Here is a 54,832-nt window from a genome sequence, read left to right on the forward strand (position 1 = left end):
ACCAGCCCGGACCGCGCCGGCACCCGCCCGGACCGCGCCGGCACGCGCCCGGACCGCGGCGGCACCGCCTTGACGGTGGGCCGCGCCGGTCGCGGGCGGCGCTACTCGCCGCCGCGCAGGTCGGCGAGGAGGCCGGGCAGCTCGTCGGGCTTCACCATCACCTCCCGGGCCTTGGAGCCCTCGCTCGGGCCGACCACGTTGCGGCTCTCGAGCAGGTCCATCAGCCGCCCGGCCTTCGCGAAGCCCACCCGGAGCTTGCGCTGGAGCATCGAGGTCGAGCCGAACTGGGTCGACACGATCAGCTCGGCCGCCTGCACCAGCAGGTCGAGGTCGTCGCCGATCTCCTCGTCGATCTCCCGCTTCGCCGCGGCCGGCGCGGCCACGTCGTCGCGGTACTCGGCCTGCATCTGCGCCTTGCAGTGGGCGACGACGTCGGCGATCTCCTTCTCGGAGATGAACGCGTTCTGCAGGCGCATCGGCTTGCTGGCGCCCATCGGCAGGAACAGCGAGTCGCCCTGCCCGACCAGCTTCTCGGCGCCCGGCTGGTCGAGGATGACCCGCGAGTCGGCGAGCGAGGACGTCGCGAACGCCAGCCGTGACGGCACGTTGGCCTTGATGAGGCCGGTGACCACGTCGACCGACGGCCGCTGGGTGGCGATGACGAGGTGGATGCCGGCGGCGCGGGCGAGCTGGGTGATCCGGACGATCGAGTCCTCGACGTCCCGGGGCGCGACCATCATCAGGTCGGCCAGCTCGTCGACGATCACCAGCAGGTACGGGTACGGCTGGTAGACCCGCTCACTCCCGGGCGGGGGCACGAGCTTGCCCGCCCGCACGGCCTTGTTGAAGTCGTCGACGTGCCGGAAGCCGCTGGCCGCCAGGTCGTCGTACCGGCGGTCCATCTCCCCCACGACCCATTCGAGGGCCTCGGCGGCCTTCTTCGGGTTGGTGATGATCGGGGTGATCAGGTGGGGGATGCCCTCGTACGTGGTGAGCTCGACCCGCTTGGGGTCGACCAGCACCATGCGCACCTCGTCAGGCGTGGCCCGCATGAGGATCGAGGAGATCAGGCCGTTGATGCAGGTCGACTTGCCCGCGCCGGTGGCGCCGGCGATCAGGATGTGCGGCATCTTGGCCAGGTTGGCCACGATCGTGCGTCCCTCGACGTCCTTGCCGAGGCCCACGATCATCGGGTGGTGGTCGGCCTGGGCCACCTGGGACCGCAGCACGTCGCCCAGCGACACCAGGTCCTTGTCCGTGTTGGGGATCTCGACGCCGATCGCCGACTTGCCGGGGATCGGCGACAGGATCCGCACGTCGGCCGACTTCACGGCGTACGCGATGTTCTTGGTGAGCGCGGTGACCTTCTCGACCTTGACGGCCGGGCCCAGCTCGATCTCGTACCGCGTCACGGTCGGGCCCCGGGTGAAGCCGATCACCTGCGCGTCGATGCCGAACTGCTCCAGCACGCTGGTCAGCGCGTTCACCACGACCGTGTTGGCCTTGGTCTGGGGCTTGGGCTGGCTGCCGGCGCGCAGCAGCGTCAGGTCGGGCACCGTGTAGGGGCCCTCCTGGGCGGACAGCACGAGCTGCTCCACCTTGCGCGGCGCGGGGGTCGGCAGCGGCGGCTGCGGCGGGGTCTTCTGCGCCTCCGGCGCGGGCGGCTCGGCCTCGTCGTCGTCCACCAGTCCGGGCACGATTTCCGGCGAGTGGTCCTTCTCCGACAGCACCGGGGTGTCGTACGGCTTGACGTTGTCGCCGACCTCGCGCCCGCCGTCCGCCTGCTTCTTCTGCCGCTTCCGCGGCGCGGCGGGCCTGCCCGGCGACTCCTCCTCCGGCCGCTGGAAGAGCATGTGCTGGATCTCGGCCAGCCGCTCCGGGATGCGGTGCACCGGGGTGGCGGTGATCACGAGCAGGCCGAACCCGGACAGCAGCAGGAGCAGCGGGATCGTGATGAACGACGGCAGGATGCTCGACGGCGGCGCCGACACGATGAAGCCGATCATGCCGCCGGCCGCCGAGACCTTGTCCATGCCGTCGTTCGGCCCGCCCGAGGGGTACGGCGTGCCGTGGGCCACGTGGACGACCCCGAGGAGGCCGGCCAGCAGCGCGGTCCACCCGATGCTCATGCGGCCGGTCTCGGCGTTCTGCTCGGGGTGGCGCAGCAGCCGCCAGGCGAGCAGCGCGAGCAGCACGGGGACGGCCCACGTGAGCGACCCCAGCGAGCCGCGCACGACGGCGTCGACGATCTGGGCGAGGCCGGTCTTCGTCTCCCGCCAGGTGATGGCCGCCACGACGACGGCCCCCGCCAGCACGGCCAGCCCGGCCCCGTCGCGGCGGTGGGCCGGGTCGAGGTCCCGCGCCCCCTGCCCGAGCGCGCGGGCGGCCCCGCCGATGCCGTGGGCGAGCAGCAGCCAGAGCCCGATGACGAGCTTGCCGATCATGAGGAAGACCCAGCTGATCGGGTCCTGCCCGGTGGCGACGGGCCGCCGGGCGGCCGATCGCGGCGCGGACCTGCCGCGGGAGCCCGCGGCGGGTCGCTTCGCGGAAGCCGTACGGGACCCGGCGCGCGGCGTGGGGCGCTTGCCGGACCCCTGTCCGGACGTACGGGTGGCCATGATGCCGAAGTTACCCCGGAGGAACCGAGATGTCCGGGAGAAACGCCGTACGCCGAGGACGCGGCCGGTGGGAGACGGCCCCCCGGCTGCACGGTCCGCCCGGGGGACGTCAGTAGGCGCGGCGCTGCCGCAGGGCCGACCGTTCGATGCGCTCGCGGGCCTCCAGCAGGCAGGCCGCGATGTCCTTCTCCCGCTCGGCCGTGAGGCGCGGGATCGGCACCGAGCAGCTGATCGCGTCGCGCGGCGGGTCGGTGATGTGCAGGGCCACCCCGAAGCAGCGCAGGCCCTCGGTGTTCTCCTCGCGGTCGACGGCGTAGCCGCGCTTGCGCACCCGGCGCAGGTCGGCGAGGAGCTGGTCGGGGTCGACGATCGTGTGCCGGGTCAGGGACGGCAGGTCGGCGGGGAGCATGCCGCGCACCTCCGCCTCGTCGCGGGAGGCGAGGATGGCCTTGCCGAGCGAGGTGGTGCTGGCGGGCAGGCGGCGGCCGACGCGGGAGAACGGCCGCAGGTAGTGGCGGGAGGCCCTGGTGGCCAGGTAGACCACGTCGAAGTGGTCGAGCCTGGCCAGGTGGACGGTCTCACCCGTGGCCTCGGCCAGCCAGTCGAGGGCGTCGCGCGCGAGCTGGACCACGGGGTCGCCGTCGATGTAGGTGGCGCCGACGAGCAGGGCCCGCATGCCGATGCGGTAGAGCGTTCCCGTCACGTCGGTCTCGATCCAGCCGAGGTCGACCAGCGTGCGCAGCAGCGCGTGCAGGCTGCTCTTCGGGTAGCCGAGCTTGCCCTGCAGGTCGGTGAGGCTGTGCAGGCCCGGATACTGCGCGAAGAAGTCGAGCAGTTCGACCGTACGGAGCGCCGACTTCACGTGCGGCACGGGTTCCGCCATGTGGTACCTCCCTGACCCCCATGTCCGCCTCCTATTGTGGGCCGGTTTCCCAGCCGGCGACGCTCCGGGCGGCGATGTAGTCGAGATCGAGATCATCCCCCAGCCCCGGGGCCGCCGGCATCCGCACCCGGCCGCCGGCCAGCGGGTCGACGATCGACCGCAGGTGCGGCGGCGGGCTGTCGTAGTCGGAGTGGGGGTGCAGCAGGCCCCGCTCGTACCACCGGCCGCACAGGGTGGCGCCGATGACGGCGAGCGCGCCGGACCCGTTGCCGTGGATCTCGCAGTCCATGCCGAACGACTCGGCCAGGTGGACCGCCTTGAGCGCCGGGATGATCCCGCCCGAGCCGACGACGCCCACCCGCAGGATGTCGCAGGCGCCCGCGGCCACCCACTCGGCGCGGGCCATGTGCTTGCCCCAGGAGGTCTCCGGGCCGAGGATCGGGGTCTTCAGGCGACCGGCCAGCCACCGGTACGACTGGACCGAGGCCTCCTCCATCGGCTCCTCGTACCAGGCGAAGCCGAGCTCGTCGAGAGCCCGGCCGAGCCGCAGCGCCTCGGACCTGGAGTACCAGTGGTTGCTGTCGAGCATGAGCGCCACGTCGGGGCCCACCGCGTCGCGGACCGCCGCGCACGCCGCGATGTCCCTGTCCACGCCGTACGGCATGGGCGGCATCCAGGTGTGCAGCTTGATCCCCCGGTAGCCGCGGGCGACGAGGTCCTTGGCGAAGGCGGCGTAGTCGCCGGGCGTCGCCAGCCCGCCAGGGATGTCGTCGCCGCACATCGTGCTCGCGTACGCCGGGATCTCCGCGCGGGCGCCGCCGAGCAGCTTCCACACCGGCAGGCCCAGCGTGCGCCCGGCGAGGTCCCACAGCGCCTGGTCGGCGGCGCTGAGCGCCCGGTCGGACAGGTTGCCCTGGGCGCCGCGCTGCCGCCGGGCGACGCGGTGCCACAGCCGCTCGCGGTCGAGGGAGTCCTGGCCGGCCAGGGCCGGCCCGATGTGCCCGGCGACCACGGCCTCCCGGACCGTGTCCGGCTGCGTCAGGCAGTAACCGGTGGCGCCGTCGCTGTCGGTGATCGACAGCAGCGCCTCGGGCACCTCGCGCGGCGGGCCCGGGTGCCGGTGCCCGTGCCCGTCGACGACGGACCTGGTCACCGTGGTGAAGACCGTGACGGCGACGCGTTCGACGACGGCCACGCGGTCACCCCCTTCTCGTGAGAGTTCTCGGACACGGGTGGAGGGCCGGTGCGTGGTCAGGAACGCACCGGCCCGGTCGGTGGGTCACCCGCCGTGCGCCTTCTTCCACTCCGCCTGCGCGTCGGTCAGCTTCCGCGCCAGCGTGTCGAGGAACGCCTGGGGCTTCATCTGGCCGAGCAGCACCTTCTGGAAGAGCGGCTCGGTGTCGGCCTTGGTGATGGAGGAGAACTGCGGCAGGTAGTAGGGCGGCGAGACGACGGCGGTGCCGGGGTCGGCGAGCGTGTCCACGGCCGTCTTCAGGTGCGGCAGCGAGGCCACCCACGTGTCCTGCTGCGCGTCGGTGTTCGCCGGGATCTGGCCGGTCTTGGAGTTCCAGTAGCTGTTGGCCTCCTTCGAGACCAGGAAATCCACGAACTTCCAGGCCGCGTCCTTGTGCTCGCTGTTCCTGAAGACCGCGAAGCCGTCGACCGGGTTGGCCACGACCGTGCGCTTGCCGGACGGGCCGACCGGCAGGGCGAACGCGCCGATCTTGTCCGCGCCGTGCGCCTTCACGTGGTCGTTGTACGACCCGAGGTTGTGGTGCATCATCGCGATCTTGCCGGTGCCGAACTGGGCGACCATCTTGGGGAAGTCGTTGGTCACGTCGGCCTCGGGGGTGTCCTTCTTGTACAGCCCCGCCATCCTGGCCAGGAACTCCACGTTCTTCGGGTCGTTCACCGTGCTCGTGCCGGAGGCGTCGAAGAACTGGGTGACACCGGAGTAGGAGTACATCTCGGCGAGGATCTGGAAGATCGAGCCGGCCCCGCCGCGGATCGTGTAGCCGTACCGGTCGGGGGCCTTGGTGAGCCGGTCGGCGTCGGCGAAGAACTGGTCCCAGGTCTGCGGCGGCGTCGGCAGCAGGTCCTTCAGGTACCAGACCACGTCCATGTTCGAGGTGTTGGGGACGAGATACAGCTTGCCGTCCGCCGCGGTCCTGCGCACCGAGTCGAGCATGGGAGCGGCGATCCTGCCGTTCACCGCGCTCTTGGCGAGCCACCCGTCGGCCGGTTCGAGGGCCTGCTGCCCGACGAGGTTGGCCAGGTAGGAGGTGGTCACGCCGCCGACGTCGGGGGTGTCCCCGCCGGCGATCGCGGTGTCGTACTTCTGCTGGACCGAGGCGATGGGCACGCCGACGTACTCGACGTGGATCGACGGGTTGGCCTTCTCGAACCGCTTGATCAGCTCCTGGTAGACGGGGGTGCGCGTGCCCCCGTTGTTGTCCCAGAACGTGATCGTCGTCTTCCCCGAGCCGTCCGGGCCGGAGCCGGACCCGCAGCCCGTGGCGGCGACGGCGAGGACGGCGAGGGCCGCCCCGGCCACCTTCATCTTCATGGTTCCTCCGCGATCTCTGGGGGTGCTATCCCTTGACCGCGCCGGCGCTGATGCCGTGCACGAGATAGCGCTGGACCACTGCGAACACGCAGACCACGGGCAGGGCGGCGACGACGCCCCCGGCCGCGAGCGCCCCGAAGTCGGCGCTGTACTCCCCGATCGTGTAGCTGAGCCCGACGGGGATCGTGAAGCCGTCCTGCCTGCTGACGAACATCAGCGCGAACAGGAAGTTGTTCCACGTGTGGATGAACGCGAACGAGCCGACCGCGATCAGGCCGGGGCGCAGCTGGGGCAGCACGACCGCGAGGAACGCCCGGAGCCGGGTGCACCCGTCGACCATCGCCGCCTCCTCGACCGAGAAGGGGACGGCCGAGACGAAGCCGCTCATCAAGATGATCGACAGCGGCAGGTTGAACACGGTGTCGGCGAGGATCAGGCTGCCCAGGCTGTTGATCAGGTGCAGCGCCTTGAAGATCGTGAACAGCGGGATGAGCATCATCGCGCCGGGGACGAACTGGGTGCACAGCAGGACGACTATGAACAGGGTCCGGCCGCGGAACCGGTACCGGGACAGCGCGTACCCGCCCATCGCCGCGATGACGGTGGTGACCAGTAGCGACCAGACGCCGACGATCACGCTGTTGCGGAAGAACACGGCGTAGCCGATGTCGTTCCACACGGTCGCGAAGTGCTCGAACGTGACCGGCCACGGCACGGGGGCGGTCGAGCCCGACGGCCGCAGGGCGAAGACGAGCATCCAGTAGAACGGCACGAGGGTGAAGACCAGGTAGAGGCCCAGGGGAACGTACAGGCGCAGCAGCCGGCCCCGGTCGCTCCCCCGCCCGCGGGCCCGGGCCGGCAGCGTCCGGGAGCCCCGCGAGCGCGGCCGGGTCATGACGTCGGCGCTCATGGTCACCGTTCACCCCCGAACCGGCTGAGCCGGAGGTAGAGGATCGAGCAGAACAGCAGGATCACGAAGCCCGCCATCGTCAGCGCCGAGCCGTACCCGAAGTCCTTGGAGTCCACGGCCCGCTGTGCGACGTAGAGCGGCAGCGTCGTGGTGACCTGCGCCGGACCGCCTCCGGTCAGCGTGTAGAGCAGGTCGACGTTGTTGAACTCCCAGACCGACCGCAGCAGCGTGGCCAGCACGATCGCGTCGCGCAGGTGCGGGAGCGTGACGTGGCGGAAGCGCCGCAGCCGGCCCGCGCCGTCGACCGACGCCGCCTCGTACAGCTCGCCAGGGATGCCCTGCAGGCCGGCGAGCAGGAGGATCGCGAAGAACGGCACACCGCGCCACAGCTCCGCGACGACGACGGCCGGGAACACCGTCTCCGGGTTGCCGAGGACGGCGGCCTCCGGCCGTCCCAGGAACCGCAGGACGCCGGTGCCGGGGGTGTAGAGCAGGATCCAGATGCCGGTCGTCAGCACCCCCGAGACCGCCCACGGGGAGAAGACGAGCGACCGCGCGAGCCCCCTGCCGATGAAACTTTCATGGACGATGAGCGCCAGTGCGAGGCCGAGGACGAGTTGCAGGGCGATCTCCACGATCACCCATTCGGCCGTGAAGCCCAGGCTGTGCCAGAACAGCTCGTCCTCGAAGATCATCTGCCGGAAGTTGTCGAGCCCGGCGAAGCCGTCCGCCCAGGGGCGCGTGAGATTGCGGTGCTGAAGGCTGTAGTACGCCACGCTGCCGATGGGGTAGACGAGGAACGCGGCGATGAGCGCCACCGTCGGGGAGATCAGCAGGTAGGGCACCGCCCTGTGGCGCGTCGTCGCCACCGGCACACCTCCTCGTGTCACATTTCTGAACCAAGTTCACAAGCGTGGACGGCTCCACCGTGATCCCCGGCCCGCGAGGTGTCAATAAGCCGTGGCCGTTTCGAAACATTTCAGCGGACGCCTTCCTGTTTTCGGCGCACGTCTTGACCGGGCTCGCCCCCGGCCGTACGGTCCGGGTGTTCACGAATATGAATGCTGTTCGTCCATGTGTCTCGACTCGAAGATGGAGGACTCCGGTGGCGGTGCGCCTGCGTGGTCTGGACGCGGGCCCCGTCCGCCGGCCTGTCGCCGATCCCCGCCCCCGAGCACCTCACGGCGGCTCGCGGAGCCGATCGACGCCGGCCTCGCCCTCCTCGACGACCTGGAGCGATCGCCCGACCCCGCCTGACGCCGCGGCCCCGAGGCGACGTGGGCGGGCCTGGTGATCGCGTGAACGGAGACAGTCATGCGCACGACAGCCCTCGCCGTCTCGGCCGCCCTGGCGCTGGCGGCCGCCCTCCCCCCGGCCGCCCTCCCCCCGGCCGCCCTCTCCACGGCCGCCTTCTCCACGGCCGCCTTCTCCACGGCCGCCTTCTCCACGGCCGCCTTCTCCACGGCCGCGCACGCGTCCGCCGGCGGGCACGCCGACCTCGGGCGGCGGACGCTGCCCGCGAACGACGGGTGGGCCTCGGCCGGGACCGGCACGACGGGCGGGGCCGCGGCCCCGGCCGCCAACGTGCACGTGGTGAGCGACCGGGCCGGCCTCGTCGCCGCCCTCGCCTCCCCCGGCCCCCGGATCGTCTACGTCAAGGGCGTCATCGACGTCGACAGGACCTGCGCCGACTTCGCCACCGGCGGCTACACCCTCGACGGCTACCTCGCCGCCTACGACCCCGCCGTCTGGGGACGGGACACCGAGCCGTCCGGGCCGCTGGAGGACGCCCGGGCCGCCTCGGCCGCCGCCCAGACGGCGTACGTGAAGCTGAAGGTGCCCTCGGACACCACGATCGTCGGCCTTCCCGGCGCCACGATCCGGCACATCAACCTGCACGTGGACAAGGCCGACAACGTCATCATCCGTGACATCCACTTCCAGGACGCCGCCGACTGCTTCCCCCAGTGGGACCCCACGGACGGCGACGAGGGCAACTGGAACTCCCTCTACGACAACGTCTCGGTGACCGGGTCCACCCACGTGTGGATCGATCACAACACCTTCGACGACGGCGGCAACCCCGACTCCCGCCAGCCGCTCCTCTTCGGCCGGCCGTACCAGGTCCACGACGGGGAGACCGACATCACCAACGGGTCCGACCTGGTGACCGTGTCATGGAACGAGTTCGCCGACCACGACAAGACCATGCTGATCGGGTCGACGAACAACCCGGCGGCCGACTCCGGCAGGCTCAGGGTGACCGTGCACCACAACCACTTCGTGAACACGCTCCAGCGGCTCCCGCGGGTGCGGTTCGGGCAGGTGCACGTCTACGACAACTACTACGAGATCCCGGACGCCTCGGCGTTCGTCTACGCGCTCGGCGTCGGCGTCCAGTCGCAGATCGTCGCGCAGGACAACCTGTTCCGGCTGGGCCGCGGCGTCGACCCGGCCGACCTGCTCCACGACTGGGGCGGCACCGCCCTGACCGCCACCGGCAACCTCCTGCGGGTCGGCGGCGCGGTGCGCCCGATCGACCTGGTCGCCGCCTACAACGCCGCCCACGACCCCGACTTCGCGGCCGACGCCGGGTGGACGCCCACGCTGCACACGGGGATCGACCCCGCGGCGTCCGTCCGGCGCGAGGTCTCCCGCCACGCGGGCGCCGGCAAGGCCTCCTGACCCCTCCATGGCCGTACGGCGGGCCCGGCCGGCCCGCCGTACGGTCCCGGCTGTCAGAGCACGAGCCGGCCGTCGACGCGGCGGGGGACGCCGAGGGGGTTGTCGTCGCGCAGCTCGGGCGGGAGCAGCTCGGCCGGCCAGTCCTGGTAGGCGACAGGGGTGAGCCAGCGCCTGATGGACGCGGCGCCCACCGAGGTGTGGGCGGGCGTGGTGGTGGCGGGCCATGGGCCGCCGTGGTGCATGGCCCAGCAGACGGCGACGCCGGTCGGCCATCCGTTCCAGATGAGGCGCCCGGCCAGGCGCCGCAGGGAGGGCACCAGGTCGCGGGCCTCCTCGGCGTCCGACGCGTGCACGGTCGCGGTCAGCGACCCGGGCAGCCGGTCGAGCACGGCGGGCAGGCCGGCCGCGTCGCGGTAGCGGACGACGACGGCGGCCGGGCCGAAGCACTCCTCCCCCAGCTCGGGCAGGCCGCCGGCGAACGCGTCGAGCCCGGTGGAGAACACCCGCGGCGTCACCGCGTCCTCCGCCTCGCCCGCCGTGCCGCTCGCCAGGACGGCCAGGCCGCCCTCGCCCGTGCGGTCGTCCAGCCGTCCGACGCCCCGCAGGTAGCCCTCACGGATCTTGGCCGTGAGCATCCGGCCGCCGGTGGTCGCGGCCACGGCCGCGCCGATGGCCCGCTCGAACCCGCCCTCCTCCGGCACGAACACCAGGCCGGGGTTGGTGCAGAACTGGCCGACGCCCAGCGTCAGCGAGGCGGCGAACCCGGAGGCGACCGCGGCCGGGTCGGCCGACGGCAGCACCACCACGGGGTTGACGCTGCCCAGCTCGCCGTAGAAGGGGATGGGCACCGGCCGTTCGTCGATCATCCGCTGGACGGCCCGGCCGCCCGCGATCGACCCGGTGAAGCCCACCGCGGTCACGAGCGGGTGCCGGACCAGCGCGCCGCCCGCCTCGAAGCCGTGCACCAGCCCGAGCAGGTCGGGGTCCGGCAGCGCCTGCCGTACGACGGCGGCGGTCAGGTCGGAGGTCTCCGGGTGGCCCTCGTGGGCCTTCACCACGACCGGGCACCCGGCCGCGAGCGCCGACACGGTGTCGCCGCCGGCGACGGAGAAGGCGAACGGGAAGTTGCTCGCCGAGAAGACGCCCACGACGCCCAGGGGCTGGTTCATTCGGCGCACATCCGGCCGCGGAGGCGTGGCCTGGGGGTCGGGGTGGTCGACGACGGCGTCGAGGTGGGCGCCGTCCCTGAGCACCTCGGCGAACAGCCGGAACTGCGCCGCGGTGCGGGCGATCTCGCCGCGCAGCCGCACCTCGCCGAGGTGGGTCTCGGCGTGCGCCGCCGGCCACAGCTCCTCGGCGTGCTTCAGCAGCGCGTCGCCCACGCCCTCGAGCACCCCCACCCGCTCCTCGGCGGGGGTGGCCCGCCACCGCGCCCCGGCGGCCGCGGCCCGCTCGACGGCCTCGTTCACGTCCGCGTGGCCGGTCATCTCAGCGCTCCCGGGTGAGGTTGTCGACGTCGAGCTCGGGACCGCAGAACTTGCCGCCGAGCAGCGTGTGGGGCGGCGCGGACAGGTCGGGCTCGCCGTGCCGGGCGATCAGGTCCTGCGCGAAGACCTCGGCGTCGTCCCGGGGCTCGTAGCCGATGGCCCGGCCCTCCTCCAGCGACCACCACCGCCGGGTGTTGGCCGACACGCCCCAGACCACGTGGTAGCCGTCCGCCGCCACGGCGGCCTCGACGAGCCGGGCGCAGTCGTCGGGGGACAGCCAGGTGGCCAGCATCCGGGGGTCCCTCGGTCGCTCGAAGCACGACCCGATCCGCAGGCACGTCACGGCCATGCCGTACCGGTCGTGGTACAGCGAGCCGAGGGCCTCCTTGGTGACCTTGCTGACGCCGTAGAAGGTGTCCGGGCGGGGGAACAGGTAGTCGCCCGCCTCGTCCGTGCGGGGATGGAAGCCCACCGCGTGGTTGCTGCTCGCCAGCACCACATGCGGCACCCCGGCCCTACGGGCCGACTCCAGGACGACATACGTGCCGTTGATGTTGACCTCGAGGATCTCGGCCCAGGGGCGCTCCACGCTGTGCCCGCCGAGGTGCACCACCGCGTCGACGCCGTCCATGGCCTTGGCCATCGCGCCCTCGTCGGTGATGTCGGCGGTTACCGCCTCCTCGCCGGGGCCCGGCTCGACGGGCGTGACGTCGAGCAGGCGCAGGACCCGCCCCTCCCGGGCGAGCCGCGGCCGCAGCAGGGTGCCCACGCCGCCCGCGGCGCCGGTCATGAGAATTCGCATGTGTCTCCCGTCAGACATCGGCCCGCGGGGGCCGTGTTCCGTCCGTCTTCCCGCTACCCGTCCGTGTTCACGTCCGCGTTCCGCCGGCGCCCCCGTCGCCCGCCGCCTCCGCCCGTCGCGCAGACCTTGACACCGTTCGGACCGATTCTTACAGTTGCGGCAGGCTGTTCACAATGCTGACTCTTGTTCACATACTTGAATCCTGACAGGACGCCGCCCACCGCCCCCGACTCCGTGTTCTCCCTGCCGCCCTCGTGACCGGCCCGGGCCGCCGGTGCGGCGAAGGGCTAAACAAGATTGAGTGGATACATGCGTCTCGAAGGTGTTCTGTTCTTTCCGGTGACCCCGTTCAGGGCGGACGGCACGCTCGACGAGGACGCCCTGCGCGTCCACGTCGAGCGCGGCGTGAGCGCGGGGGCCGGCGGGGTGTTCGCGGCCTGCGGCACGGGTGAGTTCAACGCGCTCGGGCTCGACGAGTACGAGCAGGTGGTGCGGATCTCGGTCGAGGCGACCGCCGGCCGGGTTCCCGTCTTCTCCGGAGCGGGCGGCGCGCTGCCGTTCGCCCGGGCGTGCGCCGAGACCGCCGAGCGGGCGGGCGCGGACGGCCTGCTGCTGCTCCCGCCGTACCTGGTGACCGCGCCGCCGACCGGCCTGGTGCGCTACTTCACCGAGGTGGCCGGCGCGACCGGGCTCTCCTCGATCGTCTACCAGCGCGGCAACGCCCGGTTCACCCCCGAGGCCGCCGCCGCCCTGGCCGCGCTGCCGAACGTCATCGGGTTCAAGGACGGGCTCGGCGACCTCGACCTCCTCCAGCGGATCATCCTCGCCGTACGGGAGTCGACCGACCGGGAGTTCACGTTCTTCAACGGGCTGCCCACGGCCGAGATGACCGTGCAGGCCTACCGGGGCATCGGCGTCCAGCTGTACTCCTCGGCCGTCTTCTGCTTCGTGCCCGAGGTGGCCCTCGCCTTCCACAAGGCCGTCACGGCGGGGGACGACGACCTGGCCCGGCGGCTGCTCGCCGGCTTCTACCGGCCGCTCGTGGAGCTGCGCGACCTCGTGCCCGGGTACGCCGTGGCCCTCATCAAGGCCGGCGTGACGCTGCGCGGCCTCGACGCCGGAGTGGTGCGGCCGCCCCTGCTGGACGCCGCGCCCGAGCACGTCGAGCGGCTGCGGCAGATCATGGACCGGGGGCTGGAGATCGTCGGATGCTGATTCGCGAGATCACCGTCACCCCGGTCGCGTTCCGGGACCCGCCGCTGCTCAACGCCGCCGGCGTCCACCAGCCCTGGGCCCTGCGCACCGTCGTCGAGGTCGTCACCGACGAGGGCCTGACCGGCCTCGGCGAGACCTACGGCGACCTCGACCACCTGGACGAGGTGAGAAGGGCCGCCACCGCCCTCTTGGGCCTCGACGTCTACCGCCACAACGACCTGTACGCCGCGGTGGCGAGGTCGGTCGGGGACGCGGTCGTGACCGACCGGCACGGGCTCATCGGCGCCGCCACCCGGGAGAAGACGGTCGACCGGGTGTTCTCGCCGTTCGAGGTGGCCTGCCTCGACATCAAGGGCAAGGCGGCCGGCCGCCCCGTCGTCGACCTCCTCGGCGGCAGGGTCAGGGACGCCGTCCCCTACAGCGCGTACCTCTTCTACAAGTGGGCCGGCCACCCCGGCGAGGCCGAGGACGAGTTCGGCGCGGCGCTCGACCCCGAGGGGCTGGTCGAGCAGGCCCGCCTGTTCGTCGACCGGTACGGCTTCCGCTCCATCAAGCTGAAGGGCGGGGTCCTGCCGCCGATGGAGGAGGCCGACGGCATCCGGGCGCTGCGGGACGCGTTCCCCGGCCACCCGCTGCGTCTCGACCCCAACGCGGTCTGGAGCGTGGAGACCTCGATCGAGGTGGGCCGCGCCCTCGACGGCGTCCTCGAGTACCTGGAGGACCCCACCGAGGGCATCGACGGCATGGCCCGGGTCGCGGCCGAGGCGCCGATGCCGCTGGCCACCAACATGTGCGTGGTCACCCCCGGGCACCTGCCCCCGGCCATCGAGCGCCGCGCCATCGGCGTGCTGCTGATCGACCACCACTACTGGGGCGGGCTGCTGCGCTCCTCGCACATCGCGACGCTCTGCGCCGCGTTCGGCATCGAGCTGTCGATGCACTCGAACTCGCACCTCGGGATCAGCCTGGCGGCGATGACCCACCTCGCCGCCGCCACGCCCGCCATCACGCACGCCTGCGACACCCACACGCCGTGGCAGGCCGGGCAGGACGTGGTCGCGCCCGGCGCGCTGCGGTTCGTGGACGGCGCGGTCCCGGTGCCGGACGGCCCGGGCCTCGGCGTCGAGCTCGACCGGGACGCCCTGGCCGTCATGAACGAGCAGTACGAGAAGTGCGGCATCCGGGCGCGCGACGACGCCACCTACATGCGGACCTTCGAGCCGTCGTTCTCCACCCGGAGGCCACGCTGGTGAACGTCGTCTACGCCTACCCCTGGGACATCGTCGGGGACCCGGGGGCCGCCGCCCGGCTGCGGGCGCTCGGCGTGGACGCCGTGGCACTGGCCGCGGCGTACCACACGACGCGGGCCGCGACCCCCGCGCACCCGGCCCACCGGCTCGTGGACGCCCGGCACTCCGCGTGCTACGTCCCGGTGCGGGAGGAGGCGTGGAAGGGCGCCCGGCTCGTGCCGGCCACGCCTTCCTGGATGGCGTCCGGCGATCCGTTCGGCGAGGCCAGGGACGCCCTGCGCGACGCCGGCCTGCCGGTCCACGCGTGGACCGTGCTCACCCACAACACCCTGCTCGGCTCGGCCGCCCCGGACCTCGTCGTCACGAACGCCTTCGGCGAGCCCTACCCGTACGCGCTGTGCCCGGCCCACGAGGAGGTGCGCGACTACTGCCGGACGCTGGTGCGGGAGATCGTCGAGCTGGGCGAGCCGGACGGGCTGATCCTGGAGGCCTGCGGGGCGCTCGGCTTCCGGCACGGCGGCCACCACGAGAAGACCGACGGCGCCGACTGGTCTCCCGCGCAGGTCGCGCTGCTGTCGCTGTGCTTCTGCGCGGCCTGCGCGCACCGGTACGAGTCAGCGAATCTCGACGCGGCGGACCTGCGGGCGCGGGTGCGGGCGGGCGTCGACGGCTCCCCCGCCTCCGTGGAGGACGCCCTCGGGGAGGTCGCGGACGCCGTGCGCGACCTGCGGACCGGCCTCGCCGGGGAGCTGCGCGACCTGCTGCTGGCCCAGGCCCGCTCGTCGCGGCCCGGCATGCCGGTCGCCCTGCACGCGAGCGCCGGCCCCTGGGCCACCGGCCCGTTCGCCACCGTCCCCGCCGGAGTGGACGCCGACCTGCTCGTCGGCAACTGCTGGAACGCCCCGGAGGTGGACGAGGCCGGCCTGCGGGCGCTCGCCGCGCTCGGCCCGCGCGTCGGGGCGTACGTCCTCGCCCTGCCGCCGCGCCCGGCGGACGGGGCGGCGCTGTCGTGGCTCGCCGACGCCTACCGGGCGGCGGGGGCGGCGGAGATCCACTGGTACCACGGCGGCCTCGCGTCGTCCGCCCGGCTGGACGCCATCCGCGCGGCCGTCCTCCGGTGAGGGACAATCAGGGGCATGCGTGTCGGCATCCTCGGCCCCACTGAGGCGCGTCCCGACGGCGTCCGCCCCGTCGCGGCCGGCGGCCCGGGGCTGCGGGCGCTGCTCGCCCTGCTGGCCCTCGGGGCCGGCCGGACGGTCCCCGTCGAGCGGCTGATCGACGGCCTGTACGGCGACGAGCCGCCCACCGGGGGCGTCAACGCGCTCCAGGCCCAGGTCTCGCGGCTGCGCCGGCACCTCGGCGACCTCGTGGTGCGGGAGCCCGCGGGCTACCGCCTGGCCGTGGAGCCCGACGACGTCGACGCGTCCAGGTTCGAGCGGCTCGCGGCCGAGGGACGGCGGGCGCTGGCGGCGGGCGACCAGGCCACGGCCGCCGCCCTCCTCCGGGACGCGCTCGGCCTGTGGCGCGGGCCCGCGCTCGCCGACGTGACGGACGCGCCGTTCGCCGCCGCGCAGGCGGCCCGGCTGGAGGATCTGCGGCTCGCGGCCGCCGAGGACCTCGCCGACGCGGGGCTCGCGCTCGGCCGCCACGCCGACCTTCTCGCGGAGCTGCGCGAGCGGGTCGCCGCCCACCCGTTGCGCGAGCGGTCCCGGGGTCAGCTCATGCGCGCGCTGTACGCCGCGGGGCACCAGGCGGAGGCGCTGGCCGCCTTCGAGGACGGACGCCGCAGGCTCGCCGAGGAGCTGGGCGCCGACCCCTCGCCCGAGCTGGCGGCCGTCCACCTCGCCGTGCTGCGCGGCGACCCGGCCCTGTCCCCCTCCCCCGCCCGCGTCTGCCTGCCGGCGCAGCTCACGCCCCTCGTGGGCCGTGACGCCGACCTCGACCGGATCGCGTCGCTGCTCGCCGACACGCGGCTCGTCACGCTGACCGGCCCGGGCGGCACGGGGAAGACGAGGCTGGCCGCCGAAGCCGCCGCCCGCCGCCCCGGCGACGTCTTCTTCGTGGAGCTGGCGGCGCTGGGCGACGGCGCCGACGTCCCGCACGCCGTCCTCGGCGCGCTCGGCCTGCGTGAGGGCGGCCTGCCCGCCGGGCCGGGACCGGGACGCCCGGCCGCCCCCGCCGACCCGGTCGCCAGGCTGGTCGCGGCCCTGTCCGCCCGGCCCGCCCTGCTGGTTCTCGACAACTGCGAACACGTCGTCGAGGACGCCGCGCGGCTGGCCGACCGGCTGCTCGGGGCCTGCCCGTCGCTGCGGGTGCTGGCGACCAGCCGCGAGGCGCTCGGCATCACCGGGGAGCGGCTGCACCCCGTGCCGCCCCTGGATCTCCCGCCCCCCGGCGCGCCCGTGGAGGCGGCGCTCGCCTCCCCCGCCGTACAACTGTTCGCCGAGCGGGCCCGCGCCGTACGGCCGGACTTCCGTCTGGACGCCGGGGACGGGGACGACGCCGCGGTCCGCGACGTGGTGAGCGTGTGCACGGCCCTCGACGGGCTGCCGCTCGCCATCGAGCTGGCCGCGGCCCGGATGCGCTCGCTGCCCGCCGGGGAGATCGCCTCCCGTCTCGGCTCGCTGGCCGGCCCGTTCTCGGTGCTGTCGCGGGGCAGCCGCACGGCCCAGCCGCGGCACCGCACGCTGCGCGCGGTCGTGGAGTGGAGCTGGGACCTGCTCGACGAGACCGAGCGCACGCTGGCGCGGCGGCTGACCGTCTTCGCGGGCGGGGCGACGCTGGAGGCCGCGGAGGCGGTGTGCGGGCTCCCGGACACCGACGGCGTGCTCGCCTCGCTGGTCGACAAGTCTCTCGTCGAGGCGGTGGACGGCCGCTACCGGATGCTGGAGACGATCCGGGCCTTCTGCGCAGGACGGCTGGCCGAGGCGGGCGAGGAGAAGCGGTTCCGGCAGGCCCACCGGGCGTACGTCCTCGACCTCGGGCGGGCCGCCGACTCCCGGCTGCGCGGGCCGGAGCAGGTCGAGTGGCTGCGGCGGCTGGGCGCCGAGCACGACAACCTGCACGCGGCGGTGCGCCGCGCGGCCGAGGACGGCGACGTCGAGGGCGGGCTGCGGCTGATGGCGGCCACGCTCGGCTACTGGATGCTACGCGGCCTGCGCTCGGAGGCCGCCGGGCTCGCCGAGGCCCTGCTCGTGGTCGCCGGGCCGCGGCCGCCCGCCGGGCTGGAGGAGGAGCACGGCCTGTGCGCCTGCGTGGCCGCCTGGGGATCCGGGGGGACGGCGGTGGGGGCGTGGCTGGCGGAGACGGTCGAGCGGCTGGACGCCGATCCGGGGATGCCGCGCCAGCCGTTCCTGCTGGTCCTGCGGGCCATGGTGGCGGGCCCGCCGGAGCGGGAGGCGCTGCGGGAACTGGAGCACAGGTACGCGCTGATGGCGGCCGATCCCTGGACCCGGGCGCTCAGCGCCTTCGGCCTCAGCTACCTCAAGCTGTTCGACGGCCGCCTGGTGGAGGCCGAGCACACGGTCAACGCGGCCGTGCGGGAGGCCCGGGAGGTCGGCGACCGCTGGCTGACCGCGATGATGCTGTCCGCCCTGGCCGACATCGCCGACTGGCGCGACGACCACGCCCGGGTCGTGGCCCTGACCGACGAGGCGCTCGACCTGGTCGAGGTGCTCGGGGCGACCAGCGACGTGGCCGAGACGCTGTGCCGCCGCGGCGCCGCCCGCACGCGGATGGGGGCGGTGGCGGAGGCCCGCGCCGACTACGAGCGCGCCGCCGCTCTCGCCCGGCGGATCGGCGCCTCCGAGATGCTCGCCGAGGCCCTGCTCGGGCTCGGTGAGCTGGCCCGGCTGCGCGGGGAGACGGCCGAGGCGCGGCGGCGGTACGAGAGCGCGCTCGCCGAGTGCACGGCCGAGTGGTTCGCCGCCGAGGAGACCCGGTCACGGGTCTACCTCGCGCTCGGCTGGGCCGCCCAGATGTCCGGCGCCGCCGCCGAGGCGCTGGCCTGGCACCGGCGCGCGCTCACCACGGGCCTCGGCGAGCGCAACCTCGCCATGGCCGCCCGGGTGGCCGAGGGGTTCGCCGGGGTCGCGCTGCTGGAGGGCGACCCCGGGCGGGCGGCGGGGCTGCTCGGCGTCGGCGCCGCGCTGCGCGGCTCCCCGCGCCCGGACGACCCCGACATCCGCCGTGTCGCCTCCCAGTGCCTGGAGCGGCTCGGCGAGGCCGCCTACGAGCGGGCGTACGGGCGCGCGCTGACCGCGACGCGCGCGCGGATGACGACCGCGGACGCCGGGCCGCCGGCGCTCGCCCTCATCGAGGGCCACCTGTCCGCCTTCGACGGCTGACCGGCCGGGCGGGCGTACGTCAGCGGACGGTGGGCGGGCCGTCAGCGGGGCCGCCGAGGCTGTGCCGCATGAACGACACCTCCCGCAAATGGGGCACCCTGGCCATCGCCTGCGTGTCCGTGCTCCTGCTGTCCGTCGACCTCACCGTGCTGCACCTCGCCCTCCCTAAGCTGGTCGAGGACCTCGGGCCGTCCGGCACCCAGTTCCTGTGGATCGCCGACATCTACGGCTTCACCCTGGCCGCGCTGCTGGTCACCATGGGCAACCTGGGCGACCGGATCGGCCGCAAGCGGCTGCTGCTGGCCGGGACCGCCGCGTTCGGCGCCGCCTCCGCGCTGACGGCCTACGCCCCCACCCCGGAGCTCCTCATCGCGGCCCGGGCGCTGCTCGGCGTCGCGGGCGCCACCATCATGCCCTCGACGCTGTCGCTCGTCCGCAACGTCTTCACCGACGCCAGGGAGCGGACCACCGCGGTCGGGATCTGGAGCAGCGTCTCGGCGGTGGGGTTCGCGCTCGGGCCGATCGTGGGCGGCGCGCTGCTCGACCGCTTCTGGTGGGGCTCGGTCTTCCTCGTCAACCTGCCCGTGGTGGCGGTCGTCCTGGTCGCCGGGATCGTCGTGCTGCCCGAGTCGCGCAACCCCCGTCCCGGCCGCCTCGACCTGGTCAGCGTGCCGTTGTCGGCCGCCGGCGTGCTCGGGCTCATCTACGCGCTGAAGGAGGGAGCCCAGGGCGGACTCGCCCAGACGCCGGTCGTCGTGTCCGGCCTCGTCGGGATCGCCGCCCTGCTGGTGTTCGTCCGGCGGCAGACGCGGCTGGCCGAGCCGCTCATCGACGTGCGGCTGTTCCGGCGGCGGGCCTTCTCCGCGTCGGTCGGCGCCGAACTGATCGCGGTGTTCGCCATGCTGGCCATGTCCGTGGTGTTCGCCCAGTACTTCCAGCTCGTGCTCGGCTGGACGCCGCTCGTCGCGGGCCTGGCCGGGATGCCGGGCGGCCTCGCCGGCGGCGCGGGCGGGGCGCTTGCCGGGACGCTCGTGCAGCGGTGGGGGCGCGCCCGCGTGGTCTCCCTGGGCCTGGCCCTCACGGCGGTCGGATTCGTCCTGTTCAGCCGCATCGGCCTGGACACCGCGTACCCGTACATGCTGGTGGCCATGATCGTGCAGGGCGTGGGCATGGGGTTCACGTTCGCCGTCACCAACGACACGCTCCTCGCGTCCGTGCCGAAGGAGCGGGCCGGCGCGGCGGGGGCGATCTCCGAGACGGCCCACGAGATGGGCGGCGCGCTCGGCATCGCGGTCCTCGGCACGGTCCTGAACGGCGCCTACCGCGACGGCCTGCGCCTTCCGCCGGGGACGCCGGCCCCGGTGCGGGACGCCGCCCGCGACACGCTGGCCGGGGCGCTCACGGCCGCCTCCAGGCTGACCGGCGACGCCGCGGGGGCCGTCGCCACGGCCGCCCGGGAGGCGTTCGTGCACGCCCTCCACGTCACCGTGCTCACCGGAGCGGCCGTCCTGGTCTGCCTCGCGGCCGGCACGCTGGTCGCGCTGCGCGGCGTGCCGGCGGTCATCCCCGAGCGCGAGGAGCCCGCCGACGCCCCGGCCGCCGTCCGATGACCGTCATGTGACGAGCGACGGCCGACATGTGGGGCGCGGCCGGACGGCCGTCACGTGACGAGCGACAGCCGACATGTGGGGCGCGGCCGGACGGCCGTCACGTGACGAGCGACAGCCAGCGCGTGTGGGCGCCGCCGAACGGACCGGCCCCGGCGCCCACCGCCTCCATCAGCCAGGCGGCCGACCGCTCCGCCTGGCTGACGATGTCCTCCGGGTACCCGTACGTGACCTGGTGATCGGCGAACTCGTCCTCGTCGTCCAGGTGGACCCGGCCGTCCAGGAAGCGCAGCACGTCGAGGTCCAGGTCGACCATGGTGACCTCGTCGTCTCTCCACTGCGGCACCGTGCTGACGTCGCAGTAGATCTCCGGGTCGTGCGGCCGCGCGTTGAAGGCCGCCGTCCACCACGCGTCCCGGGGGAAGAGCATGACCGACGCGAACTCGAAGACCGTGGGCGGCTCGTGCCCCCGCCGCGCGAGCATCCCGGCGGGGCAGCCGATCCAGACGCCGTGCTCGTCCTCGCCGAGCAGCCGGCCGGGGTGGTTCCAGTGCAGCGATCCGCCGTACTTGCGGTACACGACCCTCATCTCGGACACGGGCGGGACGCTATGTCACGCCCGTCTCCGAGCACAACCGGATATCCGCTAGACCTCGACGACCACCGGGATGATCATCGGGCGGCGGCGGTAGGTGTCGCTGACCCAGCGGCCCACCGTACGGCGGATGGTCCGGCGCAGTTGCAGGTCGTCGGCGACGCCCGCCGCGGCGACCTCCTGCAGGGCGGCCTCGATCTGCGGGATCACGGCGTCGAACGCCTCGGGGTCGATGCCCGAGCCGCGTGCCGTGATCTCCGGCCCGCCCGTGAGCTTGCCGGTCGTGGAGTCGACGACCACGACGACCGAGATGAACCCTTCGTCGCCCAGGATCCGCCGGTCCTTGAGGGCCACGTCGGTGATGTCGCCGACCGAGGTGCCGTCGACGAACACGTAGCCGCACGGGACGGCGCCGGTGATCCGCGCCCGGCCGTCGACCAGGTCGACGACCACGCCGTCGTCGGCGATCACGATGTTCTCGTCCGGGACGCCGGTCAGCCCCGCCAGGCGGGCGTGCGCCCGCAGGTGCCGCCACTCCCCGTGCACCGGCATGAAGTTGGACGGCTTCGTGAGGTTGAGGACGTACAGCAGCTCGCCCGCGGCGGCGTGACCGGACACGTGCACCCGGGCGTTGCCCTTGTGGACGACGCGGGCGCCCCACCGGTTGAGGCCGTTGATGACCTTGTTGACCGCCGTCTCGTTGCCCGGGACCAGCGACGAGGCCAGCAGCACCGTGTCCCCGGCCGCGATGCGGATCGGGTGGTCACGGTTGGCCATGCGCGACAGCGCCGCCATCGGCTCACCCTGGGAGCCGGTGCAGATCAGCACCACGTCCTCCGGCGGCCACTCCTCGATCTCCCGGGAGTCGACCAGCAGGCCCGCCGGCACCTTCAGGTAGCCGAGGTCGCGCGCCACTCCCATGTTGCGCACCATCGAGCGGCCGATCAGCGCGACCTTGCGGCCGTGCTTCTCCGCCGCGTCCATGATCTGCTGCACGCGGTGGATGTGCGAGGCGAAGCTGGCGACGATGATCCGCTTGTCGGCCGCGCGGAAGACGTCGTCGATGACCGGCGCGATCTCGCGCTCGCTCGTGACGAATCCCGGCACCTCGGCGTTGGTCGAGTCCGACATGAGCAGGTCGACGCCCTCGGACCCCAGCCGCGCGAACGCCCCGAGGTCGGTCAGCCGCCCGTCCAGCGGAAGCTGGTCCATCTTGAAGTCGCCGGTGTGCAGCACGATGCCGGCGGGCGTTCGGATCGCCACCGCCAGCGCGTCCGGGATCGAGTGGTTGACCGAGACGAACTCGCAGTCGAACGGCCCGAACGCGCGCCGCTCCCCCTCGATCACCTCGACCTTGACCGGCTGGATCCGGTGCTCCGACAGCTTGCTCTCGATCAGCCCGAGCGTGAGCCGCGAGCCCACCAGCGGGATGTCGCGCCGCTCGCGCAGCAGGTACGGCACGGCGCCGATGTGGTCCTCGTGCGCGTGCGTGAGCACGACCGCCTCGATGTCGTCCAGCCGGCCCCGGATGTAGTCGAAGTCGGGCAGGATGAGATCGACGCCGGGCTGGTCGGGCTCGGGGAACAGCACGCCGCAGTCGACGACGAGCAGGCGGCCGTCGTACTCGAAGACCGCCATGTTGCGGCCGATCTCCCCCAGGCCTCCCAGGGCCACGATGCGCAGGCCGTTCTCCGGCAGCGGTGGGGGCGGTCCCAGCTCGGGATGCGGATGACTCATGCCCCCTCCTCGCCCGTCGGCCTGAGGCGGCGTGCCGTGTCGTCGCGTCGCTTACCGTTTGTCTGGCTCATTCGTCTCCATCTGTGTTCTAACTGTCGGCAAGTTTGAGACCTCCCGCGATGAGGTCCTCACGCAATGCGGCGATCTGCTCGCCGGTGGCGTCCACGAGCGGCGGCCGGACGTTTCCCGCGTCCTGGCCGGCCAGCCTCAGCGCCGCCTTCGTCATGATCGCGCCCTGGGTGCGAGTCATGATCGCCGTCACGACCGGGATCAGCTGACGGTGGACGGCCAGGGCGCCCGCCACGTCGCCGGAACGGTACATCTCGCCCATGGAGGCCAGCTCGGCGCCGGCCACGTGGCCCACCACGCTGACGAAGCCGGCCGCGCCGACCGAGAGCCAGGGCAGGTTCAGCAGGTCGTCGCCGGAGTAGAAGACGAGCTTCGAGGCCGTCATGACGTGGGAGCCGGCGAACAGGTCGCCCTTCGCGTCCTTCACCGCGACGACGCGGGGGTGCTCCGCGAGCCTCAGCAGCGTGTCGGTCGCGATCGGGACGCCGGAGCGCCCGGGGATGTCGTACAGCATCACCGGCAGCGCGGTCGCGTCGGCGACCGCGGTGAAGTGCCGGAACAGGCCCTCCTGCGGCGGCTTGTTGTAGTACGGGGTGACCACCAGGAGACCGTGCGCGCCCGCCCGCTCGGCGGCCCGGGCGAGCTCGACGCTGTGATGGGTGTCGTTGGTGCCCGCGCCGGCGACGACGACGGCCCGGTCGCCCACGGCCTCCACGACCGCCCTGAGGATGCGGTCCTTCTCGTCGTCACTGGTGGTCGGGGACTCCCCCGTCGTGCCGCTGACCACGAGCCCGTCGTTGCGCTGCTCGTCGACCAGATATACGGCCAGCCGCTGGACGCCCTCGTAGTCGACGGCGCCGTCAGAGGTGAACGGCGTGACCATGGCGGTCAGCATCCGGCCGAAGGGGGCGTCTGAGGTTCCGGTTGGCGATGCCATAGACGGAACGCTACCCGGATCCGCGCGGACGGTGGACCTCGCCACCCCGTTATGGCCGGTGGTTATGCCCGCGTCGCGACGACTGCCGGGATTGGGGTGATCACGCAGGTGCCGGAGAGGGGTCCGCGGGCGATCATCACCCTGCCCGGGACAGCGAAAGAGGCCGCCGATATGTGCTCGGGGGTACACACATCAGCGACCTCTATCCGAGAATCGCCGCGTCTTACGCCCGTGTTACACGCCGGTGGGAAGAATTTTGCGGATAGCCCGAAGCGCGCCGCTCACCGGGCCTGACCTGTGATCAACCTCTCCCATAGCGCCTCCATGCGCACGGTGATGAGGCGCTCGCTCTCATGGATGCTCGGGCCCTCGGCGTTCCGCACCGTCCTGCGGATGAACAGCAGCCCGCCGGAGTGGCACAGCTCATAGATGATCGGGACGCACTCGCAGGTGTGCCGACGCACGCGGACCACGTCGCTGCGACGGGTCGGGGACAGCCAGACGATCGGCTCGAAGCCGCGCATCACGGGCGCGGGATGGAGCCCGTGATAGGGGGGCGGGAGCGGAATTTCAGCAGGTGACCGCCTAACGTCAGGTTGGTCCATTTGCAGACCTTTCACCGCGCAAAGTTGGAGTCACAGGTAGCGGCCGTTACTCTCGGTTGCCCTCCGGATACGCCAAGATTGGGAAACCCTCGTCACCCCCCCGGGATGGATTGATGGCCAACTCTGATCCGGTCTACCTGCGTGTAGTCGAGGACCTTCGCCGCCAGATCGTCGACGGGACGCTCCCTCCGGGGGCACCCATCCCGTCGCGGCATCAGATCACCAGGAAGTACAGCGTCGGTGAGACGGCCGCCCGTCACGCCCTGCGCGTGCTCGCCCAGGAGGGTCTGATCATCGGGCGGGTGGGGTCCGGGCACCGCGTGCGGGAGAGGCCGACCCTGCTCCCGCTGCACCGCACCCGCACGACCGAGCCGCTCGCGGCGTTCGCCGCGGACGTGCAGTCCGGGGGACGGCACCCCACGTGCACGTGGCGCAGCGAGCTCGCCGAGGCGCCGCCCGAGATCGCACAGCGCCTGCGGGTCGGCGAGTGGAGCCCGGTCATCCGGGTCCGCTCGGTCCTCCGCGGCGACGGCCGCCCGCTCCAGCTCCTGACGTCGTACGAGCCGGTCGAGTTCGGCCAGAGCCAGGCGCCGGAGGAGGGCACGGGCGAGCGCAGGAGCGCGGCCTTCCGGCTCGCGGCCGGCGGCACGCCGATCACCGAGATCGGCGAGACGGTCCACGTCCGCGTGCCGCAGCCGACCGAGAGCGACCTGCTGGAGCTGCCCGCCGGCGTCCAGGTGCTCCACGTGGAGCGCACCTACTGGGCCGGCGACCGCGCCGTCGAGACGACCGACGCGGTGATCCCCGGCGACAGGTTCCGCTTGGTCTACGGCATTCCCGTCTCCCTCTGACTGTCGGTGCCCGCTGGTACAACCGATCCGGTTGTCCCATCCGGAGGTGCCGATGCGCGTGAAGGACCTGCCCGAGGCCGACCAGCCGCGCGAGCGGCTCCTGGCGTCCGGCGCCGCGGCGCTGGCCGACCGCGAGCTGCTCGCCCTGCTGCTCGGCTCGGGCAGCAGGGGCGTCAGCGCCGTGGAGCTCGCCTCCAAGGTCATCGCGCACTGCGGCGACCTCGGGGAGCTCTCCCGGGCGGAGGCCCACCGGCTCCTCGCCGTTCCGGGCGTCGGCCCGGCCAAGGCCGCCCGGGTCGCCGCGGCGTTCCATCTCGTCCGGCGCGCCCAGGCCGAGCCCGGGCGCAGCCGCATCACGTGCTCGGCCGACATCGCCGCGGCGGCCGCGCCCCTCCTGCACGGGCACCCGAGGGAACGGCTCGTGGTCGTGGTCTGCGACGCCCGCGGCGCCGTGCTCCGCCGCGCCCTCGTCAGCGAGGGCGGGAGCGACCACACTCCAGCACCTGTCCGCGACATCGTCACCACCGTCCTCGTCTCCGGCGGTGCCGCCTTCGGCCTCGCCCACAACCACCCGAGCGGTTCGCTCGATCCCAGCGCCGCCGACCTCGAGGTCACGGCCCTCCTTCACGAGGCCGCGGAGACCGTCGGCCTGCGGTTCCTCGACCACGTGATCGTCACCGACACCGCCTGGCGCCGGATCCCCTGATCTCCTCTGTCTTGAATAATACGTCTAGTTGTATTGCTCCGTCTAGTGCAAACATAACGCCCAATCAGGCATAGTCGCCCATCTAACCTCGTTATCGGTCGCCTATGGTGCGATCGTGCTCGACCATGACGGTGACACTCACCTGTATGTGCAGATCGCGGAGTTCATCCGAGAGCGCATCCAGCGCGGCGACCTTCTTCCGGGACATCCGATTCCCAGCGAGGCCGCGATCCAGAGCGAGTTCGGGGTGGCCCGCACGACGGCCCGGCGCGCCTTCCACATGCTGCGCGAGGAAGGGCTCATCTACACGGTGCAGGGCGAGGGCACGTTCGTCGGCTCACCGGACGCCTCCCCGAGAGAGCCGCGCACGACGCCGATGTACCGCAAGATCGCCGAAGATCTCGCCGGCCGGATCCGGGGCGGAGAGCTTCTCCCCCGCCGCGCCGTCCCCAGCGAGACGGCGCTCGTGCAGCAGTACGAGGTGGCCCGCGAAACCGCCCGGAAGGCGATCGCCCTCCTCCGGGAGCAGGGCTGGGTCTACACCGTTCCCCAGCGCGGCACCTTCGTCTCCCCGGAGGAGCACTGGCCGGCGAGTTGACGGTTTGCCTCGTCTAGTCGTCTCGCCTTGTCTACTGTGGGCTCATGCTCGATCGCGAGGGGCCCGTACCGCTGTATAAGCAGATCGCCGAGACCATCGGGGAACAGATCCGCCGGGGAGATCTGGCCGACGGAGACCCGGTTCCGAGCGAGGCGGAGCTGGGGGCCGGCTACGGCGTCGCCCGCACGACGGCGCGGCGGGTCGCCCGCGAACTCCGTGACCTCGGCCTCGTGCGCACGGTTCCGGGCGAAGGCACCTTCGTCGGCAGAGGGACGGTCCACCGGGCCCGCCGGAGGATCCCCGTCCACGAACGGATCAGCCTGGAGATCGCCGACCGCATCAGGTATCGGGAGCTCAAACCGAACCGGCCCATACCCAGCGAGAAGTCGCTCATGCAGCAGTACGGAGTGGCCAAGGTGACCGTCCGGCAGGCCGTGGCGTCCCTGCGCGCCCAGGGCTGGGTCTTCACCGTCCCGCAGCGCGGAAGCTACGTGTCACCGGAGGAGAGGTGGCCGACCGGCTGACCCGGCCGGGCGTGGCTGACACAATCCGAATCTTGTGGACCCGCATCTGGCTCACGTCGTCCGGCGGTGTGAAGAGGGCCGGTACGTGTGGGCGCACGCCTACGTCGACCGGCTGGAGGCGGACAGGCCCGGACGGGGACCGTGCCCGCCTCCTCCGTGCGGTGGTCCACGCCCATCAGGGACGTCACGCGCAGGCCCGCGCGGCCCTGTCCTCAGCCGCGGGACGCGACCAGCACCAGGACCTTGCGGCGTACGTCAGGGGCCTGCTGACCGCTCCGGGTGGCGGCGGACGGACCGGGATGCCCGACCCCGGCGACGCGACCAGCGACGAGACCTCTGACGAAAGCGGCGACGGATGGCCCGACCTGCCCCCTGAGCAGTTGGCGCTCCTCGACGGCGACATCGCGGGGGTCGCCCGCGCGTGCGCGCGGAAACGGTACGCCGAGGCCCGGTCCTCGGTGTGGCCGACGGCCGACGCCGATCCCTCCGGCCCGGTCCCCGTCCTCCTCGGGGCGCTGGTCGACGTGCGCGAGGGCCGGCACGCCGGCGCACGGGAGCGGATCTCTCGCGGCGAGTCCCTGCTCCGCCCCGTCGACCTGTTCCGCGCGAGCCAGGTCTTCGCGGTCATGGGTGAGACGACCCGAGCGCGGCTGTACGGCCTGCGCGCGGCACGGGCGGAGGAGGGCGGGTGGCGGGTCCAGGCCTGGTGCGCCACCCTTCTCACCCCGTGGTCCCCCCTGGCGATCGCCGCGGCGCGGCGCGCCGTCGCGCTCGCCCCGGACCGGCCGGAGGCGCATCTGGTCCTGGGCGCCGCCCTGCACTCCTCGGCGCCGCTTCCCGCCCCCGCCCACCGCGCCGAGACCGTCGCCGTCCTCGAACGCGCCCTCGACCTCGCTCCCGCGAACCGGCGGACGCAGGACCTACTGGCCCGGGCCCGGATGCCGAGGAGACGTCGCCTCCTCCGCCGCCTCACGGTGGACCCTGCTCGGCGTCGGAGTGGTCGCCGTGCTGGGCGCTATTCTCGCCTCCATCCTTCCGGCGGTCCGCGGGGCGTCGGGCGAGGGAGACGGCTGGCTGACGCCGAAGGACGCCTTCTACGCCCTGGTCGCCGCGGTCATGGCCGTCAGCCGGGCGAGGACCGCGCACCGCCGGGCCGGTGTGCGGGCCGCGGTGCTGCGCCGTCGCACCCTGACGCGGGAGGTGTATGTGGAGGGCCTTGGCGTGGCGGTCTTCGCCCCGACGGTCGCGGCGCTACTGCCCGCGCTGTCATGCGTGGCGGCGCTCCCGGTGGCGGCGTCGCCGGCCGGCGGCGAGACGACCGTGCCTGTCCTCGCCCTCGCCGCCGTCCCTTCCGGTGCGGCGCTCGCGGCCGCCGGCGCCTGGTGGATCGGCTGGCCGGCCGTCCGGCGCTGCGCCGGGGCGAGCGTGCTGCTGAGGGTCTTCGCCCTACTGGCCGTCGCCGTCGTCGCGGTCACCGTCGTCCTCGCCGAGGATGTCTCCCTGAGCACCGGCTGGTGGAACGCAGTGTGCGCCGGCCTCGTCTGCTGGGCCGTCGGCGGCGGCATCCTGGCGTTGGCCCGGGCTCAGCGCGCCGCCGCGATCACTCCTCGCCGGAGAAGCGTTCCCAGGCCGACTGGCGGGTCATGTCGAGGGCGGCGCCGATCCTGGCCCAGGTGACGCCCCGGTCCCGGAGGCGTTCGACCCAGACGCGCAGGTTGGCCTCGACCTGAGCACTCACCGCGGCGACCTTGGGGAGGAACTCGAGGATCTCCTCGTCGGTCATGCTCTCCGCCCAGGGGATCTCGGGAGGCGGGGGAGGCTGCGTGGAGAGGACCTCGCTCAGGATGTCGTTGCACAGGACCACGCACCTGTCGCAGATGAAGACACCGGGCCCGGCGATCATCTTGGTGACCTCGGTCTTCGGCTTCGAGCAGAACGAGCAGCGGATGTCCTGCTCGGCGGTGGAGGGAGCGGGCATGTGTTCTCCGGAAGTGTCGCGTCAGGCGTTTCCTGACAGAGTGTGCCGCGTAAGGCTCTCCCTGACAAGCCTCCTCTACATAGGTAGTACGGTGGAGGCATGAAACCGCTCTCGCGGATCACCTCCGCCACCGTCGACGTCCTCGACGTGCTGCTGCAGAGCCAGGAGCCCCGCTGGGGGCTGGAGATCATCAAGGCGACCGGCAGGGCCTCCGGGACCGTCTACCCCATCCTCGACCGCCTCGAGCGCAGCGGATGGGTGGTCTCCATGTGGGAGGCCGACTCCGAGCGCAGGGGGCCGCGCAGGCGGCTCTACCAGCTCACGGGCGACGCCGTTCCGGCCGCCCGCCGCGCGTGTGGCGCGCGCGACGCCGCCCGGGCCCCCGTCCGCCGTACGCTGCCGCAGCCCGGGACGTGACGTGAACCCCATCATCCGCGGGACGATCCTGGTGGCGGCCGCGGCCCTGCCGCGGCCCGAGCAGCGCGAGCGCTACCGTGAGCAGTGGCTCGCCGACGGCGCGGGCGCGGCCGAGCTGGGGATGAGCGGCCTGTCCGTCGCCCTCGGCGCCCTGAGGGCCGCCGTCGCGATGAACCTCACAGCGGGCGCCGCCCCGGCCCTGGGGCTCGCGGTCGTCCTCGTGATCGGCGGGATCCGCCTCGCGCTGACCCGGGAGGACTGGATCCCCGGCGCGGCCACGGCGCTGGCCGGCGTCGCGCTGCCGTTCCTCCTGATGATCATCCGCAGGTACGGCCGGCCGTACGGGCTCGGAGACTGGCGCGACCTGTTCGACCTGCGCAGGTCGGCCCTCTCACGGCGGGGACCGTCGAGTGGCGGCCGGCGGGCCTGGATCGCCTCGCTGGTCTTCGGCAGTCTGGTCCTCGTGACGGTGAGCGCCACGCTGCTCCTGCACACGTGGGGCATCTGAATCGTCGCCGAGGCCCCGGCGGGGTCAGTACCCGATCGAGACGGTGGCGTTGATCGGTTCGTGGTGGAGCAGGCACTGCAGGATGCAGTCGGCCAGGTCGGCGCGCGAGACGCGGAGTGCGCCGCGCACGTTGCGGTCGACGGCGCTGCGGTAGACACCGGTGTGGGGTCCGTCGATCAGCATCGGGGGACGCAGGATCGTCCACTCCAGACCACTGGCACGCACGACCTCCTCCATCCGGCGCTTGTCGGCGATGGTGTGCTTGAGCAGGTTGCCCAGGAGCGGCTTCACGATCAGGCGGGTCAGCGGCCCGTCGCCCTCGGTGGTGACGGTGCCGGCGCTGACCACGACGAGCCGTCGGACGCGTGCGGTGCGCATGGCCTCGACGATGCCGGCCGTGCCGGCGGCACAGACGGTGGTCGGTACCCGCCCCTCGCGTGACCCCAGCGCCGACACCACCGCGTCACAACCCTCGATGGCGGGGCGGAGCGCGGCGGGATCCGTCACGTCGGCCCGCAGCACGGTCAGGTGAGGATGCGACTCGGTCAGCCGGGCCGGGTCGCGGACCACCGCGGTGACCTCGTCCCCCGCCTCGCAGGCCTGCCGGATCAACTGACGGCCGGTGCCTCCGGTCGCACCGAAAAGCGCGATCTTCATCGTTTCTCCTCTGTCATGAACGGGGATCGAGGCGGGACAGGCCTGGGTTCTTCGTGTTCGAGGTGCAGCAGCGCCGCCTGCCGCGGCAGGGGACGGGCACCGGCGAGCGCGGCGCAGGCGGAGTCCGCGCGATGACTCACGATGCCGGGCCCGGGCGGTCGTTGTCGTCGGACATGGGAACGCATTCGCCCTACCGCCGGCGGCGGCGTGGCCCGGCGACGGCTACATCCGGGGGCGTAGCGGTGAGCTACATCCGCCACCTGATGTGCGGCTCAGCGTGACCGTCTACCGTTCGGTCGTGGGCGGCACGGGTCCGCACGTGCATCGCGTGACCTGGTGTGGAACGGGTGGCCGTCATCGGCCAAGCCTTCGAGTCGCGCCGGATCGACGCCCACCCCGACTCGGCGGCATCGAGTTCGGACATCCCGCCGTCCCGGCTTCCAGGCCATCTGGCCGACATCCTCCGGGAAGGATTCACTGTGAGCGCACACAGCACGATCTCGCGCAGTCACCGGGTGCGTAACCGCATCTTCGTCTTCCTGCACCGCGTCGGGCTGCCGATCGGCCCGATCCACCTGCTGACGGTCCCCGGCCGCACGAGCGGCCTTCCGCGGACCACTCCGGTGGCCCCGGTGGTCGTCGACGGGGTGCACTACGTACTCCAGGCGTATCCGAACTCCGATTGGGCCAAGAACGCCCGGGCCGCGGGGCAGGGCGTGCTCACCCGCGGACGCCGGAGCCAGGCCGTGGACCTCGCGGAGGTCCCCGAGGCGCGGCGCGCCGACATCCTGCGGGAGTTCCCCCGCCAGAACCCCCTCGGCGTCCGTGCCTTCGTGCAGAACGGCCTGGTCGATTCCCCGTCTCCTGAGAGTTTCGCGGCGGCCGCCCCGCGCTGCACGCTGTTCAGCGCCACTCCGCGGGACGCCCACGCGTAGAAGCCTCACCGCACCTTCCGTGACCTTCAGAGCGAATAACCCGAACACTCATGTACGGATTAGTGCTAGTCTTCAACTCGTACATGCGTGTTCGGGTTAATCATGTGACCGTTCACGCAGGAGGGAGCAGGTCATGGCCGCCACGTCACCGTCGCCGATCTCCACCGGCCACCACCACCCCGGGCCGCCCGGCCCGCGCCGGTGGTGGGTGCTGGGGCTGTTGAGCGTCGCGCAGTTCATGCTCGTTCTCGATGTGACCGTCGTGAACGTGGCGCTGCCCGACATCGGCGCCGACCTGGCGCTGCGGGGCGGAGTCGTGCCATGGGTGCTGACGGCCTACACGCTCGCGTTCGGCGGCCTCATGCTTCTCGGCGGCCGCGCCGCCGACGTGTTCGGCGCTCGCCGCGTGCTCCTCGGCGGTCTGACGATCTTCGTCGTCGCGTCGCTGGCCAGCGGACTCGCGACTGACCCCACGATGCTCCTGGCCGGTCGAGCGGCGCAGGGCGCCGGCGCGGCGCTGATGTCCCCGGCGGCGCTGTCGGTGATCACCACGACCTTCGCCGGCGTTGACCGGTCGAGGGCGCTGGGCGTATGGGCGGCGATCGGGGGCGCCGGTTCGGCCCTGGGCGTGATCCTCGGCGGCCTGCTGACGTCCGGCCCAGGCTGGCGGTGGGTGTTCTTCATCAACGTGCCCGCCGGGCTGGCCATCCTGGCGCTCCTGCCCACGCTGCTCCCCGCCAGGCGGCGGCACCCGGCCGCCACCGGCCGGGTGGACGCCGCCGGCGCTCTCTCGGTCACCCTCGCCACCGGCGCCGCCATCTACGGACTGATCAATGCCGGCGGACACGGCTGGCTCGCGGGCTCGACGCTGCTGCCATTGGCCGCCGCGGTCCTGCTCTACGGAGTGTTCGCGGTGGTCGAGCGCGTGGCCGCCGCACCGCTGATGCCGTTGCGGGTGCTGACCCGCCGCCCGGTCGTGGCCGGGGCGTCACTGATGCTGGTGGCCACCGGCCTGTTGGTGAGCGCGTTCTTCCTCGGGTCGTTCTATCTCCAGCGTCTTCACGGCTACAGCGCCGCGACGACCGGCCTGGCCTTCCTGCCGATCGCGCTCGGCACGATCATCGGGGCCCACACCGGCAGCCGGGCCGTCACGCACCTCGACGGACGCGTGCTCGCCGCCGGCTCGCTGACCGTCACCGCGGCCGGATGCGGGCTGGCGGCCGGTGCCGGCGGCCCTGCCCTGATGATCGCCGGGCTCACCCTGGCGGCGATCGGCGTGGGCGCCGCGCTGGTCACGGCGGTCACCGCGGCGCTTACCGCCGTCGCCCCGGACGAGGCGGGAACGCGCTCGGGAATCGTGAACACCTTCCACGAACTCGGCGGCGCGCTCGGGGTCGCCGTCCTGTCCACCGTCGCCGCCGGAGGCGTGACCGGCGAGGTCAGCGCGACCGGCGTCGCCCTGGCGTTCACGGTCAGCGCCCTCGCGGCCCTGGCGGCCGCCGCGCTGAGCGCGTTCGTCGTGCCCCCGGGAGTCGCACCCGCCGGCGCGGCACCGCACGCCCACTGACGCCGACCCACTGACGCCGACCCGCCGTCGCAGCCGAGCCGTACGCGGGCGCGTCCACGGCATGCCGATCCGAACACGACACATGAGGAGAACGACGATGAACGCCCACCGTCCGGCGCCCGACGACGCCGGCGTCATGACCCCTCCCCACCCCCTTCGCCGGCCCGGCGCCGGGGACGGCACCCGGTATGTGCGGATGATGGTGAACCTCACCGCGATGATCGGGGGCCCGCTGTTCCTGCTCACCGTCATCCTGCACCCGGCCCGTGACGGCCACGACATCGCGGCGCACGCCCAGTGGTACGCGTTCACCCACTCCATGGAGGCCGTCAGCCTGCTGGTCCAGGCGATCTGCCTGGCCGGCGTCCTGGCTCTGGGCATGCGCGAGCTGGGTTCGCGCGGACTCGCGGCGCTGTACACCGCCCTGGCCGGGACCATGCTCTGGTTCGGTCTGATCGTCTTCGACGGCGGTCACAACCCGGTGACGGCCAAGTACGCGCCCGACCTCGTGCACACCTCCCAGGACATCGACGTCGAGGGCGGCATCATCGTGCTGACGGCGAACATCGTCTTCCCTCTGGGATACGTGCTGCTCGCCCTGCTGCTCAACCGGTACGGACAGCGGGTGACCGGCCTGCTCCTGGGATTCGGCGGCGTCGTCTACGCGATCGGCGGGACCGTAGCGTTGTTCGGCTTCGGACCGCACTCGATGGTCACATCGGTCGTCGAGATCATCGGCGCCGCGCCGTACGCGGTGGGGTACGTGCTGCTCGGCCGCCGGTTCGCGCGAGCCAGCTGAACGGCTCCACCCGGCGGCGGACGTCTAGAACACCGGGATGATGTCCTCGGGATCGACGACGTCCACCGCGACGCCCTCGATGTCCAGCTCGGGGATCGCGGGGAACTCGATGCCCCACCGCTCGACGATCGCCCGCACCCGGGCCATGGCCAGCCGCCAGTTGTCGGCCTGCTCCTCGTACGAGAGCACGCCGAGCCCGCCCTCGCGGGCGTGGTCCATGAGGACGCGGTGGTTGTGCAGGAAGTACGGCGGCAGCTCCCAGAAGCCGCCCGGCGGCTCCCAGAGGATCATCGACAGGAACACGAACCCGGCCCGCAGCTGACGGGTGATGAGGCCGCGGATGTCGTCGGTGAGCCCGGGCCACTCGTTCTCCAGGATCGTCATGCAGATCTGCAGGTGCCGGGACTCGTCCCGGCCGATCTTGTGGAACATGTCCGAGAACAGCGGGTGGGCCGTCCCCGACGCCATGCCGCGAAACAGCGTGGAGGCCGCCATCTCGCCCATCATGAAGCTGGTGAACAGCACGGCCAGGGAGTACCTCCCCACGGCCGTGGTGTAGCCGTTCCAGTACCGGCCGCCGTTGTGGTAGAGCCAGCCGATGTTGTTGTGCGCGGCCCGCTCCAGGTCGGTCCGGGGCTCCCAGTCGAGCGGCCCGCCGGGCCACAGCCGGGCGATGGCCCGCTGGCAGCACTCCTCGTGGTTCATCTCGTCACGGGTGATGGAGAAGAAGCACTTGCGGACCGGGTCCTCCTCGTGCTTCTCGAACGCCTGGATTGTGGCGCGGGCGAACACGGCCGGCCCGGAGGCGTCGAAGTTGGCCAGCACGGAGAACCAGTACATGATCCCGAGCCGCTGCTCGGGCGTGAACCCGTCCGGGTCGAGCAGGTCCCACGGCAGGTCGGCGGGGTTCCAGACCATGCGCTTGGACTTCTCGTAGATGGCCGCCAGCTTCTCGGTCTCCACCCGCCATTCCATCGGGTAGATGTTCGGCTGCGGGATCTCGGGCGCAGGCCAGAATCCGCCCTCCGGGATCGTGACGTCCGCCAATCCCCTCACCCTCCCGCGCCGCGACGATATGACACCGACGTCCCCATCCTGCGCCCCGGCGTCACACGATTCAAGCCCCGGCGGGACGGGGATCCGCGGCCCCGCGCAGCAGACCGGACGCGAGCGTCCGCATGCCGGCCGCGAGCCGGTCGGCCTCCCCCTGCCGCAGCATACGCACGACGGAGTCGTTGTGGAGGGACCCGATGAGGACGTGCGCCAGCACGTCGGCGTCCAGATCCGGCCGGGCCTGCGCGATCAGCGCCGACATGTGGCCGTGCCAGAAGAGGTAGACGGGGTTCGCCTCGCGGTCCCCCTCGGCGTGGCGCCGGTTGGCCAGGGCGTGCTCGTGCGCCGCCATCAGGCCGACGTTGCCGTCCACCAGGCGGACGATCGCGTCCACGAACGCCTCCAGCCGGTCGGCGGGCGGAGCCCCGGGCCCGAGCGGCGGGGGTCCCGACGTGACGGCCTCACGGAGGGCGAGCACCCGCTGCTCGATCAGCGCCCACATCAGTCCCGTACGGCTGCCGAAGCGGTGAAAGACCGTGCCCTTGCTCACGCCCGCGGCCGCGGCCACATCCTCGAGCGAGACCTGGTCGGGGCCGTGCCGCCGCAGCAGGTCCTCGGCCGCCTCCAGGATCGCGCGCCGGTTGCGGGCCGCGTCGGCGCGCTCGCGGCGCTGCTCCCCCACCCGCCTCCTCCTCACCCGGCCCGTGACAACTGAACCGCCGGTCCATATAGTACTGCCGTGTGAAGTTGACCGGTGGTTCAGTTAGAGAGGTGGCGCCGTGCGCGCGATCGTCATGCACGAACCGGGAGGGCCGGAGGTCCTGCGGCCGGAGGAGGTCCCGGAGCCGTCGCCGGGCCCGGGACAGGTGGTCATCCGGGTCGAGGCCGCCGGGGTGGGCTACGCCGACACGCTGCTGCGCGCCCGCGGCTTCCCCCTGCCCGTCCCGCTGCCGGCGGTCTTCGGCTTCGAGGCGGCCGGAACGGTGACGGAGACGGGCGACGGGGTGGATCCGGCGCTCGTGGGCACCCGGGTGGTCACGCTGAGGCTCGGCGGGGACGGCGGAACCTACGCCGAGTACGCCAGGGCGGAGGCGGACTCCCTGACCGTCGTCCCCGAGCCGGTGACACCCTCAGACGCCGTGGCGGTCGCCGTCCAGGGCGCCGTGGCGCTGACGCTGGTGCGCGAGGCGCGCCTGACGGGGAACGAGACGGTGCTGGTCGAGGTCGCGGCGGGCGGCGTCGGGGCGTACCTCACCCAGCTCGCCCCCGCGATGGGGGCCGGCCGCGTGGTCGCCACCGCCGGAAGCGCCGGGAAACGGCGGCAGGCGGAGGACCTGGGGGCGGACCTCGTCCTCGACCACACCGACCCCGGCTGGACGGACCGGGTCGCCGAGGAGGGCGGCACCCTCGACGTCGTCTTCGAGTCGATCGGGGGCGCCTCGGCCGGACGGCTCCTCGACGCGATGACGCCCGGCACCGGGCGGATGCTGCTCTACGGCGTCCTCGACGGCCCGCCCGCCGTCGCCCCGATAGACCTGCTCCGCCGGGGGCTGACGCTCGCCGGGTGCGGCGGCCTCACGGGATGGGCCCTGCGTGTCCAGGAGGCCCGGGCCGAGGTGCTGGAGATGCTGGCGGCGGGGCGGCTGCGCCCGTGGGTCGACAGCGTCCTGCCCCTTGAGGAGGCGGCCGCCGCGCATCGGCGCATCGAGGAGCGCGCGGCCTCCGGGAAGATCGTCCTCGTCCCCTGAGCGGGCTCACCTCGGCGCTCCCCTGCTGACCTGGGTCACGGCCACACAGACCAGGACGGCGAGGGCGGCGGCGACGGTCGCGGCGCCGAACCGCTCGCCCAGCAGCCACCACGCCCACACCAGCGTGAGCAGCGGCTGGGCGAGCTGGATCTGCCCGGCCCTGGCGATGCCGCCCATCGCGAGCCCGGCGTACCAGGGGACGAAGCCCAGGAACATGGACACCAGGCCGGCGTAGGCGAACCCGGCCAGCGACACGGCGCTGAGCCTGGGGTGCGTGGTCAGCGCGAGAACGGCTGTCACCGGGACCGTGACCGGCGCGGCCAGCACGACCGCGTACGAGATGACCCGCCAGCCGGGGGTCTGCCTGGCCAGGCGGCCGCCCTCCGTGTAGCCCACGGCCGCCGACAGCAGCGCGAGCACGAGCAGCGCGTCCGCCCCGGCGAAGCGGCCGGTCCCCCGCGTGAGGGTGAACACGGTGATCGACAACGCGCCCGCCGCGCACGCCGCCCAGAACAGGGGGCGCGGCCGCTCCCCCGCCCGCAGGACGGCGAACGCCGCCGTCGCCGCGGGCAGCAGCCCGATGACGACGGCCGAGTGGGCCGTGCTCGCGCCCGCGTGCAGGGCCAGCCCGCTGCACAGCGGGAAGCCCACGACCACGCCCAGCACGATCAGGGCGTACGACCGCAGATGGGAGCGGGGAGGCAGCAGGGGCGCCCCGGCGGCCACAAGGCAGGCGGCCGCGGCGGCCGCCGCGAGGACGGCACGGCCCATGGCGACCAGGTACGGGTCGAACCCCCGCATCGCGAAGACGGTCGCGGGGAACGAGCCGGAGAACGCGGCCACCCCCGCCCCCGCCAGCAGGCTCCCCTGCCAGGCCCGCCGCCGGGGCGTCCGCTCCCGCACCGCTACTGGCGGTATGGCGATAGCGCTATCGTCAGCTCTCATGAATGACGATAGCAGTATCGTCCGGCTTGCCGCGATCCTCCGGGAGGAGGCCGCGCGGTCCCGTCCGGGCGACCGGCTGCCGTCGAGCCGGGAGATCATGCGCAGGCACGGGGTGGGGCCGGTCACCGTGTCGCGGGCCATCGCCGAACTGGCCGCCGAAGGACGGGTGGTGAGCCGCCCCGGCAGCGGCGTGTTCGTCGCGCCCGCGCGGCCGCCGGCCGGCGAGGCACCCGACCCGTCGTGGCAGACGGTCGCCCTGGGAGACCGGGTGGTCGACGACTCCGCGGTGGCCGCGCTGCTGGCCCGGCCCGCCGACGGCGTCGTGCCGCTCACCGGCGGCTACCTCAACCCCGATTTCCGGCCGGCGAGGGCGCTGGCCGCCGCGGCGGCGAGAGCCGTACGACGACCGGAGGCGTGGGACATGCCGCCGCTGAACGGCCTGCCGGAGCTGCGCCGGTGGTTCGCCGGCGAGGCGGGCGGGACGGTCACGCAGAGCGACGTGCTCGTGGTCAGCGGAGGCCAGGCGGCGCTCACGCACGCGTTCCGGGCGCTGGCGGGACCCGGATCGCCGCTCCTGGTGGAGACGCCGACCTACCCGGGCGCGCTGGCGGCCGCGCGCATCGCCGGCCTGCGGCCGCACGCCGTCCCGGTCGACCGCGACGGCGTCCGGCCCGACCTGCTGGCCGAGGCGTTCGCGCTGACGGGCGCCCGGGTCTTCTACTGCCAGCCGACGCTGCAGAACCCGACGGGCGCGACGCTCAGCCGGGAGCGCAGGGAGCAGGTGCTGGCAGTCGCGCGGGCGGCGGGAGCGTTCGTCATCGAGGACGACTTCGCCCGGTATCTCACCACGGCACCCCCGCCGCCGCCCATGGTCGCGACCGACGCGCACGGGACCGTCGTGCACATCCTGTCGCTGAGCAAGATCACCTCGGCGAGCCTCCGCGTCGCGGGGCTGATCGCGCGCGGCCCGGCGGCCCATCGCCTGCGGGCCGTCCAGGTGGTGGAGGCGTTCTTCGTGGCCAGGCCACTGCAGGAGACGGCGCTCGAGTTCGTCCACTCCCCCGCCTGGCGGCGGCACCTCGGCGCGGTGCGGCAGGAGATCGGCGTACGGCAGGCCGCGCTGCTGGCCGGTCTCGCCCGGCACGCCCCCGCCCTGGAGGTCCACCTCGTCCCCTCCGGGGGCATGCACGTCTGGGTACGGCTCCCCCCGGCGGCGGACGAGGCGGCCGTGGCGGAGGCGGCCCAGCTCAAAGGTGTGCTGGTGAGCCCGGGACGGATGTACTACCCGTCCGAGCCGCCGGGACCGCGGCTGCGGCTGACGCACATGGCCCCGGCGGGGGTGGCGGAACTCGACGAGGGCGTGCGCCGCCTGGGCGCCGCCCTCGCGGACGTCTCGGGAACGCCGGTGTGAGCCCGCTCAGCGGGTGCGGGGACGCTGGGCGTCGGCCGCCGCCCGGCGGCGCTCCCGGCGCTCCTTCTCGCGCATGGCCAGGTAGGCCAGGTAACTGACGCGCATCGGATCCTCCTCGGAATGATTGACACCATCATAACGCTTACGCCGGTGTTGGCATTCCGCAACCTCCTACTGTCGTAAAGTGGTCACGAGGGGTGATCGACAATGACGGGCCCGGCGGAGCTGCTCCGCGATTTCGTGAACACCTACGATGTCGAGCAAGACGCCGACGAGCTGGCCTCACCGGCCGAGCTGTCCGTGTGGCTGCGCGAACGAGGCCTGGTCGGCGCGGACGACCGGGCCGTCGACGAGGACCTCGCCCTCGCCGCCCACCTGCGTGAGGGGCTACGGCACGCGCTGCTGCGCAACCACGACGGCGGGCCGTACGCCGTCCCCCCCGATCTGGACGCCGCGCTCGCGGCGCTCCCGGTGCGGGTGACGCTCGACGGCGGGACCCCGGCGCTCACACCCCTGACGGACGGGGTCGGCGGGGGGCTCGCGAGGATCGCCGCCATGATCGCCGCGACGCACGCCGACGGCACCTGGCCCCGGCTCAAGGTCTGCGCCGAGAGCACGTGCCAGTGGGCCTTCATCGACTCCTCGAAGAACCGATCACGCTCCTGGTGTTCCATGCGCGTGTGCGGAAACCGCACCAAAACAAGGGCATATCGGGCACGACGCCACGCAGAAGGTACGCCGAGGCCTTCCTGACCAGTACGGTGTTACAGGCAAAGAAAGGAGCCGGCCGGATGGGTGTTAGAGCTGCCCGCCTCGAGGACGTCGATGCGGTGACGAGCACCCAGATTCGAGCGTGGAAGGCGGCCTACCGAGACTTCCTGCCTCCGGGTCCCCTGGAGCAGATGACCGGCCCGGCGGCTGAGAAGATGTGGCGCCGCCAGTGGGAGGAGGCGATCCTCTCCCCGCCCACCCCGCGTCACCGCGTGCTGGTCGCGGTCGAGCGGGTGGTCCCCGACACCGACGCCTTCACCGCGCTCGGGCCTGGCGGAATTCTGGCCACGGCCGCGCAGCGGGCGTCCGACCGGGTCGTCGGGCTCGCCTCGCACGGTCCCGCCGAGGATCCCGACCTGCGCCCCTCCACCACGGCCGAACTGCTCACGCTGCTGGTCGACCCCAACCACATCCGGCGGGGCCACGCCAGCCGCCTGCTCAACGCGACCGTCGACCACCTGCGCGAGGACGGCTACAGCACGGTGGTCACGTGGGTGTTCGCCGACAACCACCCGATGCTGGGCTTCCTGGAGTCCGCGGGCTGGGGCGAGGACGAGGCCGAGCGCGTCCTCGACATGGGCCGTCCCATCCGGATGATCCGCCTGAGCACCGACATCAGCTGACCCTTCCGTGATCGCCGGGGCCCGGCGTCGGGGACCGGCGACCTGCCGATATCGTGTCGGTGCGTCCCGTACGTCCGTGGATGCGCGTCTGTCCGCCTCCCCCAGCGCGTGCGCGGACGGAAGCCGCAGGCAGGAAGACGGCAGGAAAAGGAAGTCACGTGGCCACCCCAGCTGAATGGTTCGCCGGCGCACGCCCGCGTACGCTGCCCGCCGCCGTCGTCCCGGTCGCCGTCGGCACCGGCGCGGCCGTCTCCGACGGCGGCGCGATCTGGTGGCGGGCCCTGCTCGCCCTGTTCGTGGCCCTCGCCCTGCAGGTGGGGGTCAACTACGCCAACGACTACAGCGACGGCGTGAAGGGCACCGACCGGGACCGCGTCGGCCCGATGCGTCTCGTCGGGTCGGGGGTCGCCGCCCCCAGGGACGTGCTGGCCGCGGCGCTCGGCTGCTTCCTGGCCGCCGCCGTCGCCGGGCTCGTGCTCGTGGTGGCGACCGGGGCCTGGTGGCTCCTGCTCGTCGGTCTCGCCGCGATCCTCGCCGCGTGGTTCTACACCGGGGGCTCCCGCCCGTACGGCTACCGCGCGCTGGGCGAGGTCTCGGTCTTCGTGTTCTTCGGCCTCGTGGCGGTCGTCGGCACCACGTATGTCCAGGTGGAGCGTCTGAGCTGGGTGGCGGTGGCCGCCGCCGTCCCTGTGGGGCTGCTGGCCTGCGCGCTCCTGGTGGTCAACAACCTCCGCGACATCGCCACCGACGGGCCGTCCGGCAAGCGCACGCTGGCCGTGGTGCTGGGCGACACCCGCACCCGGCTGCTGTACTCGGCGGCGCTGATCCTGCCGTTCGCCGTCGCGATCGCCCTCGTGCCGTGGCGCCCGTTCGCCGCGCTGACTCTGCTGGCGCTGCCGCTCGCGCTCCCGCCGGTCAGGGCGGTCCGCTCCGGCGCCGTCGGGCCCGCCCTCATCGCCACCCTGCAGCAGACCGGCCGCCTCCAGCTCGTCTTCGGCGCCCTCTTCGCGCTCGGCCTGGCGCTCTGACCCGTCGCGAGGGAGCGGCCGCCGGCCTGGCGGACGGCGGCCGTCACCTCGCGATCCCGCCTCAGACGCCCGTCACGCCCGCGCCGCGCCTCCGGCCGTCTCCCTGATCAGGGCCAGCACCTCGTCGAACCGCGCGTCGATACGCGCGTCCATCAGGTCCAGGCGCCGGTCGACACGGTCGAACCGCTCGTCCACCGCCACGAACCGCTCGTCCACCGCGACGAACCGCTCGTCCACGGCGGCAAGCCTCTCGTCCATCGTGATGAACCGGTCCTCCACGGCGTCGAAGCGCTCGCCCATGTCCGTGAACCGCGCCTTCACATCGCCGCGGAACTCGGACAGGTCGTCGTGCAGAGCCTGGATCATGCGCGTGTTGGCACCCTGGGCGTGCTGCACCTCCAGCCGCGCACGCTCGACCTTGTTGTCGACGCTGCCGATAAGGATCTTGATGGACTGCACGTCGATCTCGAGGCCCGTGATGCGGTCCTCGAAGCTCTCGCCCACCATGCTGATCATGCCTTTCTCCTCGGGGGGTGGTCCGGACGGCCGCCGACCGGCGGCCCCGCCATACTTTGGCGGAAGCGGGCGAGGCTCGCGCGGCTCTTCGGACGCGTCCTCCACAGGCGGGCGCGCAGAGGTGGAGACACGCACACCCCGGGGACGAGGCTTATAGGTCCAGGAGGCGCTCCAGCCCCACCGTGAGCCCGTTCAGTCCGCTGATGCGCCGGATGCCGAGAAGAACCCCCGGGGTGAAGGATGCCCGGCTCATCGTGTCGTGGCGGAGCGTGAGGATCTCCCCCTCGCCGCCGAGGAGCACCTCCTGGTGGGCGATCAGCCCGGCCAGCCGTACGGCGTGCACGTGGACGTCGTCCACCGTGGCCCCCCGGGCCCCGTCGAGCTCGGCGGTCGTGGCGTCGGGCGAGGGCCCGAGCCCCGCCTCCCGGCGCGCCCGCGCGACGAGCTCCGCCGTACGGCGGGCCGTGCCGGAGGGGGCGTCGGCCTTGTGCGGGTGGTGCAGCTCGACGATCTCGACGGACTCGAAGTACTTCGCCGCCTGCTGGGCGAAGTGCATCATCAGCACGGCGGCGATGCCGAAGTTGGGGGCGATGAGCGCGTTCGTGCCCGGGTTGGCGACGAGCCAGCCGCGTACCGTCTCCAGCCGTTCCGCGTCGAAGCCCGTCGTGCCGACGACCGCGTGGATGCCGTGGTCGACGCACCACTCGAGGTTGGACATGACCACGTCCGGGTGGGTGAAGTCCACCACCACCTCGGCCTTGGCCAGCGCGTCGAGCGGGTCGTCCTTGTCGACCGCCGCCACCAGCTCCAGATCGTCGGCCGCGTCCACGGCCTTGCACACTTCCACGCCGACGCGCCCGCGAGCGCCCAGTACACCGACCTTAATCACGGGCCAAGGCTATAGCCACCCGCCGTTCCCGCGCCGACGCCACCTGCGGGTACAGTGCCCGGGCCGCGGACGGGGACGGGGACGGCGCGTGTGTGACGCGGATCACGGGAACCCGGCGGCGGGGACGGACAGGTCGAGACGTGGAACGAACGATGCGCGCCCGGCTCAGAGCCGGCGACACGGCCGCCTTCGGCGAGCTGTTCGACGAGCACGCACAGGCGATCTTCCGCCATGCCGCGCGGGCGACCGGGGACCGGTCGACGGCCGAGGACGTGGTGTCGCTGACCTTCCTGGAGGCCTGGCGGCTGCGCGGACGGCTGGACCCGGAGGGTGACGCCGTCGCCCCGTGGCTTTTCGGCATCGCCACCAACGTGCTCCGCAACACCGCGCGGGCGGCCCGGCGGCACCGGGCCGCGCTGTCCCGCCTGCCCGTCCGGGACGAGGTGCCCGACTTCGCCGACGAGCTGACGGGCCGCGCCGAGGACGCCGAGCGCCTCGCCGCGGCGCGGGCGGCGCTGGCCCGGCTGAGCGCCGCCGACAGGGAGATCATCATGCTGTGCGTCTGGGCCGGACTGGACTACGCGGCCACCGCCGAGGCCCTGGGGATCCCCGTGGGCACCGTGCGCTCCCGGCTGTCCCGGGCGCGGGCCCGGCTGCGGGAGCAGGCCGTCACGACGCGAAGGGAGAACCGGTGAACACCGAGATCGAGGACCTCACCCGCATGCTCCCCGACCCGGGGCGCCCCGAGCTGCCGCCGACGCGGCACCGGCAGATGCGCGACCACTTCGTCCGGGAGATCGGCCGGCGCCGCCGCCGGCGCCCCCGGCTGCTGCTCGCCCCGGCGGCCGCCGCCGTGCTCGCGCTGGTCCTGGCGTTCGTGGTGCTGCGCCCGCACGACGCCCCGGCCCGGGAGGTCTCCTTCACCACGGCGCCGGTGATCCGCGTGCCGGACGCCACGGCGCAGGGCGTCGCCGAGACCCTCGGCCGGATCGCCGACGCGGCCGCCCGCCGGCCCGTCACCGCCCCGCCACCGGGCGGGTTCGCTTACACCCGGAGCGTGGTGTCGAGCTCGCGCCCGGAGCGCGAGCGGACGTTCGGCGGGCCTCTGGAGCCGATCGCCCTGCACGAGCGGCAGGCCTGGATTCCCGGGGACGCGTCCGGGAAGGGTCTCATCCGCGAGAACGGCGGGGAGACCACGCTGTTCCCCGCCCGGGACGTGCCGACGTACGACGAGCTCGGGGCCCTGCCCGCGGACCCCGAGGCCACGCTCGAATGGTTGTACGCCCGCCAGGGCGACCGGAGCCCGGCCCGGGCGTTCGGCCAGGTTCAGGGGCTGCTGGACGAGACGGTCGTGCCGCCGGCCGCCCGCGCCGCGCTCTACCGGGCCACGGCCCTCATCCCCGGGGTGCGCGTGGTGCGCCGGACACAGGACGCGCTCGGCCGCGACGGCGTCGGCGTGGCGTTCGAGGCGAACGGCGAGCGCACCGAGTGGGTCTTCGACCGGAGCTCGCTCGCCTACCTCGGCAGCCGCGACTACCTGGTCCGCGACTCCGGCCGGGGCGAGGCGGGAACCGTGCTCAGCGCCGGCGCCGTCCTCGCCCAGGGCGTGACGGACGCGGCCGGCCGGCTCCCCTGAGACGACGAGGCCGCGCGGCGCCCGTGAGGGCGGCCGCGCGGCCCGGTGCGACCAGGTCAGGCGACGGCGAAGCCGAAGTCCTTGTCCGGGTAAGGACCGATCACGGCGAGCGTCATCGGGCGGTTGAGGATGTCCGCCGCCACCTCGGCGATGTCGTCGGGTGTGACGGCCTCGATCCGGGTGAGCACCTCGTCGACCGGCATGAGCTGCTCGTACACGAGCTCGCTCTTGCCGATCCTGGACATCCGGGAGCCGGTGTCCTCCAGGCCGAGCACGAGCCCGCCCCGCATCTGGCCCTTGCCGCGGGCGATCTCCTCGGAGGTGATGCCCTCGGCCACGACCCTGGCCACCTCGTCGCGGCAGATCTTCAGCACGTCGTCGATCTTGGACGGCAGGCAGCCCACGTAGATGCCGAACTGGCCGGTGTCGGCGTACTGCGAGGTGTAGCTGTACGCGCTGTAGGCGAGGCCGCGCTTCTCCCGGATCTCCTGGAACAGCCGGGACGACATGCCGCCGCCGAGCGCCGCGTTCAGCACGCCCAGCGCGAAGCGGCGGTCGTCGGTGCGGGAGACGCCGGTCGTCCCGAGGACCAGGTTGGCCTGCTCGGTGGGCCGGTCGAGCACCCGGACGCCGGAGCGCCGCTCCACCCCTGGGCCGCCGATGCGCGGGTCGGCGGGCGCCGCCGTCCCGCCGAGGGCGCCGGCGCGCTCGTAGGCGTCGGACACCAGGCGGACCACGATGTCGTGGTCCACGTTGCCGGCCACCGACACCACGGTCCGCGGCGGCACGTAGAAGCGCTGGTAGTACTCGTGGATGCGGTCACGGGTGAGCGCGTTGATCGAGTCGTCGTTGCCGAGGATCGGCCGCCCGATCGGCGTGTCGCCGTACAGCTCGGCGGAGAACTGCTCGTGCACCACGTCGGAGGGATCGTCGTCGTGCATGGCGATCTCCTCGAGGATCACGCCCCGCTCCGACTCGACGTCCTCCGCGGCGACCAGGGAGGAGGTCACGACGTCGGACAGGACGTCGATCGCCAGCGGGAGGTCCTCGTCGAGCACCCGCGCGTAGTAGCAGGTGTACTCCTTCGCGGTGAACGCGTTGATCTCCCCGCCGATGCCCTCGATCGACGCCGAGATCTCCATGGCGTCCCTGGTCGGCGTGCCCTTGAACAGCAGGTGCTCGAGGAAGTGGGTGGCGCCCATGTGCTCGGGCGCCTCGTCCCTTGAGCCGATGCCGACCCACATGCCGACCGCCACGCTGCGGACGGTCGGCATCGTCTCGGTGACGACCCGGAGGCCGCCGGGGAGGACGGTGCGGCGGATGGCTCCGGCGCCGTCCTTCCCCGGAAACAGGACCGTGGTCGTCACGAGTTGCGCTCGTCCCGGCCGCCGCGGGTGCGGCTGCGACGCGGGCGAGATGCACGCTCCTCCTGCGGGCCGTCCTGCGACGCCGCGGCGGGAACCTCGGCGGGTACGTCCGCCCCGCCGGCCTCTCCGGAGGCGGCCTTCTCCGCGGCCTCCTTCTCCACGACCTCGACCGGGACGAGGGACAGCTTGCCGCGCGAGTCGATCTCGGCGATCTCCACCTGAATCTTCTCGCCGACGTTCATGACGTCCTCGACGTTCTCGATCCGCCGGCCGCCGTGCAGCTTGCGGATCTGCGAGACGTGCAGCAGGCCGTCCTTGCCCGGCAGCAGCGACACGAACGCGCCGAAGGCGGCGATCTTGACGACCGTGCCCAGGTAGCGCTCGCCGACCTCCGGCATGTGCGGGTTCGCGATGCCGTTGATCAGCGACCGGGCCGCCTCGGCCGATGGGCCGTCGGTGGCGCCGATGTAGATCGTGCCGTCGTCCTCGATCGTGATCTCGGCGCCCGTGTCGTCCTGGATCTGGTTGATCATCTTGCCCTTGGGGCCGATGACCTCGCCGATCTTGTCCACCGGGACCTTGATCGTGATGATGCGCGGCGCGGTCGGGTTCATCTCCGCCGGGGAGTCGATGGCCTCCTGCATCACGTCGAGGATCGCCAGCCGGGCGCCCCTCGCCTGCTTCAGCGCCGCCGCGAGCACGTGGGCCGGGATGCCGTCCAGCTTGGTGTCCAGCTGCAGGGCGGTGATCAGGTCCTTGGTGCCGGCGACCTTGAAGTCCATGTCGCCCATCGCGTCCTCGGCGCCGAGGATGTCGGTCAGCGTGACGTACTGGTCGCCCTCGCCGATGAGGCCCATCGCGATGCCGGCGACCATCTCCTTGAGCGGCACGCCCGCGTCGAGCAGCGCCATCGTCGAGGCGCAGACCGAGCCCATCGAGGTCGAGCCGTTCGAGCCGAGCGCCTCCGACACCTGCCGGATGGCGTACGGGAACTCCTCACGGGTCGGCAGCACGGGCACGAGCGCCCGCTCGGCCAGCGCGCCGTGGCCGATCTCGCGCCGCTTCGGCGAGCCCACGCGGCCCGTCTCACCGGTGGAGTACGGCGGGAAGTTGTAGTTGTGCATGTAGCGCTTGGTCCGCTCGGGATTGAGCGTGTCGATCATCTGCTCCATGCGCAGCATGTTCAGCGTGGTGATGCCGAGGATCTGGGTCTCGCCGCGCTCGAACAGGGCCGAGCCGTGCACCCGCGGCACCACGTGGACCTCGGCGTTCAACTGCCGGATGTCCTTCGGGCCGCGGCCGTCGATGCGGACGCCCTCGCTGATGACGCGCTCGCGCATCAGCTTCTTGGTCACGCTGCGGAACGCGGCGCCGATCTCCTTCTCCCGGCCCTCGAAGTCGGGCAGGAGCTTCTCGGCGGCCAGCGCCTTGACCCGCTCGATCTCCAGCTCGCGCTCCTGCTTCCCGGCGATCGTCAGCGCCGAGGCCAGCTCGCTCTTGACGGCCGCGGTGACGGCCTCCAGGGCGTCGTCCTGGTAGTCGAGGAAGATCGGGTACTCCTGGGTCTCCTTGGCGGCGACCTCGGCCAGCTTCGACTGGGCCTCGCAGAGCACCTTGATGAACGGCTTGGCGGCCTCCAGGCCCTGGGCCACGGCCTCCTCGGTCGGCGCGGCCGCGCCCTCGGCGACCAGCTTCAGCGTGTGGCGGGTCGACTCGGCCTCGACCATCATGATCGCGACGTCGCCGTCGGCCAGCACCCGGCCGGCCACGACCATGTCGAACGTGGCGGTCTCCAGCTCGGAGTGGGTGGGGAAGGCCACCCACTGGCCGTCGATCAGCGCGACGCGGACGCCGCCGATCGGGCCGGAGAACGGCAGCCCGGCGAGCTGGGTCGACAGGCTCGCGGCGTTGATGGCGACCACGTCGTAGAGGTGCTCGGGGTGGAGCGCCATGATCGTGGCGACGACCTGGACCTCGTTGCGCAGGCCCTTCACGAAGGACGGGCGCAGCGGCCGGTCGATGAGGCGGCAGGTGAGGATCGCGTCCTCGGACGGCCGGCCCTCACGCCGGAAGAACGAGCCGGGGATGCGGCCCGCGGCGTACATCCGCTCCTCGACGTCCACGGTGAGCGGGAAGAAGTCCAGGCTCTCCTTGGGATGCTTGGACGCGGTGGTCGCGCTGAGGACCATGGTCTCGTCGTCCAGGTAGGCCACGGCGCTGCCCGCCGCCTGCCGGGCCAGGCGGCCCGTCTCGAACCTGATCGTGCGCGTGCCGAATGAGCCGTTGTCGATGACGGCTTCTGTGCTGTGGACACCCTCCACGGGGGACCTCCTTGTCGGATCGGTCTCCCGCGTCGCTCAGTTCGCCGGGCTCCCCGTTCAGGTGCAGTGCCGGTCTTCGATCGAAGCGCCCGGTCCGTCCGCACGGCTGACGCCGTGGCGACCGGGGGCCACTACCGAGGACCGGCCCTCTCACGCCGCGGGATCGCGCGTGCGGCTTGCGTGCGGACGCGGGGCACTGGTCTGTCGGGCCGAGCCGGCCTCGCGGCCCGCTCTCCCTGTCGGCTGTTGAGTTGTCGGCTGTTCAGTTGTGGTTTTACCGCAGGCCCATTGTGGCCCGCTATGGGAAAGGAGCGGCGAAGGATCGCCGCTCCTTTCTCAAGTTTATCGGCGCAGTCCGAGCCGCTCGATGAGGGAGCGGTACCGCGTGATGTCCTTGGCCTGCAGGTACTTCAGCAGGCGGCGCCGGCGGCCGACGAGCAGCAGCAGGCCGCGACGGCTGTGGTGGTCGTGCTTGTGGACCTTCAGGTGCTCCGTGAGGTCGCTGATGCGCTTGCTCAGCAGCGCGATCTGGACCTCCGGGGACCCGGTGTCACCCTCGGTGGTGCCGTACTCGGCGATGATGGTCTTGGTGGTCGCGGCGTCGAGCGACACTGCTTCTCCTTCTGATGGGAGGCACGCACAACACTTTCCGAGCCCGCGAACGACCGTGCGTGCCTACAGTCGCCGTGACAGGCCAGCCGGGAGACGATGGACGTCACCCGAAGAGGGCTGACATTCAACGGTACCATCGCGACGCCGCGCCCCGCACAACTCCGATCACTTGCCGTGGTCGTGACGGCCGGGATCAGCGGCCCGAGGTCACCTCACGGGCGCGGTCGACGTCCGCGCGCATCTGGCTGATGAGCGCCTCGATCGAGTCGAAGCGCAACGTCTCACGCAGGCGCTCGGCGAAGTCGACCGCCACGTGCGCGCCGTACAGGTCGAGGTCGTCGCGGTCCAGCGCGTACGCCTCGACCGTCCGCTCCACCCCGTCGAACGTCGGGTTCGTCCCGATGGAGATGGCGGCCGGCCAGCGCTCCCCCTCGTACGGCGAGGGCGCCTGCGTGCACTGCAGCCAGCCCGCGTAGACGCCGTCGGCGGGGATGGCGGTGTGCTGCGGCGACTCGACGTTGGCCGTCGGGAACCCGAGCGCCTTGCCGCGCTGGTGCCCCCGGACCACCACGCCCTCCACCCGGTGCGGGCGGCCGAGGGCGGCGGCCGCCCCGGCCACGTCGCCGGCGGCGAGCCGCTCGCGCACCAGCGTCGAGGAGATGGCCTCGCCCTCGCTGACCAGCGGCACCCCCTCGGCGACGAAGTCGTACTTCTCGCCCAGCGTGCGCAGCGTCTCCAGGTCGCCGGCCGCCTTGTGCCCGAAGCGGAAGTTCTCCCCCACGACCACGCACGCGGCGTGCAGCCGGTCGACGAGCGCCGTCTGCACGAACTCGTCGGGCGACATGCGGGAGAACTCCAGGGTGAACGGCAGCACGCAGACCGCGTCCACGCCCAGCGACGCGAGCAGCTCGGTGCGCCGACGCGGGGTGGTCAGCTGTGGCGGGTGGCTGCCCGGCCGCACCACCTCGTCGGGGTGCGGGTCGAAGGTCACGACCACGGAGAGGAGCCCGAGGGACCGGGCCGTCTCCACCGCACGGGCCACCATGCGCTGGTGTCCCAGGTGCACGCCGTCGAACACGCCGATCGTGACGACGGACCTGCCCCAGTCATCGGGGACGTCGTCCAGCCCGTGCCAGCTCTGCACCTCGACCTCGATTCGCTCTGCCCATCGCCTCTGCGGCGCCGACGGCCCGCGCGGTCGTGCGGCCGCGCCGCCGCGGCGCAGTAGACAGCCTGCCATGCCGCGGGGCGTGGGCGGGAACCAGCCCCCGCCGACCGGGGGCGCGGGTCAGGAGACGAAGACCACGAGCGGCCGGGCCGCGCCCCCGCGCTCCTCGACGAGCGCCAGCAGCGTGCCGTCGCCGGCGAACACGCCCGCGGGGCCGGGACCGAGCCCGGCGGCCCGCAGACGCCCGCCGTGCGCCACCAGCCGGGCCTCCTCGTCCGTCACGTCCCTGCGCGGGAACGCGGCCGCCACCGCGTCGGCGATCGGCATGATCACGCACCCCCGCTGGAGCTCCTCGATCGTGCGGGCCGACTCGATCCCGTACGGACCGACGCGGGTGCGCCGCAGGTACGTGAGGTGCCCGCCCACGCCGAGGGCGGAGCCCAGGTCGCGGGCGAGCGAGCGGATGTACGTGCCGCTGGAGCAGGTGATCACCGCGTCCACGTCGACCGTCTCCCCCTCGCGGCGGACGGCGGTGACCTCGAACGCGCGGACCGTGACCGGCCGGGCGGCGAGCTCGACCTCCTCGCCGGCCCGGGCCCGCTTGTAGGCCCGCTCGCCGTTCACCTTGATGGCGCTCACCTGCGGAGGGACCTGCAGGATCTCCCCCGTCAGCGCCGCGATCCCCGCGCGCACGTCCGCGTCGGGCACGTGCCCGGCAGGAGCGGTCGCGACGACCTCCCCCTCGGCGTCGTCGGTGTTCGTCGAGACGCCGAGCCGGATCGTGGCCTCGTAGACCTTCTCCGTCAGCGCGAGGTGCCCGAGCAGCCGGGTGGCCTTCTCCACGCCCACCACGAGGACGCCGGTCGCCATCGGGTCGAGCGTGCCGGCGTGCCCCACCTTGCGGGTTCCGGCGATGCCGCGCATCTTGCCGACGACGTCGTGCGAGGTCCAGCCGGCGGGCTTGTCCACGATGATCAGCCCGCTGGGGGGCGGCGTGCGCTTCATGCGGCGTCCGGGGTGAGCAGGGGGCGGAGGGAGGCCATGGTCTCCTCCGGGGACAGGGTGGAGGAGAACCCGGCCGCGCAGGGGTGGCCGCCCCCGCCGAGCGCGGTGCAGGCCCGCGCGACGTCCACGGCGCCCTTCGAGCGGGTCGAGACGTTCCACCCGCCCTCGTCGTCCTCCTTGAGCACCACGGCGACCTCGGCCTCGTCGACCCGACGGATGACGTCGATGACGCCCTCCACCTCGTCGTACGGCAGGCCGTGCCGGGCCCTGTCGACGCGGGTGAGGTAGGTCCAGACGAGCCCGCGCCCGCCCGCCCCCTCCGGCTCCAGCGTCACCCTGTCGAGGGCGGCGCCGAGGACCCGCAGGTACGCGAAGGGCGACCGGTCCCACAGCTCGCGGGCGATCGCGTCGGGGTCGAGCCCGGCCGCGATGAGCCGTCCGGCCATCGCGTGGGCGGCCGGCGTGGTGGCCGAGTAGCGGAACGAGCCCGTGTCGGTGACCAGGCCGGCGTACAGACAGGTGGCGACGTCGCGGTCGACCGTGAGGCCGAGCCGCCCGGCGAGCCTCTCGACGAGCATGGTCGTCGAGGCGGCTCCCGGGTCGACCAGGTGGAGCGAGCCGAATCGGGTGTTGGAGACGTGGTGGTCGACCACGACGAGCTCGGCGGCCTTGCCGGCGTTGGGGGCCAGCAGGCCGAGCCGGTCCATGGTGGAGGCGTCGAACGTCATCATCAGGGACGGCTCGGCGGGGTAGGCCGCCGGCTCGACGAGGAGGTCCTGGCCCGGGAGGAACCGCAGCAGCCGGGGAACGGTGAAACCGCGGTCGCCGAACGAGGCGACCACGTGCTTGCCGGCCGCGCGCAGGGCGAGGCCGAAGCCCAGCATCGAGCCGAGCGCGTCGCCGTCGGGGGTGACGTGACACGCCAGCGCGACGGTGTCCGCCGCGCGGACCAGCGCGACGGCGCGGCCCCAGTCCGCCTCGGGGACGGCGGTTGCGTCGGCGGTCACAGGGCGCGGTGCCCCGCCCGGCCGGTGGGCTCCTCCTCGCCCGCCTCGGCCGCCTCGTCCTCGATGTCCTCGTCGAACCGGTAGGGATCGGCGTCGCCGGCGAACTGGGCGCCCTCGGCCTGCTTGGCGACCTCCTCGTCCTTGGCCCGGGCGAGGGCGAACAGGTCGTCCATGTGGCGAGCGCTGTCGGGGAGCGGGTCGTGCACGAACGTGAGGGTGGGGGTGTGCCGCAGGCCGGTCTGCCGGCCGACCTCGGATCGGATGATCCCCTTGGCGCTCTCGAGGGCGGCCGCGGTGTCGGCCCGCTCGGCCTCGGAGCCGAACACGGTGTAGTACACCGTGGCGTCGCTCAGGTCCGCCGTGATCCTCGCGTCGGTCACGGTGACGAACCCGAGCCGCGGGTCCTTGATCCGCCGCTCCAGCATCTCCGCGACGACCTGCTGGATGCGATCGGCCAGCTTTCTGGCGCGCGCTGCGTCCATGATCACGCTCCCTCGTTGACTGTACGGCTGACGCGCGCGCCGGGCCGTCTATTCCTCGTGGTCGTTGAAGAGCCGCTGCCGCGCGGACAGCAGCTCGATCTCGGGATGGTAGGCCACCATGCGCTCGCACGCGTCGAGCACCTCGTCGCAGTTGGCGGCGGAGCCGGACACGACGGCGACGCCGATCTCGGCGCGGCGGTGGAGGTCGAGGTGGCCGGTCTCGGCCACGGCGACACCGGGGAACCGCCGCTGCAGTTCAGCGATGAGCGGACGGACCACGGAGCGCTTCTGCTTCAGCGAGCGGACGTCGCCGAGCAGGATGTCCAGGGTAAGGGCACCGACGTACATGGGTGACTCGCCGCCGGCCGCCGCCCCCCGTCACGACGGGGGGCGGCGGCGCTGCGTCTCAGACGCGCGGCTTCTCCTGCATCTCGAACGTCTCGATGACGTCCTCGAGCTTGATGTCGTTGTAGCCGACCCCGATACCGCACTCGAAGCCCTCGCGGACCTCGGTCGCGTCGTCCTTGAACCGGCGAAGCGACACGACGGTGAGGTTGTCGGCCACCACGACACCGTCGCGGATGAGCCGGGCCTTGCTGTTGCGGGTGATCGTGCCCGAGCGGACCACGGCGCCGGCGACGTTGCCGATCCGCGGGACCTTGAAGACCTCGCGGACCTCGGCGGTGCCGGTCCTGACCTCCTCGAACTCCGGCTTGAGCATGCCCTTGAGGGCCGCCTCGATCTCCTCGATCGCCTGGTAGATGACCGAGTAGTACCGGATGTCGACGCCCTCGCGCTCGGCCAGGTCGCGGGCCCGGACCTCGGGCCGCACGTTGAAGCCGATGATCACCGCGTTGTCGTCGGCGATCGCCAGGTTGACGTCGTACTCCGTGATGGCGCCGACGGCGCGGTGCAGCACGCGGAGCTTGACCTCGTCCCCGACGTCGATCTTGAGCAGGGCGTCCTCCAGGGCCTCGACGGAACCGGAGACGTCACCCTTGATGATGAGCTTGAGCTCGTCGACCTGGCCCTTCTCGAGGTCCTTGAACAGCTCCTCGAGAGTGCGCCGGCGGCCGGACCTCGCCATGTCGGCGATCCGCTGCCGGGCGGCCCGCTGCTGGGCGATCTGACGCGCCATCCGGTCGTCGGTGACGACGATGAAGTTGTCACCGGCGCGCGGGACGGCGGTCAGGCCGAGCACCAGGACCGGACGCGACGGGTCGGCCTCCTCGACCGTCTCGCCGTTGTCGTCCAGCATCGCCCGGACGCGGCCGAAGGCCTCGCCACAGACGATCGAGTCGCCGACCCGCAGGGTGCCGCGCTGCACGAGCACGGTCGCCACGGGGCCGCGGCCCTTGTCCAGGTGCGCCTCGATCGCGATGCCCTGGGCGTCCATCTCGGGGTTGGCCCGCAGGTCCAGCTCGGCGTCCGCGGTCAGCAGGATGGCCTCGAGCAGGTTGTCGATGCCGGTGCCCTGCTTGGCGGAGATGTCCACGAACAGCGTGGAGCCGCCGAACTCCTCGGCCACCAGGCCGTACTCGGTGAGCTGGGCCCTGACCTTGGTCGGGTCCGCGCCCTCCTTGTCGATCTTGTTGACCGCCACGACGACCGGCACGTTGGCCGCGTGGGCGTGGTTGAGCGCCTCGATCGTCTGCGGCTTCACGCCGTCGTCGGCCGCGACCACCAGCACCGCGATGTCGGTCGCCTGGGCGCCTCGGGCACGCATGGCGGTGAACGCCTCGTGACCGGGGGTGTCGATGAAGGTGATCTTCCGGGGCTCGCCCTCGTGCGTCGTCGCCACCTGGTAGGCGCCGATGTGCTGGGTGATGCCGCCGGCCTCGCGGGCCACCACGTTGGTGTGGCGGATCGCGTCGAGCAGCTTCGTCTTACCGTGGTCGACGTGGCCCATGACGGTCACGACCGGCGGGCGCGGCGCGAGGTCGGCCTCGTCGCCCTCGTCCTCACCGAACTCGATCTTGAAGGACTCGAGGAGCTCGCGGTCCTCCTCCTCCGGGCTGACGACCTGGACGTCGTAGTCCAGCTCGGCGCCGAGGAGCTGCAGCGTCTCCTCGTTGACCGACTGCGTCGCGGTCACCATCTCGCCCAGGTGCAGCATGATCTGCACGAGCGAGGCCGGGTTCGCGCCGATGCGGTCGGCGAAGTCCGACAGGGAGGCCCCACGGGGAAGGCGGATCGTCTGCCCGCCGCCGCGCGGAACCTGCACGCCGCCGATCGACGGCGCCTGCATGTTGTCGAACTCCTGGCGCCTCTGCCGCTTCGACTTGCGCCCACGGGTCGGACGCCCGCCGGGACGGCCGAAGGCGCCCGCCGTGCCGCCGCCGCGGCCACGACCGCCGCCGCCACCGCCACCGGGACGACCGGCGAAGCCGCCGCCACC

At 72.9% G+C, this 54,832-nt stretch carries 51 protein-coding genes; 23 read left to right on the forward strand and 28 right to left on the reverse strand.

The window, feature by feature from the left end; genetic code table 11:
* Window positions 1–101 precede the first annotated feature (101 nt).
* From MPTA5024_RS11830 to MPTA5024_RS11855, 6 genes are all read right to left on the reverse strand, one after another.
* Window positions 102–2,618, reverse strand: coding sequence for a DNA translocase FtsK (locus MPTA5024_RS11830; protein WP_036322408.1), 2,517 nt, complete (start codon window positions 2,616–2,618; stop codon window positions 102–104).
* Window positions 2,619–2,727: 109 nt separating this feature from the next.
* On the reverse strand, window positions 2,728–3,501 hold the full coding sequence (locus MPTA5024_RS11835) for an IclR family transcriptional regulator (RefSeq protein WP_036322409.1): 774 nt from the start codon (window positions 3,499–3,501) through the stop codon (window positions 2,728–2,730).
* A 31-nt stretch (window positions 3,502–3,532) separates the two neighbouring features.
* A complete protein-coding gene (locus MPTA5024_RS11840; RefSeq protein WP_036322410.1) occupies window positions 3,533–4,696 on the reverse strand; it encodes an enolase C-terminal domain-like protein in 1,164 nt (387 codons plus the stop codon).
* Between the two features lie 84 nt (window positions 4,697–4,780).
* The gene (locus MPTA5024_RS11845) at window positions 4,781–6,067 is read right to left on the reverse strand and encodes an ABC transporter substrate-binding protein (protein ID WP_036322411.1); all 1,287 of its coding nucleotides are present in this window, start codon (window positions 6,065–6,067) and stop codon (window positions 4,781–4,783) included.
* Between the two features lie 25 nt (window positions 6,068–6,092).
* Window positions 6,093–6,977, reverse strand: a complete 885-nt coding sequence (locus MPTA5024_RS11850) for a carbohydrate ABC transporter permease (RefSeq protein ID WP_036322413.1) — start codon at window positions 6,975–6,977, stop codon at window positions 6,093–6,095.
* A 2-nt stretch (window positions 6,978–6,979) separates the two neighbouring features.
* The gene (locus MPTA5024_RS11855; protein ID WP_232326403.1) at window positions 6,980–7,846 is read right to left on the reverse strand and encodes a carbohydrate ABC transporter permease; all 867 of its coding nucleotides are present in this window, start codon (window positions 7,844–7,846) and stop codon (window positions 6,980–6,982) included.
* Between the two features lie 445 nt (window positions 7,847–8,291).
* Between MPTA5024_RS11855 and MPTA5024_RS11860 the strand changes: the two genes are divergently transcribed.
* Complete coding sequence (locus MPTA5024_RS11860; RefSeq protein ID WP_036322417.1) at window positions 8,292–9,662, forward strand: pectate lyase family protein; 1,371 nt, start codon at window positions 8,292–8,294, stop codon at window positions 9,660–9,662.
* 53 nt (window positions 9,663–9,715) lie between these two features.
* Here MPTA5024_RS11860 and MPTA5024_RS11865 read toward each other — a convergent pair whose 3' ends face one another.
* Window positions 9,716–11,149 (reverse strand): aldehyde dehydrogenase (NADP(+)), encoded by a 1,434-nt coding sequence (locus MPTA5024_RS11865; protein ID WP_036322418.1) that lies wholly within the window; start codon window positions 11,147–11,149, stop codon window positions 9,716–9,718.
* 1 nt (window position 11,150) lies between these two features.
* Window positions 11,151–11,951, reverse strand: a complete 801-nt coding sequence (locus MPTA5024_RS11870; protein WP_036322420.1) for an NAD-dependent epimerase/dehydratase family protein — start codon at window positions 11,949–11,951, stop codon at window positions 11,151–11,153.
* A 309-nt stretch (window positions 11,952–12,260) separates the two neighbouring features.
* On the opposite strand from MPTA5024_RS11870, the gene MPTA5024_RS11875 reads away from it, so the two are divergent.
* From MPTA5024_RS11875 to MPTA5024_RS11895, 5 genes are all read left to right on the forward strand, one after another.
* Complete coding sequence (locus tag MPTA5024_RS11875) at window positions 12,261–13,166, forward strand: 5-dehydro-4-deoxyglucarate dehydratase (RefSeq protein ID WP_036322422.1); 906 nt, start codon at window positions 12,261–12,263, stop codon at window positions 13,164–13,166.
* Entirely contained in the window at window positions 13,160–14,419 is a 1,260-nt protein-coding gene (locus MPTA5024_RS11880) for a glucarate dehydratase family protein (RefSeq protein WP_036322424.1), read from the forward strand. Before MPTA5024_RS11875 ends, MPTA5024_RS11880 begins: the two co-directional genes overlap by 7 nt.
* The gene (locus tag MPTA5024_RS11885) at window positions 14,416–15,537 is read left to right on the forward strand and encodes a hypothetical protein (protein ID WP_036322425.1); all 1,122 of its coding nucleotides are present in this window, start codon (window positions 14,416–14,418) and stop codon (window positions 15,535–15,537) included. Before MPTA5024_RS11880 ends, MPTA5024_RS11885 begins: the two co-directional genes overlap by 4 nt.
* A 15-nt stretch (window positions 15,538–15,552) precedes the next feature.
* On the forward strand, window positions 15,553–18,762 hold the full coding sequence (locus tag MPTA5024_RS11890; protein ID WP_051457960.1) for an ATP-binding protein: 3,210 nt from the start codon (window positions 15,553–15,555) through the stop codon (window positions 18,760–18,762).
* Window positions 18,763–18,830: 68 nt separating this feature from the next.
* Window positions 18,831–20,372 carry an MFS transporter gene (locus tag MPTA5024_RS11895; RefSeq protein WP_036322427.1) on the forward strand — a complete coding sequence of 514 codons (1,542 nt, stop codon included), beginning with the start codon at window positions 18,831–18,833 and terminating at the stop codon, window positions 20,370–20,372.
* A 97-nt stretch (window positions 20,373–20,469) separates the two neighbouring features.
* Here the strand turns inward: MPTA5024_RS11895 and MPTA5024_RS11900 are convergent, their stop codons facing one another.
* From MPTA5024_RS11900 to MPTA5024_RS11915, 4 genes are all read right to left on the reverse strand, one after another.
* Window positions 20,470–20,958, reverse strand: coding sequence for a DUF402 domain-containing protein (locus tag MPTA5024_RS11900; protein ID WP_036324008.1), 489 nt, complete (start codon window positions 20,956–20,958; stop codon window positions 20,470–20,472).
* 57 nt (window positions 20,959–21,015) lie between these two features.
* A complete protein-coding gene (locus tag MPTA5024_RS11905) occupies window positions 21,016–22,701 on the reverse strand; it encodes a ribonuclease J (protein ID WP_036322429.1) in 1,686 nt (561 codons plus the stop codon).
* Window positions 22,702–22,789: 88 nt separating this feature from the next.
* Window positions 22,790–23,707 carry a 4-hydroxy-tetrahydrodipicolinate synthase gene (gene dapA / locus MPTA5024_RS11910; RefSeq protein ID WP_084369571.1) on the reverse strand — a complete coding sequence of 306 codons (918 nt, stop codon included), beginning with the start codon at window positions 23,705–23,707 and terminating at the stop codon, window positions 22,790–22,792.
* Window positions 23,708–23,988: 281 nt separating this feature from the next.
* Entirely contained in the window at window positions 23,989–24,234 is a 246-nt protein-coding gene (locus MPTA5024_RS11915) for a hypothetical protein (protein ID WP_198167045.1), read from the reverse strand.
* Between the two features lie 191 nt (window positions 24,235–24,425).
* Between MPTA5024_RS11915 and MPTA5024_RS11920 the strand changes: the two genes are divergently transcribed.
* From MPTA5024_RS11920 to MPTA5024_RS11940, 5 genes are all read left to right on the forward strand, one after another.
* Complete coding sequence (locus MPTA5024_RS11920) at window positions 24,426–25,163, forward strand: GntR family transcriptional regulator (protein WP_036322434.1); 738 nt, start codon at window positions 24,426–24,428, stop codon at window positions 25,161–25,163.
* Window positions 25,164–25,215: 52 nt separating this feature from the next.
* Window positions 25,216–25,869 carry a JAB domain-containing protein gene (locus MPTA5024_RS11925; protein WP_036322436.1) on the forward strand — a complete coding sequence of 218 codons (654 nt, stop codon included), beginning with the start codon at window positions 25,216–25,218 and terminating at the stop codon, window positions 25,867–25,869.
* Between the two features lie 115 nt (window positions 25,870–25,984).
* Window positions 25,985–26,467, forward strand: a complete 483-nt coding sequence (locus tag MPTA5024_RS11930) for a GntR family transcriptional regulator (protein WP_036322438.1) — start codon at window positions 25,985–25,987, stop codon at window positions 26,465–26,467.
* A gap of 44 nt (window positions 26,468–26,511) precedes the next feature.
* Window positions 26,512–26,991: a GntR family transcriptional regulator gene (locus MPTA5024_RS11935; RefSeq protein ID WP_036322440.1), complete on the forward strand. Its 480-nt coding sequence runs from the start codon at window positions 26,512–26,514 to the stop codon at window positions 26,989–26,991.
* Window positions 26,992–27,996: 1,005 nt separating this feature from the next.
* Window positions 27,997–28,668, forward strand: a complete 672-nt coding sequence (locus tag MPTA5024_RS11940; RefSeq protein ID WP_157099385.1) for a hypothetical protein — start codon at window positions 27,997–27,999, stop codon at window positions 28,666–28,668.
* On the opposite strand, the gene MPTA5024_RS44230 is transcribed toward MPTA5024_RS11940, so the two are convergent.
* On the reverse strand, window positions 28,592–28,969 hold the full coding sequence (locus MPTA5024_RS44230; RefSeq protein WP_036322441.1) for a ClpX C4-type zinc finger protein: 378 nt from the start codon (window positions 28,967–28,969) through the stop codon (window positions 28,592–28,594). The two genes, MPTA5024_RS11940 and MPTA5024_RS44230, sit on opposite strands and share 77 nt — an antisense overlap.
* A gap of 99 nt (window positions 28,970–29,068) precedes the next feature.
* Here MPTA5024_RS44230 and MPTA5024_RS11950 point away from each other — a divergent pair, with 99 nt between their 5' ends.
* Window positions 29,069–29,386, forward strand: a complete 318-nt coding sequence (locus tag MPTA5024_RS11950; protein WP_036322443.1) for a PadR family transcriptional regulator — start codon at window positions 29,069–29,071, stop codon at window positions 29,384–29,386.
* 1 nt (window position 29,387) lies between these two features.
* Window positions 29,388–29,894 (forward strand): hypothetical protein, encoded by a 507-nt coding sequence (locus MPTA5024_RS11955; RefSeq protein WP_036322445.1) that lies wholly within the window; start codon window positions 29,388–29,390, stop codon window positions 29,892–29,894.
* Window positions 29,895–29,918: 24 nt separating this feature from the next.
* On the opposite strand, the gene MPTA5024_RS11960 is transcribed toward MPTA5024_RS11955, so the two are convergent.
* Window positions 29,919–30,551: an NAD(P)-dependent oxidoreductase gene (locus MPTA5024_RS11960; RefSeq protein ID WP_036322447.1), complete on the reverse strand. Its 633-nt coding sequence runs from the start codon at window positions 30,549–30,551 to the stop codon at window positions 29,919–29,921.
* Between the two features lie 479 nt (window positions 30,552–31,030).
* On the opposite strand from MPTA5024_RS11960, the gene MPTA5024_RS11965 reads away from it, so the two are divergent.
* The 3 genes from MPTA5024_RS11965 to MPTA5024_RS11975 all read left to right on the forward strand — a co-directional run bounded on the left by MPTA5024_RS11965 (window position 31,031) and on the right by MPTA5024_RS11975 (window position 33,852).
* Window positions 31,031–31,486 carry a nitroreductase family deazaflavin-dependent oxidoreductase gene (locus MPTA5024_RS11965; RefSeq protein ID WP_084369660.1) on the forward strand — a complete coding sequence of 152 codons (456 nt, stop codon included), beginning with the start codon at window positions 31,031–31,033 and terminating at the stop codon, window positions 31,484–31,486.
* 133 nt (window positions 31,487–31,619) lie between these two features.
* Window positions 31,620–33,053 (forward strand): MFS transporter, encoded by a 1,434-nt coding sequence (locus tag MPTA5024_RS11970; RefSeq protein WP_036322449.1) that lies wholly within the window; start codon window positions 31,620–31,622, stop codon window positions 33,051–33,053.
* A gap of 97 nt (window positions 33,054–33,150) precedes the next feature.
* A complete protein-coding gene (locus MPTA5024_RS11975) occupies window positions 33,151–33,852 on the forward strand; it encodes a hypothetical protein (RefSeq protein WP_036322451.1) in 702 nt (233 codons plus the stop codon).
* 24 nt (window positions 33,853–33,876) lie between these two features.
* Here the strand turns inward: MPTA5024_RS11975 and MPTA5024_RS11980 are convergent, their stop codons facing one another.
* Together MPTA5024_RS11980 and MPTA5024_RS11985 are read right to left on the reverse strand one after the other, a co-directional pair.
* Window positions 33,877–34,899 (reverse strand): hypothetical protein, encoded by a 1,023-nt coding sequence (locus tag MPTA5024_RS11980; protein WP_036322453.1) that lies wholly within the window; start codon window positions 34,897–34,899, stop codon window positions 33,877–33,879.
* A gap of 70 nt (window positions 34,900–34,969) precedes the next feature.
* A complete protein-coding gene (locus MPTA5024_RS11985) occupies window positions 34,970–35,587 on the reverse strand; it encodes a TetR/AcrR family transcriptional regulator (protein ID WP_036322455.1) in 618 nt (205 codons plus the stop codon).
* Between the two features lie 97 nt (window positions 35,588–35,684).
* Here MPTA5024_RS11985 and MPTA5024_RS11990 point away from each other — a divergent pair, with 97 nt between their 5' ends.
* The gene (locus MPTA5024_RS11990; protein ID WP_036322457.1) at window positions 35,685–36,653 is read left to right on the forward strand and encodes a quinone oxidoreductase family protein; all 969 of its coding nucleotides are present in this window, start codon (window positions 35,685–35,687) and stop codon (window positions 36,651–36,653) included.
* Window positions 36,654–36,659: 6 nt separating this feature from the next.
* On the opposite strand, the gene MPTA5024_RS11995 is transcribed toward MPTA5024_RS11990, so the two are convergent.
* Window positions 36,660–37,598, reverse strand: coding sequence for a DMT family transporter (locus tag MPTA5024_RS11995; protein ID WP_036322459.1), 939 nt, complete (start codon window positions 37,596–37,598; stop codon window positions 36,660–36,662).
* Between MPTA5024_RS11995 and MPTA5024_RS12000 the strand changes: the two genes are divergently transcribed.
* The 4 genes from MPTA5024_RS12000 (at window position 37,597) to MPTA5024_RS12015 (ending at window position 41,431) form a co-directional block, all read left to right on the forward strand.
* Complete coding sequence (locus MPTA5024_RS12000) at window positions 37,597–39,009, forward strand: aminotransferase-like domain-containing protein (protein WP_036322460.1); 1,413 nt, start codon at window positions 37,597–37,599, stop codon at window positions 39,007–39,009. The genes MPTA5024_RS11995 and MPTA5024_RS12000 overlap by 2 nt on opposite strands.
* Before the next feature lie 207 nt (window positions 39,010–39,216).
* A complete protein-coding gene (locus tag MPTA5024_RS12005) occupies window positions 39,217–39,762 on the forward strand; it encodes a CGNR zinc finger domain-containing protein (RefSeq protein WP_036322461.1) in 546 nt (181 codons plus the stop codon).
* A 38-nt stretch (window positions 39,763–39,800) separates the two neighbouring features.
* Window positions 39,801–40,403: a GNAT family N-acetyltransferase gene (locus MPTA5024_RS12010; protein ID WP_036322462.1), complete on the forward strand. Its 603-nt coding sequence runs from the start codon at window positions 39,801–39,803 to the stop codon at window positions 40,401–40,403.
* A 158-nt stretch (window positions 40,404–40,561) separates the two neighbouring features.
* The gene (locus tag MPTA5024_RS12015; protein WP_036322463.1) at window positions 40,562–41,431 is read left to right on the forward strand and encodes a 1,4-dihydroxy-2-naphthoate polyprenyltransferase; all 870 of its coding nucleotides are present in this window, start codon (window positions 40,562–40,564) and stop codon (window positions 41,429–41,431) included.
* 72 nt (window positions 41,432–41,503) lie between these two features.
* Here MPTA5024_RS12015 and MPTA5024_RS12020 read toward each other — a convergent pair whose 3' ends face one another.
* Window positions 41,504–41,947 (reverse strand): hypothetical protein, encoded by a 444-nt coding sequence (locus MPTA5024_RS12020; protein WP_051457962.1) that lies wholly within the window; start codon window positions 41,945–41,947, stop codon window positions 41,504–41,506.
* A 151-nt stretch (window positions 41,948–42,098) separates the two neighbouring features.
* Window positions 42,099–42,836 carry a 4-hydroxy-tetrahydrodipicolinate reductase gene (dapB, locus tag MPTA5024_RS12025; RefSeq protein ID WP_036322464.1) on the reverse strand — a complete coding sequence of 246 codons (738 nt, stop codon included), beginning with the start codon at window positions 42,834–42,836 and terminating at the stop codon, window positions 42,099–42,101.
* Between the two features lie 140 nt (window positions 42,837–42,976).
* On the opposite strand from dapB, the gene MPTA5024_RS12030 reads away from it, so the two are divergent.
* Both MPTA5024_RS12030 and MPTA5024_RS12035 read left to right on the forward strand, forming a co-directional pair.
* Window positions 42,977–43,531 carry an RNA polymerase sigma factor gene (locus tag MPTA5024_RS12030; RefSeq protein WP_232326404.1) on the forward strand — a complete coding sequence of 185 codons (555 nt, stop codon included), beginning with the start codon at window positions 42,977–42,979 and terminating at the stop codon, window positions 43,529–43,531.
* Window positions 43,528–44,472, forward strand: coding sequence for a CU044_5270 family protein (locus MPTA5024_RS12035; protein ID WP_036322468.1), 945 nt, complete (start codon window positions 43,528–43,530; stop codon window positions 44,470–44,472). The genes MPTA5024_RS12030 and MPTA5024_RS12035 overlap by 4 nt, the downstream gene beginning before the upstream one ends.
* A 56-nt stretch (window positions 44,473–44,528) precedes the next feature.
* On the opposite strand, the gene MPTA5024_RS12040 is transcribed toward MPTA5024_RS12035, so the two are convergent.
* The 9 genes from MPTA5024_RS12040 to infB form a co-directional block, all read right to left on the reverse strand.
* Entirely contained in the window at window positions 44,529–45,839 is a 1,311-nt protein-coding gene (locus MPTA5024_RS12040; protein ID WP_036322470.1) for a M16 family metallopeptidase, read from the reverse strand.
* A complete protein-coding gene (locus MPTA5024_RS12045) occupies window positions 45,836–48,160 on the reverse strand; it encodes a polyribonucleotide nucleotidyltransferase (protein WP_036322472.1) in 2,325 nt (774 codons plus the stop codon). The genes MPTA5024_RS12040 and MPTA5024_RS12045 overlap by 4 nt, the downstream gene beginning before the upstream one ends.
* A gap of 342 nt (window positions 48,161–48,502) precedes the next feature.
* Window positions 48,503–48,772, reverse strand: coding sequence for a 30S ribosomal protein S15 (gene rpsO, locus MPTA5024_RS12050; RefSeq protein ID WP_036322474.1), 270 nt, complete (start codon window positions 48,770–48,772; stop codon window positions 48,503–48,505).
* Window positions 48,773–48,965: 193 nt separating this feature from the next.
* Window positions 48,966–49,916, reverse strand: a complete 951-nt coding sequence (locus tag MPTA5024_RS12055; protein ID WP_036322475.1) for a bifunctional riboflavin kinase/FAD synthetase — start codon at window positions 49,914–49,916, stop codon at window positions 48,966–48,968.
* Window positions 49,917–50,060: 144 nt separating this feature from the next.
* Window positions 50,061–50,945, reverse strand: coding sequence for a tRNA pseudouridine(55) synthase TruB (truB, locus tag MPTA5024_RS12060; protein WP_036322477.1), 885 nt, complete (start codon window positions 50,943–50,945; stop codon window positions 50,061–50,063).
* Entirely contained in the window at window positions 50,942–51,952 is a 1,011-nt protein-coding gene (locus MPTA5024_RS12065; RefSeq protein ID WP_036322479.1) for a DHH family phosphoesterase, read from the reverse strand. The genes truB and MPTA5024_RS12065 overlap by 4 nt, the downstream gene beginning before the upstream one ends.
* A complete protein-coding gene (rbfA, locus tag MPTA5024_RS12070; protein ID WP_036324020.1) occupies window positions 51,949–52,437 on the reverse strand; it encodes a 30S ribosome-binding factor RbfA in 489 nt (162 codons plus the stop codon). Before rbfA ends, MPTA5024_RS12065 begins: the two co-directional genes overlap by 4 nt.
* 45 nt (window positions 52,438–52,482) lie before the next feature.
* Entirely contained in the window at window positions 52,483–52,782 is a 300-nt protein-coding gene (locus MPTA5024_RS12075; RefSeq protein ID WP_036322481.1) for a DUF503 domain-containing protein, read from the reverse strand.
* Between the two features lie 58 nt (window positions 52,783–52,840).
* A partial coding sequence (gene infB, locus MPTA5024_RS12080; RefSeq protein ID WP_084369572.1) for a translation initiation factor IF-2 occupies window positions 52,841–54,832 on the reverse strand: 1,992 nt, incomplete at its 5' end.

It is taken from the genome of Microbispora sp. ATCC PTA-5024, assembly GCF_000511135.2.
In the GTDB taxonomy this organism is placed as follows: domain Bacteria; phylum Actinomycetota; class Actinomycetes; order Streptosporangiales; family Streptosporangiaceae; genus Microbispora; species Microbispora corallina.

Excerpts from the sequence above, each read along its gene's own strand:
- MPTA5024_RS11830 (WP_036322408.1), bottom strand. The coding sequence starts at position 2,618 with ATGGCCACCCGTACGTCCGGACAGGGGTCCGGCAAGCGCCCCACGCCG.
- MPTA5024_RS11835 (WP_036322409.1), bottom strand. The coding sequence starts at position 3,501 with ATGGCGGAACCCGTGCCGCACGTGAAGTCGGCGCTCCGTACGGTCGAA.
- MPTA5024_RS11845 (WP_036322411.1), bottom strand. The coding sequence starts at position 6,067 with ATGAAGATGAAGGTGGCCGGGGCGGCCCTCGCCGTCCTCGCCGTCGCC.
- MPTA5024_RS11850 (WP_036322413.1), bottom strand. The coding sequence starts at position 6,977 with ATGAGCGCCGACGTCATGACCCGGCCGCGCTCGCGGGGCTCCCGGACG.
- MPTA5024_RS11860 (WP_036322417.1), top strand. The coding sequence starts at position 8,292 with ATGCGCACGACAGCCCTCGCCGTCTCGGCCGCCCTGGCGCTGGCGGCC.
- MPTA5024_RS11865 (WP_036322418.1), bottom strand. The coding sequence starts at position 11,149 with ATGACCGGCCACGCGGACGTGAACGAGGCCGTCGAGCGGGCCGCGGCC.
- MPTA5024_RS11870 (WP_036322420.1), bottom strand. The coding sequence starts at position 11,951 with ATGCGAATTCTCATGACCGGCGCCGCGGGCGGCGTGGGCACCCTGCTG.
- MPTA5024_RS11875 (WP_036322422.1), top strand. The coding sequence starts at position 12,261 with ATGCGTCTCGAAGGTGTTCTGTTCTTTCCGGTGACCCCGTTCAGGGCG.
- MPTA5024_RS11880 (WP_036322424.1), top strand. The coding sequence starts at position 13,160 with ATGCTGATTCGCGAGATCACCGTCACCCCGGTCGCGTTCCGGGACCCG.
- MPTA5024_RS11890 (WP_051457960.1), top strand. The coding sequence starts at position 15,553 with ATGCGTGTCGGCATCCTCGGCCCCACTGAGGCGCGTCCCGACGGCGTC.
- MPTA5024_RS11895 (WP_036322427.1), top strand. The coding sequence starts at position 18,831 with ATGAACGACACCTCCCGCAAATGGGGCACCCTGGCCATCGCCTGCGTG.
- MPTA5024_RS11900 (WP_036324008.1), bottom strand. The coding sequence starts at position 20,958 with ATGAGGGTCGTGTACCGCAAGTACGGCGGATCGCTGCACTGGAACCAC.
- MPTA5024_RS11905 (WP_036322429.1), bottom strand. The coding sequence starts at position 22,701 with ATGAGTCATCCGCATCCCGAGCTGGGACCGCCCCCACCGCTGCCGGAG.
- dapA (WP_084369571.1), bottom strand. The coding sequence starts at position 23,707 with ATGGCATCGCCAACCGGAACCTCAGACGCCCCCTTCGGCCGGATGCTG.
- MPTA5024_RS11920 (WP_036322434.1), top strand. The coding sequence starts at position 24,426 with ATGGCCAACTCTGATCCGGTCTACCTGCGTGTAGTCGAGGACCTTCGC.
- MPTA5024_RS11925 (WP_036322436.1), top strand. The coding sequence starts at position 25,216 with ATGCGCGTGAAGGACCTGCCCGAGGCCGACCAGCCGCGCGAGCGGCTC.
- MPTA5024_RS11935 (WP_036322440.1), top strand. The coding sequence starts at position 26,512 with ATGCTCGATCGCGAGGGGCCCGTACCGCTGTATAAGCAGATCGCCGAG.
- MPTA5024_RS44230 (WP_036322441.1), bottom strand. The coding sequence starts at position 28,969 with ATGCCCGCTCCCTCCACCGCCGAGCAGGACATCCGCTGCTCGTTCTGC.
- MPTA5024_RS11950 (WP_036322443.1), top strand. The coding sequence starts at position 29,069 with ATGAAACCGCTCTCGCGGATCACCTCCGCCACCGTCGACGTCCTCGAC.
- MPTA5024_RS11960 (WP_036322447.1), bottom strand. The coding sequence starts at position 30,551 with ATGAAGATCGCGCTTTTCGGTGCGACCGGAGGCACCGGCCGTCAGTTG.
- MPTA5024_RS11970 (WP_036322449.1), top strand. The coding sequence starts at position 31,620 with ATGGCCGCCACGTCACCGTCGCCGATCTCCACCGGCCACCACCACCCC.
- MPTA5024_RS11975 (WP_036322451.1), top strand. The coding sequence starts at position 33,151 with ATGAACGCCCACCGTCCGGCGCCCGACGACGCCGGCGTCATGACCCCT.
- MPTA5024_RS12000 (WP_036322460.1), top strand. The coding sequence starts at position 37,597 with ATGAATGACGATAGCAGTATCGTCCGGCTTGCCGCGATCCTCCGGGAG.
- MPTA5024_RS11995 (WP_036322459.1), bottom strand. The coding sequence starts at position 37,598 with ATGAGAGCTGACGATAGCGCTATCGCCATACCGCCAGTAGCGGTGCGG.
- MPTA5024_RS12005 (WP_036322461.1), top strand. The coding sequence starts at position 39,217 with ATGACGGGCCCGGCGGAGCTGCTCCGCGATTTCGTGAACACCTACGAT.
- MPTA5024_RS12010 (WP_036322462.1), top strand. The coding sequence starts at position 39,801 with ATGGGTGTTAGAGCTGCCCGCCTCGAGGACGTCGATGCGGTGACGAGC.
- MPTA5024_RS12020 (WP_051457962.1), bottom strand. The coding sequence starts at position 41,947 with ATGATCAGCATGGTGGGCGAGAGCTTCGAGGACCGCATCACGGGCCTC.
- truB (WP_036322477.1), bottom strand. The coding sequence starts at position 50,945 with ATGAAGCGCACGCCGCCCCCCAGCGGGCTGATCATCGTGGACAAGCCC.
- MPTA5024_RS12075 (WP_036322481.1), bottom strand. The coding sequence starts at position 52,782 with ATGTACGTCGGTGCCCTTACCCTGGACATCCTGCTCGGCGACGTCCGC.